The organism is Actinomyces sp. AC-20-1 (genome assembly GCF_023369555.1).
Taxonomy (GTDB): Bacteria; Actinomycetota; Actinomycetes; order Actinomycetales; family Actinomycetaceae; genus Actinomyces.
In genome coordinates this window covers 1-53,661 of the sequence record NZ_JACJVC010000019.1, presented here as the reverse complement: position 1 = coordinate 53,661, position 53,661 = coordinate 1, and the positions used below count along the sequence as shown (strand labels likewise).

At 72.5% G+C, this 53,661-nt stretch carries 40 protein-coding genes, 1 tRNA gene, 2 pseudogenes and 1 CRISPR repeat array; of the genes and pseudogenes, 23 read left to right on the top strand and 20 right to left on the bottom strand.

From position 1 onward, the window contains the following. A pseudogene (locus H6X67_RS10085) lies at nt 1-260 on the bottom strand (DoxX family protein); the annotation flags it as partial. A gap of 196 nt (nt 261-456) precedes the next feature. Here H6X67_RS10085 and H6X67_RS10080 point away from each other — a divergent pair. From H6X67_RS10080 to H6X67_RS12070, 3 genes are all read left to right on the top strand, one after another. Continuing rightward, nucleotides 457-1,164 carry a sigma-70 family RNA polymerase sigma factor gene (locus tag H6X67_RS10080; protein ID WP_396121346.1) on the top strand — a complete coding sequence of 236 codons (708 nt, stop codon included), beginning with the start codon at nt 457-459 and terminating at the stop codon, nt 1,162-1,164. Further along, entirely contained in the window at nt 1,164-1,502 is a 339-nt protein-coding gene (gene rsrA, locus H6X67_RS10075) for a mycothiol system anti-sigma-R factor (RefSeq protein ID WP_249368974.1), read from the top strand. The genes H6X67_RS10080 and rsrA overlap by 1 nt, the downstream gene beginning before the upstream one ends. A 102-nt stretch (nt 1,503-1,604) precedes the next feature. After that, complete coding sequence (locus H6X67_RS12070; RefSeq protein WP_396121345.1) at nt 1,605-1,679, top strand: 50S ribosomal protein bL37; 75 nt, start codon at nt 1,605-1,607, stop codon at nt 1,677-1,679. Nucleotides 1,680-1,787: 108 nt separating this feature from the next. On the opposite strand, the pseudogene H6X67_RS12065 reads toward H6X67_RS12070, so the two are convergent. Beyond that, a pseudogene (locus H6X67_RS12065) lies at nt 1,788-2,923 on the bottom strand (efflux permease Rv1217c-related protein). Nucleotides 2,924-3,381: 458 nt separating this feature from the next. After that, the gene (locus tag H6X67_RS10065; RefSeq protein WP_249368976.1) at nt 3,382-4,296 is read right to left on the bottom strand and encodes an ABC transporter ATP-binding protein; all 915 of its coding nucleotides are present in this window, start codon (nt 4,294-4,296) and stop codon (nt 3,382-3,384) included. Nucleotides 4,297-4,381: 85 nt separating this feature from the next. Here H6X67_RS10065 and H6X67_RS10060 point away from each other — a divergent pair, with 85 nt between their 5' ends. The 3 genes from H6X67_RS10060 to H6X67_RS10050 all read left to right on the top strand — a co-directional run bounded on the left by H6X67_RS10060 (nt 4,382) and on the right by H6X67_RS10050 (nt 6,750). Beyond that, nucleotides 4,382-5,041, top strand: coding sequence for a TetR/AcrR family transcriptional regulator (locus tag H6X67_RS10060; protein ID WP_249368977.1), 660 nt, complete (start codon nt 4,382-4,384; stop codon nt 5,039-5,041). A 26-nt stretch (nt 5,042-5,067) separates the two neighbouring features. Next, nucleotides 5,068-6,054 carry a LysR family transcriptional regulator gene (locus H6X67_RS10055; RefSeq protein WP_249368978.1) on the top strand — a complete coding sequence of 329 codons (987 nt, stop codon included), beginning with the start codon at nt 5,068-5,070 and terminating at the stop codon, nt 6,052-6,054. Nucleotides 6,055-6,465: 411 nt separating this feature from the next. Next, nucleotides 6,466-6,750 (top strand): hypothetical protein, encoded by a 285-nt coding sequence (locus H6X67_RS10050; RefSeq protein ID WP_249375460.1) that lies wholly within the window; start codon nt 6,466-6,468, stop codon nt 6,748-6,750. Between the two features lie 80 nt (nt 6,751-6,830). On the opposite strand, the gene H6X67_RS10045 is transcribed toward H6X67_RS10050, so the two are convergent. Together H6X67_RS10045 and H6X67_RS10040 are read right to left on the bottom strand one after the other, a co-directional pair. Beyond that, entirely contained in the window at nt 6,831-7,421 is a 591-nt protein-coding gene (locus H6X67_RS10045) for a GDSL-type esterase/lipase family protein (RefSeq protein ID WP_249368980.1), read from the bottom strand. A 120-nt stretch (nt 7,422-7,541) separates the two neighbouring features. Beyond that, nucleotides 7,542-11,309, bottom strand: coding sequence for a multifunctional oxoglutarate decarboxylase/oxoglutarate dehydrogenase thiamine pyrophosphate-binding subunit/dihydrolipoyllysine-residue succinyltransferase subunit (locus H6X67_RS10040; protein ID WP_249435520.1), 3,768 nt, complete (start codon nt 11,307-11,309; stop codon nt 7,542-7,544). Nucleotides 11,310-11,732: 423 nt separating this feature from the next. Between H6X67_RS10040 and H6X67_RS10035 the strand changes: the two genes are divergently transcribed. The 9 genes from H6X67_RS10035 (at nt 11,733) to H6X67_RS09995 (ending at nt 23,287) form a co-directional block, all read left to right on the top strand. Continuing rightward, on the top strand, nt 11,733-13,061 hold the full coding sequence (locus tag H6X67_RS10035) for a hemolysin family protein (protein WP_249369649.1): 1,329 nt from the start codon (nt 11,733-11,735) through the stop codon (nt 13,059-13,061). Beyond that, entirely contained in the window at nt 13,058-14,125 is a 1,068-nt protein-coding gene (locus tag H6X67_RS10030; RefSeq protein WP_249369647.1) for a hemolysin family protein, read from the top strand. The genes H6X67_RS10035 and H6X67_RS10030 overlap by 4 nt, the downstream gene beginning before the upstream one ends. Nucleotides 14,126-14,177: 52 nt before the next feature. Further along, nucleotides 14,178-15,194, top strand: a complete 1,017-nt coding sequence (locus H6X67_RS10025) for a M23 family metallopeptidase (protein ID WP_249369645.1) — start codon at nt 14,178-14,180, stop codon at nt 15,192-15,194. Nucleotides 15,195-15,218: 24 nt separating this feature from the next. Then, nucleotides 15,219-16,028 carry a glycerophosphodiester phosphodiesterase family protein gene (locus H6X67_RS10020; protein ID WP_249369643.1) on the top strand — a complete coding sequence of 270 codons (810 nt, stop codon included), beginning with the start codon at nt 15,219-15,221 and terminating at the stop codon, nt 16,026-16,028. A gap of 117 nt (nt 16,029-16,145) precedes the next feature. Beyond that, nucleotides 16,146-17,819: a carboxylesterase/lipase family protein gene (locus H6X67_RS10015; RefSeq protein WP_249369641.1), complete on the top strand. Its 1,674-nt coding sequence runs from the start codon at nt 16,146-16,148 to the stop codon at nt 17,817-17,819. Between the two features lie 296 nt (nt 17,820-18,115). Continuing rightward, the gene (locus tag H6X67_RS10010) at nt 18,116-18,769 is read left to right on the top strand and encodes a TetR/AcrR family transcriptional regulator (RefSeq protein ID WP_249369722.1); all 654 of its coding nucleotides are present in this window, start codon (nt 18,116-18,118) and stop codon (nt 18,767-18,769) included. Continuing rightward, nucleotides 18,766-20,058: an MFS transporter gene (locus H6X67_RS10005; RefSeq protein ID WP_249369724.1), complete on the top strand. Its 1,293-nt coding sequence runs from the start codon at nt 18,766-18,768 to the stop codon at nt 20,056-20,058. The genes H6X67_RS10010 and H6X67_RS10005 overlap by 4 nt, the downstream gene beginning before the upstream one ends. Then, nucleotides 20,052-22,514, top strand: coding sequence for an FtsX-like permease family protein (locus tag H6X67_RS10000; protein WP_249369726.1), 2,463 nt, complete (start codon nt 20,052-20,054; stop codon nt 22,512-22,514). Before H6X67_RS10005 ends, H6X67_RS10000 begins: the two co-directional genes overlap by 7 nt. Continuing rightward, complete coding sequence (locus H6X67_RS09995; protein WP_249369728.1) at nt 22,511-23,287, top strand: ABC transporter ATP-binding protein; 777 nt, start codon at nt 22,511-22,513, stop codon at nt 23,285-23,287. Before H6X67_RS10000 ends, H6X67_RS09995 begins: the two co-directional genes overlap by 4 nt. Nucleotides 23,288-23,403: 116 nt before the next feature. Here H6X67_RS09995 and H6X67_RS09990 read toward each other — a convergent pair. Both H6X67_RS09990 and H6X67_RS09985 read right to left on the bottom strand, forming a co-directional pair. Next, a tRNA-Arg gene (locus H6X67_RS09990) sits at nt 23,404-23,479 on the bottom strand. Nucleotides 23,480-23,899: 420 nt separating this feature from the next. Beyond that, nucleotides 23,900-24,232: a hypothetical protein gene (locus tag H6X67_RS09985; protein ID WP_249368932.1), complete on the bottom strand. Its 333-nt coding sequence runs from the start codon at nt 24,230-24,232 to the stop codon at nt 23,900-23,902. Between the two features lie 149 nt (nt 24,233-24,381). Between H6X67_RS09985 and H6X67_RS09980 the strand changes: the two genes are divergently transcribed. Then, complete coding sequence (locus tag H6X67_RS09980) at nt 24,382-24,753, top strand: hypothetical protein (RefSeq protein WP_249368933.1); 372 nt, start codon at nt 24,382-24,384, stop codon at nt 24,751-24,753. Between the two features lie 480 nt (nt 24,754-25,233). Then, a CRISPR array of direct repeats spans nt 25,234-28,378; the repeat unit is 28 nt; unit sequence GGATCATCCCCGCTGGCGCGGGGGAAAC. A 56-nt stretch (nt 28,379-28,434) separates the two neighbouring features. Here H6X67_RS09980 and cas2e read toward each other — a convergent pair. The 8 genes from cas2e to cas3 are packed head-to-tail and all read right to left on the bottom strand — an operon-like array spanning nt 28,435 to nt 37,605. After that, nucleotides 28,435-28,827: a type I-E CRISPR-associated endoribonuclease Cas2e gene (gene cas2e / locus H6X67_RS09975; RefSeq protein ID WP_249368935.1), complete on the bottom strand. Its 393-nt coding sequence runs from the start codon at nt 28,825-28,827 to the stop codon at nt 28,435-28,437. Continuing rightward, on the bottom strand, nt 28,821-29,756 hold the full coding sequence (gene cas1e / locus H6X67_RS09970; RefSeq protein WP_249368936.1) for a type I-E CRISPR-associated endonuclease Cas1e: 936 nt from the start codon (nt 29,754-29,756) through the stop codon (nt 28,821-28,823). The genes cas2e and cas1e overlap by 7 nt, the downstream gene beginning before the upstream one ends. 6 nt (nt 29,757-29,762) lie before the next feature. Continuing rightward, on the bottom strand, nt 29,763-30,443 hold the full coding sequence (gene cas6e, locus H6X67_RS09965) for a type I-E CRISPR-associated protein Cas6/Cse3/CasE (protein WP_249368937.1): 681 nt from the start codon (nt 30,441-30,443) through the stop codon (nt 29,763-29,765). Beyond that, entirely contained in the window at nt 30,434-31,153 is a 720-nt protein-coding gene (cas5e, locus tag H6X67_RS09960) for a type I-E CRISPR-associated protein Cas5/CasD (RefSeq protein ID WP_249368938.1), read from the bottom strand. The genes cas6e and cas5e overlap by 10 nt, the downstream gene beginning before the upstream one ends. Beyond that, nucleotides 31,150-32,280 (bottom strand): type I-E CRISPR-associated protein Cas7/Cse4/CasC, encoded by a 1,131-nt coding sequence (gene cas7e / locus H6X67_RS09955; protein ID WP_249368939.1) that lies wholly within the window; start codon nt 32,278-32,280, stop codon nt 31,150-31,152. The genes cas5e and cas7e overlap by 4 nt, the downstream gene beginning before the upstream one ends. Before the next feature lie 2 nt (nt 32,281-32,282). Further along, nucleotides 32,283-32,984 carry a type I-E CRISPR-associated protein Cse2/CasB gene (gene casB, locus H6X67_RS09950; protein ID WP_306468485.1) on the bottom strand — a complete coding sequence of 234 codons (702 nt, stop codon included), beginning with the start codon at nt 32,982-32,984 and terminating at the stop codon, nt 32,283-32,285. Next, nucleotides 32,981-34,642: a type I-E CRISPR-associated protein Cse1/CasA gene (casA, locus tag H6X67_RS09945; protein ID WP_249368941.1), complete on the bottom strand. Its 1,662-nt coding sequence runs from the start codon at nt 34,640-34,642 to the stop codon at nt 32,981-32,983. The genes casB and casA overlap by 4 nt, the downstream gene beginning before the upstream one ends. Continuing rightward, nucleotides 34,639-37,605, bottom strand: coding sequence for a CRISPR-associated helicase Cas3' (cas3, locus tag H6X67_RS09940; RefSeq protein ID WP_249368942.1), 2,967 nt, complete (start codon nt 37,603-37,605; stop codon nt 34,639-34,641). Before cas3 ends, casA begins: the two co-directional genes overlap by 4 nt. 654 nt (nt 37,606-38,259) lie before the next feature. Between cas3 and argS the strand changes: the two genes are divergently transcribed. Together argS and lysA are read left to right on the top strand one after the other, a co-directional pair. Next, entirely contained in the window at nt 38,260-39,936 is a 1,677-nt protein-coding gene (gene argS, locus H6X67_RS09935) for an arginine--tRNA ligase (protein ID WP_249368943.1), read from the top strand. A gap of 74 nt (nt 39,937-40,010) precedes the next feature. After that, a complete protein-coding gene (gene lysA, locus H6X67_RS09930) occupies nt 40,011-41,462 on the top strand; it encodes a diaminopimelate decarboxylase (protein ID WP_249369780.1) in 1,452 nt (483 codons plus the stop codon). A gap of 27 nt (nt 41,463-41,489) precedes the next feature. Here the strand turns inward: lysA and H6X67_RS09925 are convergent, their stop codons facing one another. The 5 genes from H6X67_RS09925 to H6X67_RS09905 are packed head-to-tail and all read right to left on the bottom strand — an operon-like array spanning nt 41,490 to nt 48,238. Further along, entirely contained in the window at nt 41,490-43,289 is a 1,800-nt protein-coding gene (locus tag H6X67_RS09925) for an ABC transporter ATP-binding protein (protein WP_249369776.1), read from the bottom strand. Then, entirely contained in the window at nt 43,286-45,121 is a 1,836-nt protein-coding gene (locus tag H6X67_RS09920) for an ABC transporter ATP-binding protein (protein ID WP_249375598.1), read from the bottom strand. Before H6X67_RS09920 ends, H6X67_RS09925 begins: the two co-directional genes overlap by 4 nt. 32 nt (nt 45,122-45,153) lie before the next feature. Beyond that, nucleotides 45,154-45,927 (bottom strand): energy-coupling factor transporter transmembrane component T, encoded by a 774-nt coding sequence (locus tag H6X67_RS09915; protein WP_249369538.1) that lies wholly within the window; start codon nt 45,925-45,927, stop codon nt 45,154-45,156. Then, nucleotides 45,924-47,645: an ABC transporter ATP-binding protein gene (locus H6X67_RS09910; protein ID WP_249435519.1), complete on the bottom strand. Its 1,722-nt coding sequence runs from the start codon at nt 47,643-47,645 to the stop codon at nt 45,924-45,926. The genes H6X67_RS09915 and H6X67_RS09910 overlap by 4 nt, the downstream gene beginning before the upstream one ends. Continuing rightward, nucleotides 47,642-48,238: an ECF transporter S component gene (locus H6X67_RS09905; protein WP_249369532.1), complete on the bottom strand. Its 597-nt coding sequence runs from the start codon at nt 48,236-48,238 to the stop codon at nt 47,642-47,644. The genes H6X67_RS09910 and H6X67_RS09905 overlap by 4 nt, the downstream gene beginning before the upstream one ends. A gap of 228 nt (nt 48,239-48,466) precedes the next feature. Between H6X67_RS09905 and H6X67_RS09900 the strand changes: the two genes are divergently transcribed. The 5 genes from H6X67_RS09900 to H6X67_RS09880 form a co-directional block, all read left to right on the top strand. Then, nucleotides 48,467-49,834 (top strand): homoserine dehydrogenase, encoded by a 1,368-nt coding sequence (locus H6X67_RS09900; protein ID WP_249375592.1) that lies wholly within the window; start codon nt 48,467-48,469, stop codon nt 49,832-49,834. Nucleotides 49,835-49,836: 2 nt separating this feature from the next. Next, nucleotides 49,837-50,736, top strand: coding sequence for a homoserine kinase (thrB, locus tag H6X67_RS09895; protein ID WP_249369534.1), 900 nt, complete (start codon nt 49,837-49,839; stop codon nt 50,734-50,736). Nucleotides 50,737-50,828: 92 nt separating this feature from the next. After that, entirely contained in the window at nt 50,829-52,013 is a 1,185-nt protein-coding gene (locus H6X67_RS09890) for a CE1758 family FMN-dependent luciferase-like monooxygenase (RefSeq protein ID WP_249369528.1), read from the top strand. Continuing rightward, complete coding sequence (locus H6X67_RS09885; RefSeq protein WP_249369526.1) at nt 52,010-52,744, top strand: CE1759 family FMN reductase; 735 nt, start codon at nt 52,010-52,012, stop codon at nt 52,742-52,744. The genes H6X67_RS09890 and H6X67_RS09885 overlap by 4 nt, the downstream gene beginning before the upstream one ends. A gap of 653 nt (nt 52,745-53,397) precedes the next feature. Next, nucleotides 53,398-53,661 (top strand): Rho termination factor N-terminal domain-containing protein (locus H6X67_RS09880; protein ID WP_249435518.1); only part of this gene is annotated, 264 nt, incomplete at its 3' end.

The following is a 53,661-nucleotide window of genomic DNA, read 5'->3' as shown; positions in this document are numbered from 1 at the left end:
AGCTCGGCCAGCGCGAGGGCGCAGGCCCGCGGCGCGAGGCCCGCCGCCAGGCCCAGGCCCGCGGCCGCGCTCACGGCGCCCATCGCCCGGCTGCCCAGGCCCAGGAGGTCGTCGGGCAGCGCCGGCAGGCCTGAGCGCACCAGCGGCTCGTAGGCCCGCTGTGCGCGCTCGACGTGGCCGGCGGGCCGCAGGAGGGCGTCGGCCCCGTCCACGACGAAGGGGGCGGCGAGCAGGAGGCGGGCGGCGCACGGGGGTCTCATGGCCTCATCCTCGCGCACGACGGTGACGGGTGCGCCGGGAACAAGCCCGAGCGTGCACGTGTTGGCCCCGGTGATGACTGCACGCACCCTGGCCCCGGCCCGCGAGGAGACCGGCGCCCGCCTGTTCTGGCCGGTGGCCCTCGTCCCGGCCGATGAGGAGCCGGCCCGCCCCCCGGGTGGACTAGGCTCGTGGGCGATGACGGACACCCCCACCTTCGAGCGGCTCGACGCGCCCGGTGCGCTCGCCGTCGGACCTGCTGACGCCGAGGACGCCGACGGCCTCGAGAGCCTCGAGAGCACGGACCGCGCCCCCGCCGACGAGACGGAGGCCGAGCGCGCTGCCCGCTTCGAGGCCGACGCCCTGCCCTACCTCGACCAGCTCTACGGCGCCGCCCTGCGCATGACGCGCAACCAGGCGGACGCCGAGGACCTGGTCCAGGACGCCTACGCCAAGGCCTTCGCCGCCTTCCACCAGTACCGCCCCGGCACCAACCTCAAGGCCTGGCTGTACCGGATCCTCACCAACACCTTCATCAACTCCTACCGCAAGAAGCAGCGCGAGCCGCTGCAGTCGGACGCGGACACGGTCGAGGATTGGCAGCTGCACCGGGCCGCCTCGCACGACTCCGTGGGCCTGCCCAGCGCGGAGATCCTCGCCCTGGACGACATGCCCGACGACGACATCAAGGCTGCCCTGGGCGAGCTGAGCGAGGAGCGACGCCTGGCCGTCTACCTGGCCGACGTCGAGGGCTTCGCCTACAAGGAGATCGCCGAGATCATGGGCACCCCGATCGGCACGGTCATGAGCCGCCTGCACCGCGGGCGCCGTCAGCTGCGCGAGCTGCTGGCCGACCACGCCCGCCAGCTGGGCTACACCACCGACGACGAGGGAGGCCAGGGCTGATGGGAACCGACGCCGGTAGGGACTGCTCCTGCACGGAGGCGCGCGCCCACCTCGAGGCCTTCCTCGACCACGAGTGCGACGGGGACCTGTCCACGCGCCTGGCCAGGCACGTGGCCACCTGCGAGCACTGCTCGCGCCTGGCCGACGCCGAGAGCCACCTGCGCGAGATCCTGCGCTCGCGCTGCGCCGAGCAGGCCCCGCCCGAGCTGCGTGAGCGCGTCATCGGGCGCCTGTCCGTCCTGCGGGCGACGACGGTGACCTCCTCCACGACCGTCCTCAGCGACGGGACGACGACGGTGCGCAGCCAGACGGTGCGTGTCACCCGCTCGCGGGCGTGACACGCGCAACCTGGCGCCAGGTGGATTCGCCGTCGCCGGGTGTGCGAGGATGGCCCGTGTTCAGTGCCCCGTCTGGGGCAGTCCAGACATGAGGAGGCCATGATGAGCAAGCGCGGTCGTAAGCGTCGCAGCCGTGCCAAGTCCGGTGCGAACCACGGCAAGCGTCCCAACGCCTGACCTGGTCGCGCTGACCGGGGCCACGCCCCGCGAGCACCCAGAATCTCACACCCGGCGGCCGGGCACCCACGCGGTGCCCGGCCGCCGCCGTCTCGATACTGACGGCGCTCACCCGGCCCGCAGGCTGCGCCGCGAGAAGACGAGCAGGGACAGCGCCAGCAGCGCCGTCGCCGCGAGGCACTGCCCGGCGACCACCCGCAGGTCCGGGTCCTCCACGGGCAGACTGCCCACCATGTGGGCGGGGGAGAGGTCGCGTGCCCACTCGGGCAGGCGCAGGGCCTCGGCCGGGAAGCCGACGACCGCGGTCCACGCCACCGGCACCCAACCGAGCACGCACCAGCGCGGACCCAGGGACGCCAGCGCGGCCTGCAAGGCGCCGACGAGCACAACGGCCGGCAGGTAAGCCCAGCCCACCTCCAGGACCGAGGTGACCGGCACCCCCTGGCCGGACACGCTCCAGGCGGCCACCCCCAGCACCGCCGTGGACAGGCCGAGGACAGGAGGGTCGCGCTCCACCAACCGAGCCAGAGCCGGGAGCGCCGGAGCCGGGTGGACAGCAGCAGCCCCAGACGCCCTGAGGACTCCTCGGCGCCGAGGCGTGCAGCGCCCTGCACCGCGACGCCGGCCCCGCCGACCACCATGACCACTGCCGCGAGCTGGACCACCGGATCCGAGGCGCGCTCGACCCCCATGCTGGCCAGCATGGGGGGGTTGGCGGTGATGATCTCGGTCATCTCCTGACTGAGCAGCCCGATGAGGAGCGCCCACAGGCACACGAGTGTGAGCCAGGTGGTCGTGACCGTGCGCTCCAGTCGCAGGGCCAGCACCCAGGACGCGGACAGGCGCGCCGGGCCGCGCGCCGGCCCGGGGAGGGGAGCGACAACCCCCGCGCCGACGTCGTGGTGCGCAGCCACCGCCGCAGCGGCGGCCAGCAGCACCGCGGTGGTGAGGGCGTAGACCGCCAGGGGCCAGGCTCGCGGTGAGTCGAAGGCGCGTACCTCTGGCAGCCACCCCAGCGGGCTGGCCCACGCGGCGTCCCACTGCACGGCGTCAACGACGAAGCGGGTCAGGTAGGCCGCCGTGACCGCGCCCAGGCCGAGCTGCTGGGCGGTGCGGGACTGCTGGCACAGCTCGCCCAGGAGCAGGCCGACGGCGGCGAAGCACAGGACGCAGGCTCCCACGCCGGCCGCGTACCAGGCTGAGCCGGCCACCGGAAGCCCGGTCGCCGCCAGAGCGGCCGTCATCCCGGCCGCCGTGACGGTGCAGGTGAGCACCAGCAGCCCGGCGGCGGCTGTCAGCGGGGCCAGCCGTCCCACACGTGAGGCGGTGAGCAGCTCGGTGCGTCCGGCCTCCTCCTGGCGCCGGGTCAGTCCGACGGCCGTCACCACCCCCAGGACCGGGAAGAGCATCTGGCCCATGAAACCGACCTCGACGGCGGTGATCCCACCGAGACTGGTCAGCGCGTGACCGCGGCCGTTGAAGGCGGTGACGATGCCTGAGGCGCCAGCGGTCGCGGCGTACTCGACGCGCTGGGCCGGGTCGGGATAGAGCCCCTCGACGCCCACGGCGACGGCCGTGACCAGGACGACGCAGACGGCCACGACCAGCGTCAGACTGCGCCACGAGGCGCGCAGCCCCAGGAGAGCCGCACCTCCCGTGCCTGCCAGCGGGCGGCTGCTCCACGCGGTGGGGCGCGGGCTGCTCATCGTGGCCCACCGCCGTCGTCGCCCGCCGGCTGGGTGTGCTGGTCCAGGAAGAGCTGCTCGAGGCTCGGTGGGTGCACGGCGACCTGCAGCGGCCGTGCCGATGCGACCATGGTGAGGACCGTGGGCAGCGCGGCGGCCTCGGCCAGCAGGGTGGTGCGGTGGCCTTGAGGCTCGGCCTGCGACCGCAGGTGGCTGACGCCGTGTGTGCGCTCCAGCCCGGGTACGGCGTCAGGGGTGACGACCTCGACGGCGGTGGCGGCGCTGGAGCACAGCTGGGCCAGGGACCCGGTGAAGACGCTGCGGCCGGAGCGCACGACCGTGAGGCGGTCGCACAGGGTCTCGACCTCGGCCAGGATGTGGCTGGAGAGCAGGACGGAGGTTCCTGCGGCGCAGCGCTCGGTGACGACGGCCTGGAAGACCGCCTCCATGAGGGGGTCGAGCCCGCTGGTGGGCTCGTCCAGGACGAGCAGCTCGACGTCACAGGACAGGGCTGCCACGAGCGCGACCTTCTGCCGGTTGCCCTTGGAGTAGGTGCGAAAGCGCCGGGTGGGGTCGAGGTCGAAGCGCTCGACGGGCTCGTCGCGACGGGCCTGGTTCATGGCGCCGTGGAAGCCGCCGAGCAGGTCGATGCGCTCACCGCCGGTCAGGTTGGGCCACAGCAGGGTGTCGCCGGGGACGTAGGCCAGGCGGGCGTGGATGTCGACGGCGTGGTGCCAGGCGTCGTGGCCGAGGACGGTGGCTGTGCCCGAGCTGAGGCGGAGCTGGTCGGGCAGCGCCCGGATCGTCGTCGACTTCCCGGCGCCGTTAGGGCCCAGGAAGCCGTGGATCTCACCGGCTCGGACGGTGAGGTCCAGGCCGTCCAGGGCGGTGACGGTACCGAAGTGCTTGACGAGAGACCGCGCCCCCACCACAAAATCTGATAGTGACTCGCTCGTGATGGTGACTGTACTTGTTAGGGTGCGGGTGTCAAGAGCCGACGACCTCCTAGGAGACCCCGTGTCCGAACCCCCCAGGCGTGCCGCCACCGGTGCCCCGGAACGTGCGGCCGCTCCCGCCTCCGCGCCGCGGCCGGGACTGCGGGAGCGCAAGAAGGCGGCGACGATGCACCGTGTCCAGAGCGTCGCCCTGGACCTGTTCGAGCAGCACGGCTTCGACGCGGTCAGCATCGAGCAGGTCGCCGAGGCCGCCGAGGTCTCGCCCTCCACGGTCTACCGCTACTTCGGGACCAAGGAGGGGCTGGTCGTCCACGACGAGTACGACGACCGTCTCCTGGCGCTGCTGGTCCACTACCTCCAGCGTGAGGGTGACCTGGCGCACGTGCTGACCCGGGCGCTGGACGAGTTGTGGGAGGACCACTTCGTCAAGGACGTCGGCCCCTCCTGGGTACGCACCCGCTGGTGCTTCGAGCACCCCTCGATCCAGGGTGCTATGTGGGTCCTGGTCAACGAGCAGGTCGAGACCATCGCCCGGGTCGTGGCCGACTCGGGACGGATGCCGCTGGACAGGGCCAGGATCCTGGTCTCCGCGGCCGTGTGGGGGATCGTGGCGGGCCTGCGCACCTGGTACGAGCGCGACGGGGCAGGTGATCTGCGTGCGGACCTCGACCAGGTCGTCGACCTGCTGTCACGCCTGGAGCGCACGCCGCCCGGGCCCTGAGACACGCCGGTTCGTAGACTGCTCGTGTGAACGACCGACTCAGCCCCGAGGGTCTGCGCTACGCCCAGGCGGTCGCCCGCACCGGCTCCTTCAGCGCGGCCGCCCGCGAGTACGACGTCACCCAGCCGGCACTGTCCAACGCCATCCGCCGCCTGGAGGAGAGTCTCGGGGCCCGGTTGTTCGAACGCAGCACGCACGGCACCCGTCCCACCGTCTTCGGCGCGACCATCCTCCCGCGGATCGAGGACGCCCTGGCCGCGCTCGACGCCGTCATCGCCGAGGCCCGGTCCTGGCGTGAGGCCGAGGCCCGACGGCCCGTGCGCATCGGCGTCTCCCCGCTCATCAGCGCCGACGTCGTCGCCCGCGCCCACCGTGCCGTGGTGGGTCTGCCCGGCCGCGGCCAGGACTGCCTGGTCCTGCGTGAAGCGGATCTGTCCGAGCTGTGCTCGGCGCTCGACGACGACGAGCTCGACCTCATCGTCGTCCCCGCGGTCCTTGAGCTCACCCGCTACCGCCATCACGTCATCGGTCGCGAGCCGGTGGTGCTGGTCGAGCCGGGGACGGGCGGGGCTGCGGATTCGCAGGTCCCGGTGGGGGAGCAAGCCCCGGTGGCTCCCGCGAGCCCGACGCAGGCCGGGGACGACTCTACGGCGTCCACCCCGATGCGTGCGGTGTCCGCACGCATCGGCGACGTCGCCGCCCGCACCCTGCTCCTGGTTCCCGACACGTGCGGGCTGACGACCTTCACCCGCGACCTTCTCGCAGACCGTGGACTGCCGCTTCGCGCCTACTCGGGCGAGGCCGCCAGCTACCGGGTGCTTGAGGACTGGGCGGGGATGGGACTGGGCAGCGCGCTCCTGCCCCGCTCAAAAGTGACTCGCGCCGACTCGCGCGTGCTGCCCGTCGTCGATGCCGATGGCGCGGCCGTGACCATCACCTACGAGGCGGCGTGGGACGGCACCTCGCCCATCGCGAGCGAGCTCGAGGCCCTGGCGGGACTCCTCGCCGTCTGACGCCGCGCTGCCCCTGACCGCCGCCCAGCCCTCCGGCTGCCGTACCGGTACGGGTCCGCGGTGGGCGCCATCTCCGTCCGTGTCCACTCAGCGGACATGACCGGAAGCACGGACGGGGAAGCCGATGGCGAACCGCGGTACTGCGCCGATCACCTACTGCTTCGGGCCGTGGCGCCGAGCCATGTCCGCTGCATGGTCACCATCCCCCGGTCGCGTCACTCCGGGCCGTGGTACCGGGGTCCGCGGGGGCCCGCCGGAGACGGTGTCAACAAGCCACCGTCCGCCAGGGCGCTATAACCTCGGGTGATACCCGCATGAGTGAGGATCGTCTACCGCGGCTGTCCCCCCAAACCTACGGTGGGGCCAGTGGCGCGCCGTCGAAGGGCGCCACCTGACAGCGAAGGAGCCACCGTGGCCGCATACCTCCAGATCACCATGACCATCGACCCGGCCGACCGCCCCGCCGGGGCCAAGGTCTTCTACGACTACCTCAAGGAGTTCCTCGACACCGTCCCGGGCGCGCGGACCAAGGAGCTGCTCGTGCGCGACGAGGACGTCCAGGTCCTTCACGGCTTCGAGACCGCCGAGCAGGCCAGCGCCTACCTGAGCAGCGAGCTCTTCACCACCGAGGTGGTCCCCGGCCTCACCCCGCTGTTCAAGGCCGACCCGGACATCCGCGTCTACAGCGTCGCCTGAGGCCGCGCGCCATCGGGTGCGCCCGCCCTGCGAGCCGGGCCCGGGCGCGCCCGGGGCCACTCAGCCCGCGGGCCGCCGGTTCAGTCCGCAGGCTGCTCGACGCCGAGCCACTCGTACCAGCCGCGGTGCAGCACCAGCCACGCCAGTAGGCCGTAGCCCGCCTGCCCCGGGTAGCGGCCGTCGTGGTGCTGGACGTCCGCGGCCCACTGCTCGTGGTGGCGCAGCGACTCGAAGGTCTCCACGAAGGGGATGCCGCGCCGCGAGCACACCTCGCCCAGCGCGTGCGACAGGGCCGCCGTCGCGTCCGGCTCGGCGTGCCACAGCGGGGGAGGCCCCACCACCAGGCAGCTGCGGTGCTCACTCGCCGCCTTGTCGAGGATGTTGGCCAGCGCCAGGCGGCTGCGCGCCGCCGAGACCCCGGCGACGACGTCGGCCACCCCCACCCCGATGACGAGGCGGTTGACCCCCGGGTGGACGGAGCGCCGTGCCACCTCCGGCCCCCAGCGCTCGGCGAGCTGGGCGGTCGTCTCACCCGGCACGGCCAGCGTCGTCGCCAGCGCGTCCAGGCCCCGGGTGCGGGCCATGACGCGGCCCGCCCATCCCAGGGCCCGGGCGTCCCCGTAGCCCGCGACGAGCTCGTCGCCGACGAAGTGGATACGTGTGTGCTCCACGTGCGCCTCCCTGTGCCCGGACCTGCTCACACCTGCCCCGGTGACGCTACCGCCTCAGGGCCGCCCCGCGCGCCCGCCTGGCCGAGCACCACGGCGCCCGGAGCCGGTCGCGGCCGGCGCTCACCGGGCGAAGGCCTCGGCGAGCAGCACCTCCTGCTGGTGGCGGTAGGCCCCCAGGGAGCCCATCGCCGGGGAGGCCGAGGCCGGGGGCGACACCAGGCGCAGGCCGCGCCCACCGAGCGCGCCACCGGGCAGGCTCAGACGCAGGTGCGGCCACACCCCCTGGTTGCCCGGCTCGTCCTGCACCCACACGAGCTCGGCACGGGCGAAGGCCGACAGCGCCCGCTCCAGCTCCTCCACCGGCAGCGGGTAGAGCTGCTCCAGGCGGACGATCGCCGTCCGGGTGTCCCCGAGGCGCCTGCGCTCGGCCTCGAGCGCGTAGTAGGCCCGGCCCGAGCACAGCAGCACCCGGTCCACGCCGGCGCCGGAGGCCAGCGCCGGGTCCGTCTCGCCGATGACCGGGACGAAGGTGCCCGTGGTGAGGTCCTCCACCGGGCTCGTCGCGGCCGGCAGGCGCAGCAGCTGCTTGGGCGTGAGGACGACGAGCGGGCGGCGCGGGCGCTGGTAGGCCTGCTCGCGCAGCAGGTGGAAGTGGTTCGCGGGCGTCGAGGGCATGGCCACGCGCATGCTGTCCTGCGCGCACATCTGCAGGTAGCGCTCCACCCTGGCCGAGGAGTGGTCCGGCCCCTGCCCCTCCTGGCCGTGGGGCAGGAGCATCACCAGGCCGGAGCGCTGGCCCCACTTCTGGGCCGCCGAGGTCACGTACTCGTCGATGACCGACTGCGCGCCGTTGGCGAAGTCCCCGAACTGCGCCTCCCAGACCGTCAGCCCCTCCGGCCGCTCCACCGAGTAGCCGTACTCGAAGGCCAGGGCCGCGTACTCGCTCAGCAGCGAGTCGTAGATCTCCAGCTGGGCCTGGTCCGGCGTGAGGAAGGACAGGGGGGTCCACTCCGCGCCCGAGGACTGGTCGTGCAGGACCGCGTGGCGCTGCGCGAAGGTCGCCCGGCGGGCGTCCTCGCCCACGAAGCGCACCGGCACGCCCTCCATGAGCAGCGAGCCCAGGGCGATGAGCTCGCCCAGCCCCCAGTCGATCCCGCCCTCGCGCGTGGCCCTGCGGCGCTTGTCCAGCATGGTGCGCAGCTTGGGGTGCACGTCGAAGCCCGGCGGGAAGGCCGTCTGGGAGTCGCCCACCCGCTCGACCACCTCGCGCGTGACCGCGCTCGTCCAGCCGATCATCATGCCGGCGCCGGGCCGCTGGGCGGCCGGGACCTCCAGGTGGGCGCGCTCGTGGCCCACCGCCGTCGGGTCTGTCAGGGAGGCTGCGGCCGCCTCCTCCTCGGCCCGTGCGGCCGCCTCCTCGCCGCGCGCCGCCCGGGTCTCGGCGAAGATCCGCTCGAGCTCGTGGTGGAAGCCCTGCTCGAGGGCCTGCGCGTCCTCGGGGGAGATGTCCCCGCGGCCCACGAGGGCCGAGACGTACACCGCCCGCGTGGAGGGCAGGGAGTCGATGAGGCGGTACATCACCGGCTGGGTCATCGAGGGGTCGTCGCCCTCGTTGTGGCCCCGGCGCCGGTAGCAGATGAGGTCGATGATGACGTCCTTGTGGAAGGTCGCCCGGTACTCGTAGGCCCGGCGGGCGGCTCGCGCCACCGTCTCGGGGTCGTCGGCGTTGACGTGGAAGATCGGCACCTGCAGGCCCTTGGCCAGGTCCGTCGCGTAGGTGGTCGAGCGGGCCGAGGCGGCACCGGTGGTGAAGCCGATCTGGTTGTTGACGACGACGTGGACCGTGCCGCCCGTGCGGTAGGCGGGCAGCTGGCTCATGTTGAGCGTCTCGTAGACCACGCCCTGGCCCGCGAAGGCGGCGTCGCCGTGCACGAGCACCGGCATGACCGTGTAGCCGCGCTCGCCCAGGGCGATGCGGTCCTGCTTGGCGCGCACGATGCCCTCGACGACGCCGTCGACGGTCTCCAGGTGGGAGGGGTTGGCGGCCAGGGAGACGCGGGTGGTGACGCCGTCGGTGCCCGTGAACACGCCCGCGGTGCCCAGGTGGTACTTGACGTCGCCCGTCGAGGCGCCCTCGATGGTGCTGTTGCCGTCGAACTCGTCGAAGACCTGTCCGTAGGACTTGCCCGCGATACTCGTCAGGACGTTGAGGCGGCCCCGGTGGGCCATGCCGATGACGACCTCGTCCAGGCCGTCGTGGGCCGCGTGGTCCAGCAGGCGGTCGAGCAGCACGATGAGGGACTCCCCACCCTCGAGGCTGAAGCGCTTCTGGCCCACGTACTTGGTCTGCAGGAAGGTCTCGAAGGCCTCCGCCTGCTGGAGCTTGGTGAGGATGCGACGGCGCTCGTCGCCGCTGATCTCGGTCCACCCGTTCTCCAGGCGCTCCTGCCACCAGTGGCGCTGCGCCGGGTCCTGGATGTGCATGTACTCCAGGCCCACCGTGCGGCAGTAGGCCTCGCGCAGCCGGTTGAGGATCTCCCTCAGGGTCGCCCGCTCGGTGCCGCCCAGCCCGTCGGTGGGGAAGGTGCGGTCCAGGTCCCACAGGGTCAGGCCGTAGGTCGCCGGGTCGAGGTCCGGGTGACGGCGCGAGCGGTAGGCCAGCGGGTCGGTGTCCGCGGCGAGGTGGCCGCGCTGGCGGAAGGCGTGGATGAGCTGGGCCACGCGCGCCGGCTTGCCGGTCTCGACCTCGGGGTCGTAGTCGGCGTCCCGCTCCCAGCGGATGGGGGCGTGGGGCACGCGCAGGGACTCGAAGGCGCGCTCCCAGAAGCCGTCCAGGCCCAGGAGCTTGGTCTCCAGCAGCCGCAGGAGCTCGCCCGACACCGCGCCCTGGATCACCCGGTGGTCGTAGGTGGAGGTCAGGGTCAGGACCTTGCCGATCCCGTGGCGCGCCAGCGTCTCCTGGCTGGCCCCGGCGAAGGCCGCGGGCAGGGCCAGGGAGCCGACGCCGATGATCGCCCCCTGGCCCGGCATGAGCCTGGGTACCGAGTGCAGGGTGCCGAGCGTGCCCGGGTTGGTCAGGGTCAGGGTCGTGCCGGTCATGTCCTCGACGGTGAGGGTGCCTTCGCGCGCGCGGCGCACGACGTCGTCGGCGGCCGCCACGAAGGCCGCCAGGTCCATGAGGTCCGCCTGCCTCACGCAGGGCACGAGCAGGCGTCGCGCACCGCCCGGGGCGGCCACGTCCACCGCCAGGCCCAGCCCCACGTGGGCCGGCTGGGTGAGCAGGGGGCGGCCGTCGTCGTCGGTGCCGTAGGCCGCGTTCATGGCGGGCACCTCCACCAGGGCCTCGACCACGGCCCAGCCGATGAGGTGCGTGAAGGACACGCGCCCGCCGCGCGTGCGCGCCAGGTGGGTGTTGATGATCGCCCGGTTCTCGATGAGGACCTTGGCGGGCACTGCGCGCGCGGAGGTCGCCGTCGGGACCGACAGGGACTCCTCCATGTTCCTGGCGGTGCGGGCCGCCGCCCCCCTCAGGCGCGTGCCCGCACCGGTCTCGGAGGGCTCGCCGGGGCAGTGGGAGTGTCCCTGCCCGCTCCGGTGGGCGTAGGGGGAGGTCGGAGGGGCGACGTCGGAGGGCGGGGCCGGGGGCAGGTCGGAGCGGGTGACGTCCTGGACGGTGCTGCTCATCGGGGCCGGGGTGGCGCCGGGGGCGGGAGCCTCAGCGCCGGCCTGCCCCTCTGGGGCGGCCGGCTCGCTCCGCTCCTCACGCCCGGAGGGGCTGGGAGCCGCGGGGGAGCGGCCCGAGCAGGACTCGGCCTCGAAGAGCGCGCGCCACTGCTCGGAGACCGAGGACGGCTCCTGCCGCCAGGCCTCGCGCTTCTCCTCGACCATCCACTCGTTGGGGCCGAAGTCCGGGGCGGCGCCTGAGCTGCCCGCGCCACTCGGCGCGCTCACCTCCACAGGGCGGCCGTCATGGGTCGTCACAGTGGGTCCCTCCTCATCGCGGTGGCACTGCGGGCCCGGGGCGGGCCCGGTGGCCCGTCCACGTGCCCTGGACCAGAATGCTAGTGGGACGTTGGGCCCGTGTCCGGCTGACGCACGAGTCACCGCGCACCTGTCCGCCCAAGGCGAGGAGCCGGCGGGCCGGCACGCCCCGGGTGATAGCGTGCGAGCCACTATGCGACGACACTCCCGCCGGGCCCGCAGGCGCACCGCCTGCGCGAGCGCCCAGCCCGCAGAGCCCGACAGTCCCCACCTCGCGAGCGCCCGCCGCACGGACGGCGCGCTCGCGGCCCCGCGCCGGGGGGCACCGGCATGAGCGACTGGATCATGATCCTGGTCGGCGTCGTCCTGACCGCCGGCACCGCCGTCTTCGTCGCCGGCGAGTTCAGCCTCGTCGCCCTCGACCCCTCCACCGTCGAGACCCGCGCCGCCGCCGGAGAGCACCGCGCCGAGACGGTCCGCAAGGCCCTGTCACGGCTGTCCACCCTGCTCAGCGGCGCCCAGGTGGGCATCACCCTGACGACGATCCTGCTCGGCTACACGATGCAGGACGCGCTGGCGAAGATCCTCACGCGCCTCATGAGCAGCTGGGTGGCGGAGTCCCTGGCCACTGGGGCCGCCGTCGTCGCCGCCCTCGTCATCGTCAACGCCTTCTCCATGGTGGTCGGCGAGCTCATCCCCAAGAACGCGACCCTGGCCGACCCCATGCGGGCCGCCGGCCTCGTCGCCCCCCTCCTCATGGCCTTCTCCACCGTCCTGGGACCCCTCATCAAGGTCCTCAACGACACGGCCAACACGGTGCTGCACCGCATGGGCATCGAGCCCGCCGAGGAGATCAGCGGCACCCGCTCCGCCAGCGAGCTCGCCGCCCTCGTGCGCCACAGCGCCGAGGAGGGCACCCTCGACGTCTCCACCGCCACCCTGCTCACCCGGTCCATCGGCGTCGGCGAGCTCACCGCCGTCGACGTCATGACGGACCGCGGCCGCTTGCACACCCTCGACGCCCAGGACACGGCGGACGCCGTCGTCGCCCTGGCGCGCGCCACCGGCCACTCGCGCTTCCCCGTCACCGGCGAGGACGTGGACGACGTCCTCGGCGTCGTCCACCTGCGGCGCGTCATCGCCGTGCCCTACGAGCGGCGCGCAGCCGTGCCGGTCTCCTCCGGCTCCCTCATGACCCCCGTGCCCCGCGTGCCCGAGACCATGCCGCTGGCCAGCCTGCTGGTCGAGCTGCGGGCCGCCGGCAGCCAGATGGCCCTCGTCGTCGACGAGTACGGCGGCACCGCCGGCGTCGTCACCCTGGAGGACGCGGTGGAGGAGATCGTCGGGGACGTCGCCGACGAGCACGACCGCCGCCGCAACGGCGCCCACCGCGACGCCTGCGGCGACTGGCTCGTGCCCGGGTGGATGCGCCCCGACGAGCTGGCCAGCACCTCCGGCCTGCACGTGCCCGACGACGGCCCCTACGAGACGCTCGGCGGCCTGGTGATGTCCGAGCTCGGCCGCGTCCCCGCCCTCGGTGACCGGGTGAGCACCCCGCGCGCCCTCATGACCGTCGTCGCGATGGAGGGCCGGCGCGTGACCCGCCTGCGCGTGACCCCCGTGCCCGAGGCCGACGACGAGCGGGAGGAGGCCCGGTGAGCGCCCCCGTCGCCATGCTCGTCACCGTCCTGCTGCTAGTGGGCAACGCCTTCTTCGTCGGCGCCGAGTTCGCCGTCACCTCCGCGCGCCGCGCCCAGCTCGAGCCCCTGGCCGAGGCCGGCGACGCGCGCGCCCGCACCGCCCTGTGGGCGCTGGAGCACGTCTCCCGGATGCTCGCCACCGCCCAGCTGGGCGTCACCCTGTGCTCCACCGGCCTGGGCGTCGTCGCCGAGCCCGCCATCGCCCACCTCATCCAGCCGTGGCTCGAGAAGGTCGGCGTCGGGGCCGCGGGGGCGCACGCCGTCGCCGTGCTCATCGCGCTGGTCCTGGTCGTCTACGTCCACGTCGTCGTCGGCGAGATGGTGCCCAAGAACATGTCGATCTCCGCGCCCGAGACCGCGGTGCGCCTGCTCGCCCCGCCCCTCGTGTGGGTCTCGACACTCTTCGGCCCCGTCATCACCGCCCTCAACGGGTTCGCCAACTGGGTGCTCGGCCTGTTCGGCATCGAGACGAAGGAGGAGGTCTCCGCGACCTTCAACGCCGCCGAGGTCGCCTCCATCGTCGAGCGGTCCACGGCCGAGGGCGTCCTCGACGACGACACCGGCCTGCTGACGGGGGCCCTGGAGTTCTCCGAGGAGACCGCTGCCACCGTCATGGTCCCCCTCGAGGACCTCGTGACGCTGCCCGCCGGCTGCGCGCCGGCCGACGTCGAGCACGCCGTCACCGTCACCGGCTACTCGCGCTTCCCGGTCGCGGGCGCGGACGGCAGCATCCGCGGCTACCTGCACCTCAAGGACGTGCTCTACGCCGAGGACGAGGAGCGCGACCAGCCGGTCCCGTCGTGGCTGGAGCGGGCCATGGTCCCCGTGCGCCCCGAGGACGAGGTCGAGGAGGTGCTCGTCGCCATGCAGCGCAGCGGCGCGCACCTGGGCCGCGTCGAGGACCCTGACGGGGACCTCATGGGCGTCGTCTTCCTCGAGGACATCCTCGAGGAGCTCGTCGGGGAGGTCAACGACGCGATGCAGCGCGAGGAGTACCTGCGCCGCGAGCTCGGGCAGTCCTGACGTGTGAGCCCCGTCCTGGCGCTCGTCGCCGGGCGGGGATATCGTCCCTCGGGTGACAGCGCAGCCCATGACCCGTCGTGAGAGGCGGGAGGCGGAACGAGCCGCCGCCCGTGCCGGCGCTGCACGCTCCCACGCGGACGGCGCCTCCCGGGTCCCAGCGCCGCCCCGGGCCCCTGCGGGCACCAGCGCGGGCACCGTGCCCGTCGCCGCCGAGGTCCACCGCCGCCACCGCTCGCGCCCCCACCGCCGCGAGAGCGCTCCGATGGGCACCGTCGGCCGCGCCGCCGTCCTCGCGGTCCTGGCCGCCGTCACCGTGCTGGCGCCCCTGTCCGACCACCTCGGCGCGCCCGCCGCCGTCGGGGTCACCAGCGCCGTCACCGCGGGTGAGGACGGCGCCGCGGGATCCGCACCGGCTACCGCCGCCGCCACCTCGGTGGCCGCCGCCGTCCTGGGCTCCGACGCCGACGTCGACTCCACCACGGACGCCCCGCTGTCCAACGTGCCGGATGCCGCCACCCTCGCGCGCATCCGCGAGGCCCGCCAGAACGCCGCCGTCACCTGCGCGCCCCAGCGCTCGGGTGCCTCCGGGGACACGACGGCCTTCAACACCGCCCCCGAGCTGTTCAATCCCATGGTCGCGGGCACCTACACGGTCTCCTCCGAGTACGGCTACCGCATCCACCCGACCCTGGGCTACCTCAAGCTCCACGCCGGCCAGGACTACTCCGCCAGCGTCGGCACCCCCATCTACGCCGTCGCGGCGGGCACCGTCACCACCGCGGGCATGGTCGGCTCCACGGGCACCGTCACCATCCGCCACGAGATCGACGGCGAGGTCTGGTACACCTCCTACCTGCACATGTACGCCGACGGCATCTACGTCGAGAAGGGCGACACCGTGACGGCGGGCCAGCTCATCGCCGGCGTCGGCTCCACCGGCTACTCCACGGGACCGCACCTGCACTTCGAGGTGCGCACCGCGGACGACTCCTCCGACGAGAGCACCGTCAACCCGGCGGCCTGGCTCGTCGAGCACCACGCCATCGACCTGACCACCGACTGCTCCTGAGGCAGCCGGAGACCGGAGGGAACCATGAGCTCAGCTCAGCCCGGGCGCGCCGGCGCCTCCCCCGACGGGTGGGACGACGCCCCCCGCCCCGCACGCCGCTGCCAGGTCGTCGCCCACCGCGGTGGCGCCGCCGAGGGCCCCGAGAACACGTGGAGCGCCGTCGAGCACGTGACGGAGCTCGGGCTGCAGTGGCTGGAGACGGACCTGCGCGCCACCCGCGACGGCGTCGTCGTCCTCGCCCACGACCCGGACCTGGCACGCACCACCGGCGACCCCCGTGCCATCGCGGACCTGACCTGGGAGGAGCTGGCCGGGCTCGACGCCGGTGACGGGCGCGCGCCCGTGCGCCTGGATGAGGTGCTGGACGCCCACCCGGACCTGTGCCTCAACGTGGACCTCAAGGAGTCCGCCGTCGTGCAGGGCGCGATCCAGGCGGTGCGCGCCGCTGACGCCCTCGAGCGCGTGCGCTTCGCCTCCTTCTCCGGGCGCCGCCTGGCGGTCCTGCGCCGCCAGGAGCCCCGGGCGCGCACCTCCCTGGGGGTGAGCGACGTCGCCAGCCTCATGGTCAGCGCTGAGACGGGCTTCAGCCTGCCGCGCACCCGCTGGAGCTGGTCGCAGGAGTGCTCGCGCACCGACGCCGTGCAGGTGCCCGTCGCCTACCGCGGGGTGCCCGTCGTCACCGAGCGCTTCGTCGCCGCCAGCCACCGGGCCGGCCTCGAGGTCCACGTGTGGACCATCGACGACCCCGCCCAGATGCGGCGCCTGGCCGCCATGCGCGTGGACGCCGTCGTCACCGACGTGCCGAGCCTCGCCCTCGAGGTCCTGGGCCGCTGAGGGCAGGGCTCGGGCTGTCTGAGGAGGGGCCGGTCCTGCGCGGGCCGGGCCCGGGCGTCTGCGCCCTCACCCTGCTCCGGACCCTTATCCTGTGACCCCGGCCTCCAAGGAGCCCCCATGATCCTGCGCAACATCAGCACCACCGAGCACGTCGCCACCACCCCCATCGCCGTCCCCACCGAGGACACCGTCCGCGTCGAGACGACCGCCGGCCCTGTCCGGGGCCTGTGGCGCGAGATCGTCTCCCACCCCGAGCGCAGCGGTCCCGAGTCCCGCCGCACCCGCTCGGCCGCCTTCTACGCCATCCCCTACGCGGAGGAGCCCACCGGGCAGCGCCGCTTCATGGCGCCCGTGCGGCGCGCCCCCTGGGAGGGCGAGCTCGAGGCCTACCTGCCGGGGCCGACCCCGCAGCGCGGCTCGATCTTCGATGACCCCGCCATCCCGGAGCCCTCGGTGCCCGGCGACGACGTCCTCACCCTCAACGTCTTCACCCCCGTCCCCGGGCAGGAGGACGCGCGCCTGCCAGTGTTCGTGTGGATCCACGGCGGCGGCTGGACCTCCGGCTCGCACAACTCGCCCTGGTACGACGGCGCCGCCTTCAACCGCGACGGCGTCGTCACCGTCAGCGTCGCCTACCGGCTCGGCTTCGACGGCTACGGCTACGTCGAGGGCTCCGACGCGCCCTTCAACCGCGCCGTCCTCGACCAGGTCATGGCCCTGGAGTGGGTGCGCGACAACATCGCCCGCTTCGGCGGCGACCCGGCGCGGGTGACGATCGGTGGGCAGAGTGCCGGCGGCGGCAACTCGATGGTCCTCATGACGGTGCCTCGGGCCAAGGGCCTGTTCCGCGCCGTCATCTCCCAGTCGGGCGCCGTGACCGACATGCCCGCCGACCTCAACCGTGAGCGGGCCCGGGCCATGGCCGCCGCCCTCGGCGTCGAGCCGACCCTCGACGGGCTGCGCACCGTCTCCTACGACGAGGTCTTCGCCGCTCAGAACGCGCTGACCGCCCAGGACGAGCACGCCGACGACGGCGGCGCCGCCGCAGCCGGCCCGGACCCGGTGGCGGCGGTGGCCGGGCGCCTGGCCGCCGTCGGGAAGCCGGACACGGGGATCTCCTTCAGTCCCACCGTCGACGGCGAGATCGTCCCCGTGCCGGTCGCGCAGGCGCTGCGCGAGGGCCGTGGGGCCGGCATCGCCGTCCTGGCCGGCTCCACCACCCACGACTTCGCCTTCTCGGGCTTCGCCTTCGCCGAGGCGATGGCCGGCCGGGACGTGCGCGAGGTCCTCGTGGAGGGCGGGCTGGACGAGGCCCTGGCGGACCGTCTGCTCGCCGCGCACCCGGAGCACGCCGAGGCCGGGCACCTCATCCTCGGCGACCTCATCTCGGACACGATCTTCCACTGCCAGCTCGTCTCTTGGCTCCTGGCGCGCGGAGAGCACGCCGCCTCGGGCGCTCGGGCGGGTGGGTCCTGGGCCTACGAGTTCTCCTACACCGGTGGGCAGATGGGGCTGGCGGCACACTGCATGGACGTGCCCTTCAGCTTCGACTGCCTCCTCGAGCCCTACTGCGAGGGCCACACGCTGCCGGGCGGCGCCCCGCAGGCACTGGCCGACGCGGTGCACGGGGCGTGGGTGCGCTTTATCGAGACGGGCGGGTGCGACTGGGAGCAGTGGGTCCCGCGCTCGGTGGGACGGCGCTTCGGGGACAACCGCAGCGGCGCGCTCGTCGTCGCCGAGGACCGGGTCGTCTTCGACACCGACCGGGACATCGTCACCGCTCGGTCCTGAGAGGACGGGAGGGCTCAGGAGGGGTTCTCCGGCCGACAGGGGCGGGGCCGGCAGCCGTGAGGTTGTCGGCCCCGCCCCTGTCCTCGTGGCGAGTGGGGGGGGGACGCCGGCGTGCCGGAGACCGTCCCGCGGTCCTGCCGGGTGGCTCTTCGCGCGTGGGGTGGTGTCCGCCGGCGGGGGTCACGTGGGTGCGGGGCGGGTCGTCCTCACGAGAGTGGGGGTTGCGGAACCGGAGCGTGTGGGTGATGATGATTCCTGTCGACCGACCGTCGGTCGGTCTAGGGGGAGGGGAGAACGTGCCGCGCACCGTCAAGACCGCCCGGGCCCGCCGCGAGGAGATCCTCGACGCAGCCGAGGCGCTCATCATCGCCAAGGGGTACCAGCGCATGACCGTCGAGGACATCCTGCGCCAGGTGGGCATCGCCAAGGGCACGCTCTACCACCATTTCGCAGGCAAGGAGGAGATCCTCCAGGGGATCGTCGAGAGGCAGACGGCAGACATGCTCCTGCGCGCCCGCGGCGCAGCCGCCGCCGGGCTCGCCCCGCTGCCACGGCTGCTGCACGTCCTCGGCTCGCTGCGGGTCGAGGAATCCTCACCCGCCCGGGCTCTCACCGAGCACTTCAACACCACCCGCGACGCCGACTTCCACCTCCTCGTGCTCAACGAGATGCTGCGTCTTCTCGCCCCGGTCCTCGCCGAGGTCATCTCCGACGGCGTGACCACCGGCGACCTCAGCTGCGACGACCCCCTGGGACTCGCCGAGGTCGTCATCACCCTGGCGGGCACACTCCTGGACGAGGGTGTCGTCACCTCCAGCGCCGAGCAGCGCGAGCGCAGGCGGGCGGCGGTCGTGAGCACCCTCGCCCGCTGCCTGGGCGTCGCCCCCGACCAGGTCAGCCGGCTGCTGAGTGAGCCCGGGGCCCACGACCAGCAGGGTGAGAGCGCGTGAGCCCGCTCTTGCTCCTGGTCGCCGGTGCCCTCGTCAACGCGCTGGGCACGGGCATGACGTCCTTCGCCCTGGGCGTCCACGTCTACACCACCACCTCCTCAGCCGCTGCCGCCAGCCTCGTCCAGCTGTGCGCCTTCGCCCCCATCGTCCTGCTGGCGCCCCTGGCCGGCGTCCTGGCGGACCGCCACGACCGCCGCCTCATGATGATCCTGGGTGACGGGGGCTCCGTCCTGGGCCTGGCACTCGTCTACCTCGCCGTGTCCGCCGGGGCCGGCACCGGGGCCGTCTGCGCGGGCCTGCTCGTGTCCTCCTGCCTGGCCTCACTCACCGAGCCGGCGCTGCGCGCCACCGTCACCGATGTTGTCGACCCCGAGAACTACGTGCGGGCCTCCGGCCTGCTCCAGCTCACCGCCGCTGCCCGCTACCTCCTGGCACCGCTGAGCGCGGGCCTGCTGCTCGGACGTGTCGGGATCACCGGCATCCTGCTGCTGGACGCCTCGACCTGCCTGATCACCGTCGCGCTGACCGCCGTCGTGCGTACCCGGGTGGGGACGGTCGCCTCCGACACCGACCCCGCCGGGCTGCTGACCCGCCTGGCAGAGGGGTGGCGGGCCGTCACCGCCTCCACCGCCGTGCGCAGCGTCATCGGCCTCATGGTCGTGGTCACCTTCGCCATGGGGTCCGTCCAGGCCCTGCTCAAGCCGATCCTGCTGCCCCTGGGCCCCGCCAGCGCCGTCGGGCTGTGCGAGACGCTGGCCGCCATCGGGCTCCTGGCCGGCTCCGCCGCCGTCGCCGCCCTGTCCGCCACACCACCCGCCCGGCTGCTCACCCTGGGCCTGGCCGGAGCGGGGGCGGCTATGACCCTGGTGTGCCTGCACCCGTCCATGGTGTGGGTCGCCGCTGTCGGCGCACTCCTCTTCGCCGCCCTGCCACTGGGCAATGCCGGGGCGGACGCCATCGCGCGAAGCGAGCTGCCCAACAATGTCCAGGCCCGTGCCTGGGGCCTCATCTCCGTGCTCACCCAGAGCGGCTACCTCATCGCATTCGCCCTCATCGGCCTCGTGGCCGACCACGTGGCCGAGCCGGCCCTCGCCGACGGCGGTGCCCTCGCCCCCACCCTCGGGGCCCTCACCGGCACCGGTCCGGGGCGCGGCTGCGCCGCCGTCGTCTCTCTCCTGGGGCTGCTGCTCCTGGGCGTCGCGGCTCAGACGCACCGCTGGCGCCACCGCCTGGCTCCCGTCGACCAGGCTCAGTTCACTCCCTCACCGAGGACCGGATCCCCATGCTGACCCCCTCGCTGCTGGCCCGGCTCGTCCTCGCCGACCTGCGTCGCGGCCCCGTCGTCGCCCTCGTCCTGGCCCTCCTGACCGCTCTCGTCGTCGCCCTGGCCGGAGCCTCGGTGCTGCTCATGGCACGAACCCAGGCCGCCACCGAGCAGCTGTGGCGGGCCGCGCTGCCGCCCGACGTCGTCCAGATGAGCGCCGGGCCCATCACCGACCGGGACGCCGAGGCCATCCACGCCTGGGCCGCGCAGCGCGACGACGTCGCCCAGTCACAGGTCTCCCGCACCCTGCTGGTGCCCGGGGCCGGGCTGTGGATCGACGGCGACAGCCAGGCCCCCTCCGTCCTCGAGCCCGCCTTCGTCACCCAGAACACCTCCTTCGACCTGCTCGTCGACGAGGACGGCCAGGTCCTGGACCCCGGCCCCGGTGAGGTCGCCCTGCCCGTGCACTACCTGGTCACCGGGCAGGCGGCCCTCGGCGACACCGTCGAGGTGCGTGCCGACGGCCAGGTCATCGTCCTGACCGTCGTCGCCTTCGCCCGCGACGCCCAGATGAACCCGTCCCTCGTCACCTCCAAGCGCCTGCTCGTCCACCAGACCGACTACGAGCGCCTCGACGCCCTCCTGGACGACGAGGAGCAGATCATCGAGCTGCGCACCACCCCCGGAGCCTCGGCAGGGCAGGTGCTGGACGCCTACACCTCCTCCGGGCTGCCCGCACAAGGCGTGGCTGTGGACTCCTCCGCCCTGCGCCTGATGAACGGGCTGTCCACCTACCTCGTGGCCGCCGTCGCCCTGGCCATCGCGCTGCTCGTGCTGGGCGTGGCCGCGCTGGCCGTGCGCCTGGCCGTGCTCGCCGGGGTCCGAGCCGACCTGCCCCAGCTGGCGGCCCTGCGCGCCCTCGGGCTGTCCCGTGTCAGCCTGGCCGAGCTGGTCCTCGCCAAGCACGTGAGCCTCGCGCTGGCTGGTGGGCTCGTCGGGCTGGTCGCCTGCGCGCCGCTGGCCGGCACGCTGGGCGCGAGCTCCCTGGCCTACCTGGGGCGGCCTCCCACCACCCCCACCATGGTCCTGACGGTGGTCCTCACCGCTGCGACGGTCATGGCTCTGGTGGTCGGGGGAGCGCTGACCGCCCTGCGCCGCGAGCTCGGCCGCCCCGTCATGGTCATGCTGCGCGCTGCCGACGGTGGGCACGACGGCGTTGACGGAGCCGGTTGTCGCCGCCGATGGAGCCTCCGGTCACGGACCCGGACGTCACCGCGCCACCCGTTGCCTCGGCGCCGGGGCACCGGCCTGCTGCGGGCGGCGGAGCGCCTGCCCGTGCTGTCACCGGTGACCTGGCTGGGGGCGCGCTCGGCCGCCAGCACCCAGGGCGCCCTGCTCGCCGGGGTCATCGCCGTGGCCACCGTGCTCATGGTGCTGCCCCTGGGAGCGCTCACCACGCTCACCGACGCGCGCTTCTCCACCTACCTGGGGGTCGGTCAGGGTGCCCAGCTGCGTGTCGACGTGCGCCAGGGCGCCGCCGACGTTGACGCCCTTGTGGAGTCCCTGCGCACCGACCCGCAGGTGCGGCAGGTGGAGGTACGAGGTGCCCAGCGTCTTGAGCTGGCCTCAGCCGCCACGCCCGGGGCCTGGGACACCGTGCCCGTCGAGGCCGCCACCGAGCTGGTCTTCACACCCCACTACGTCACCGGACGGGCGCCTCAGGGCCCCGGGGAGATCGCCCTGTCCGCCAGCCAGGCGGGCGCCCTGGACGTGAGCGTGGGGCAACAGGTCCTCATGGCCCAGCAGGCCGGGGCCGGCATGCCCGTCCCTGCAGGCGGCACCCCGGCTGACCGGCTCACCCTGGTGGGCACCTACTCGGACGTCACCAACGGCGGGTCCACCGGCTTCGTCCTGAGAGCACTCCCGCCCGAGCCCCTGTGGCACGTCATCAACATGAGACTGGCCGACGGCGTTGAGGCAGCCACACTGGCAGACCGGATACGCCAGGCCCACCCCGGGGCCAAGGTCACCGTCCCGGAGGAGTTCGCCGTCCAGACCGTGGGCTCGACCACCACCCAGGTGCGAGGTCTCGTGCTGGCCGCCACCCTGGCGGGTCTGGGCATCGTCCTGCTCGTGACCGTCCTGTCCACGGTGCTGCACCTCGAGCGGATCCGGCCGGACCTGACAGCCCTTGCGGGGGTGGGGATGGACAGAGGTGCGCTGCTGCGGATCCAGGTGGTGCGCGCCGCTGTCCTGGCATGCTGCGGCATCGTCGTCGGGCAGGTCATGGCCGCTGCGGGTGGGCAGGCGCTGCTGGGGACGGCCCTGGCGCGGATGGGTGCGCCGGGCGTCAGTCTCATGACCAGGGCGGGGCTCACCTGGGGTCCCGTGCCCGCTGGAATCGTCGCCGTCGTCATGGCCGGCACCCTCATCGCCACCCGCTCTCTCCACCCTCGCACCCTGACAGGACGGACCTCATGACCACCATCCCCCGTACCGGAGCGGTCACGCCCGGCCCCGTCCTGAGCGCCCGAGGTCTGGTCAAGGACTGGGACGTGCGGGTCCTGCACGGCATCGACCTGGACGTGCCAGCCGGACAGCTCCTGGCCATCATGGGGCCCTCGGGCTCCGGAAAGTCCACGCTGCTGAGCCTGCTCGCCGGCATGGACGTGCCCACCTCCGGGTGTGTCGAGCTGGGAGGGCAGGAGCTGTCATCCATGAGTGAGAGGCAGCTGGCGGACCTGCGGCTGCACCGCATCGGATTCGTGTTCCAGACCACCCGATTCGTGCGGACCCTCGACCTGGCCGACAACATCGCCCTGCCTGCCCTCGTCGCCCGCGTGGACTCGCCGGCGCAGGTGCGCCAGCGCGCCCGTGAGCTCATGGAGCGCATGGGGGTCGCAGAGGTCTCTCATCACCACGTCACCGAGGTCTCCGGTGGTCAGCTCCAGCGCGCCGCCTTGTGCCGGGCGCTCATCAACGATCCCGACGTCCTCTTCGGTGATGAGCCCACCGGAGCCCTCGACTCCGCCTCGGCCGCCCGGGTCCTCGACCTGCTGGCCGGAGTCGTCGCTGAGGGCCGCACCCTGGTGCTCGTCACCCACGACGCCGCCGTCGCCGCCCGGGCTGACCGAGTTCTCGTCCTGGTTGACGGCTCCGTAGCCGAGGACCTGGCGCTCGGGCGCGACGACGGGGAGGACCGGGCTGGACGGCTCGAGCAGGTGCGGCGGGTCCTGACCCGGCACGGCGTGTGAGGAGACCGGGGCGAGTGCGGGGCACAGGAACGGACACGACCCGGGTGGGGCCTGGGACGAGGAGATGAGGACGCCCGCCGTCACGGCTTCGTGCTGTGACGGCGGGCGTTCCTCGTTGGTGCCCCGGACAGGATTCGAACCTGCGACCTTCTGCTCCGGAGGCAGACGCTCTATCCACTGAGCTACCGGGGCCCGGGGCGGGACTCTACCAGCGTCGGGGTGCAGGTGGCCAACGCGGGGTGGTTGGCTCTCACGTCGTTTGCGAGCGCGACTTGAGGACGGTGAGTGTGGTGATCGCATTGTGGCTGGTGCGCAGGTCCTGGGTGCGTTACTGGGCGGGTGCGGCTACGCCCGGGTGGCTATTGGCGCTCACCTTGGGGGCGCTAGGTCGTTGGGAGTCTCTGTGGCGTCTACCACGGATCATCGCCGCTGCGCGGGGGAAAGCGATCATCGTCCCCCTCACGACACAAGAGCTGGGATCATCCCCGCTGGCGGGGGGGGGGGGGGAAAAAAACATCGCCGAGCAGACCGGCGACGCCGCCGGCAAGGGATCATCCCCGCTGGCGCGGGGGAAACTCGGGTGCGCGGCGCTCGCGCGCGTCCCAGTCGGGATCATCCCCGCTGGCGCGGGGGAAACCTCCGGGCGAACTCGTCGAGCTTGTCCATCTGGGCGTTGGCGGCCTCAGCGGACCTCATGATGGAGGACAGGGCGGCGCGGGAGTTCTGCTGGAGACCGTTGTAGGCCAGACCGGTGCGGGCGACGTTGACCGTGAGGACGGAGGCGGACGTGGCGGTGACGCCGAGCGCAGCGGCGGCGGTCTGCGCGGTCTGGGCCATGCCGGACGTCATGCGCGTCCACGTGGTGGTGGCGGATGACGTCTTGGCCTTGAAGTCGGAGTCGTTGAGCCGGAGGTAGGCGACAAGCTCGCCGACGGTCAGTGCCACGTGCCTGTGCTCCTCTGGGTAGTGTGTGGGGTATGAGCGCCCGTCGACGTGCCTGTGTAGTTGTGGTGATGTGTGCTGCCCTCGCTGGAGGGGCGGCGGCCTGCTCAGGAGCCGCGTCCGATAGCACCAGGGCTGTGCCTGTGAGGACGATGACGACGTCGCCCAGCCCATCGCCGACGGCGGCGGAGTGGCCTGCTCTGCTCGAGGGTGCGGAGCCCATCGCGGATGAGGAGGCGATCCGCACCCTCGTGAAGGCGCACCCAGGTTTCGCGCAAGCGACTGTGGGGGACGTGACGTCGCTGAGGGACTTGTCGTGCGACATCTGGGAGGCCGGGCAGGGCTCCGGGCGCAGCCCCCAAGAGGTCTACGAGGAGCTCGGTGAGGCGACACGCGTCGGCGAGTTCGACAGCATGTCCGCCGACGAGGCGGCGTTGGTGCAGGCCACCTATGTGCTGTGGGGGTGCCCGGAGTACCAGCCTGCCGTCGAGGAGGCCACGGGGCTGACGTTCAGCCGTCCATGAGAGCGTGCCCCAGGGGCGTGTCTGGGTCGATGGCAACAGCGAGGATCCTGCGACGTAGCCACGGCCACGAGTGAGCCCACACGCTGGGGTCCTCCTCGTCGATGCCGAACTGGGTGGCGAGGGACACGCACAGGGCGTCCCAGTGGGCGAGGATGTCCGTCCACGTCAGGCGGCTGGGGCCCCCGTCTGGCTCGGGCTCTTGTTCTCTTGGAGAGAGCGGCCGGAGGTCTTCGGGTGGGGTGCGGTAGTCCTCGTACCAGCCGTCCGGCCCCGGCTCGCCGATCCCGTACGGCGCCCAGTCCTCCGCTGTGACGAGCCTTTTGGGACGCTCTTCCCCTTCGGGGCGCGTGACGGGTCGGAGGCGGTGATGGCGTCGAGGACCTGGAGAGAAGCTTCTGTGGATCCGGTGACCCAGTAGTAGGCGGCGGCGGTGCCCGCGCGCTCGATCATCTGGGCGGACAGGCCCGCCGCGTCCATCTCCGGATCATCCCCGCTGGCGCGGGGGAAACGCAATGGTGTCGGCGGTGGTCATGTCGCTCTCCGGATCATCCCCGCTGGCGCGGGGGAAACGAGCGCGTGACCGACCTGTGCGACGGGCACCTGGGATCATCCCCGCTGGCGCGGGGGAAACATCGAGTGCCGCCCCGAGAAGTCCGCCGGCGACGGATCATCCCCGCTGGCGCGGGGGAAACGCCAACACCGAGCGCCGCTACCGGCTGCTCGCCGGATCATCCCCGCTGGCGCGGGGGAAACACCGCTACATCCTGCCCGACGAGTTCGCCGCCCGGATCATCCCCGCTGGCGCGGGGGAAACTTCTGCTGCTATGGCTGGGTGCGTTGCCGCTGCGGATCATCCCCGCTGGCGCGGGGGAAACCTGGGTCAGGGACCGCCACGCGGCCATGTCGACCGGATCATCCCCGCTGGCGCGGGGGAAACGACATCGCCAAGGTCAACACCTTCGCCCGCCTCGGATCATCCCCGCTGGCGCGGGGGAAACACGGCAGCGCGGATCAGGGCGTCGCGCTCGGCGGGATCATCCCCGCTGGCGCGGGGGAAACTTCATGATGTTGGGGGAGCGCCACCCGTCGTCGGGATCATCCCCGCTGGCGCGGGGGAAACCGACGCTCATCCGGGCGGCGCAGGACTGGGGGCGGATCATCCCCGCTGGCGCGGGGGAAACGCCACCGCACTCGGCTTCGCGTCCGCCAAGGACGGATCATCCCCGCTGGCGCGGGGGAAACCCCAGCCATGCGCTGGCCAACGAGGCCATCGCCGGATCATCCCCGCTGGCGCGGGGGAAACGCTCGTCCTGGAGCCGGCCGATGAGCTCGTGGTGGGATCATCCCCGCTGGCGCGGGGGAAACGACACCTACGCCTACGTGTGGGGCGGCAACGGCGGATCATCCCCGCTGGCGCGGGGGAAACGGTGCTCAGAAAAACGGGTTCGGTGCCGTTAGGGGATCATCCCCGCTGGCGCGGGGGAAACAGCTCGTCGGGACGAGGGCATGCGGTGAGCGGGGGATCATCCCCGCTGGCGCGGGGGAAACACGCGAGCTTATCGCAGCCATGCCCTGCTCGCGGGATCATCCCCGCTGGCGCGGGGGAAACGTGGCGCCAGCATCGACCGAGCGCCACAGGCGGGGATCATCCCCGCTGGCGCGGGGGAAACGACACCATGCGCGCGCCGGCGGCCTCCTCAGCCGGATCATCCCCGCTGGCGCGGGGGAAACGAGACGCAGGCGATGGCGCTGTCGTGGACGGCGGGATCATCCCCGCTGGCGCGGGGGAAACTCGAGACGGCCACCATCAGACTTCTTCTCCTTCGGATCATCCCCGCTGGCGCGGGGGAAACGACTGTGCGACGATCCCCGACGGGTTGCCGGTGGGATCATCCCCGCTGGCGCGGGGGAAACGCCTTCATCCAGCTGATGGACAGCGTCCCGGGCGGATCATCCCCGCTGGCGCGGGGGAAACGTAGGCCTCCACGAAGCTGTCCCCGAACGCCGCCGGATCATCCCCGCTGGCGCGGGGGAAACGTAGGCCTCCACGAAGCCGTCCCCGAACGCCGCCGGATCATCCCCGCTGGCGCGGGGGAAACGGTTCCCCGGTCACCGGACGCAGCCGCATCCGCGGATCATCCCCGCTGGCGCGGGGGAAACTGGGACATGTCCGACCCGCAGCACGCCCGCGAGGGATCATCCCCGCTGGCGCGGGGGAAACACCTGGGCGCCCTCAGGCACACTCAGCGGGCTCGGATCATCCCCGCTGGCGCGGGGGAAACCCGTCCTGTGGTGCGCCGTGTCTGGAGCCTCGCGGATCATCCCCGCTGGCGCGGGGGAAACATCTCGACCGCCGCCGTCACCACCGCCGCGAACGGATCATCCCCGCTGGCGCGGGGGAAACGCGCCGATCCCGCCCGGATCGCGGCGACGGTTGGGATCATCCCCGCTGGCGCGGGGGAAACTCAGCCCCACCCCGGTACAGCTGGGTGGCCGCGGGATCATCCCCGCTGGCGCGGGGGAAACGGCGGTCGAGCCTCTCTGTCCCACGACACGCGCGGATCATCCCCGCTGGCGCGGGGGAAACCCCCGGCCGCCCCACAGGCCAGCCTGGCGGGCCGGATCATCCCCGCTGGCGCGGGGGAAACTCGGGGAGGGTGATGCGCTCGCGGCCGGGGGTCGGATCATCCCCGCTGGCGCGGGGGAAACCATCGCTCAGTGCCTTGGGCATAGTCAGTGCTCGGATCATCCCCGCTGGCGCGGGGGAAACTCGGTGCCTTTCTCGCCGGCCTCGATGTAGCGGGGATCATCCCCGCTGGCGCGGGGGAAACGCCCCCACACTCATCGCCAGCATCGACGAGTAGGGATCATCCCCGCTGGCGCGGGGGAAACGGCGCACCCCGGACAAAGCGGGGAACGGGGCTCGGATCATCCCCGCTGGCGCGGGGGAAACGGGGCACGGTCATCTGCTCCACGCTCAGCACGAGGATCATCCCCGCTGGCGCGGGGGAAACGGGGTGACGGTGGCGGGGGCCAGGGGCACGAGGGGATCATCCCCGCTGGCGCGGGGGAAACAAGCCGCAGTCGATGGCGCTGTCGTGGACGGCGGGATCATCCCCGCTGGCGCGGGGGAAACATCTCGATGTGAGCGTCGTCCAGGATGCTGGTGGGATCATCCCCGCTGGCGCGGGGGAAACGCAGGCACCCCCTCGCCGCCCGGCTCCCACACGGGATCATCCCCGCTGGCGCGGGGGAAACCTGACCGGCGTCATCAACGGCCCCGAGATCGTCGGATCATCCCCGCTGGCGCGGGGGAAACGGGGTGGTCTACGGCCGTCCCACGCCCAGCGTGGGATCATCCCCGCTGGCGCGGGGGAAACGGCCATCTGGTGCGTGTGGTGGACCTGTGGCACGGATCATCCCCGCTGGCGCGGGGGAAACGCTGGGCGCCCTGGGCGGCATCCTGTCCAACCTGGGATCATCCCCGCTGGCGCGGGGGAAACGGCAGGCGCTCCTTGCCGTCGGGGGTCAGGCCGGGATCATCCCCGCTGGCGCGGGGGAAACGCGGCGGGCACCCCGCTGCCCGTGGTGCAGCGGGGATCATCCCCGCTGGCGCGGGGGAAACACTTGGAGATCGTTGAGATCCCAACGACGCCGTGATCTACAGGAGACCGTCTACCTTCACTGCGAACCTAATGCACGCTCCGTCATACTGCGGTAGCGTCGTCGGCGCGCCGCAATGGACCAGGACTCCTTAGGCGCCTTGACCGCTCCGGGCACCGTTGTGGATCCCTCGATCTGGCGGTAAGGCGTCCGCATCACAAGGCACCCCTCGACGTCGACGGGCTCACGATCGTGACCGAGCGAAGCCACCGAGAAGCGCTGCTCGGAACGAGTGGACCAGATGAGCAGGGCGCGTCCATCCCCGATATAAGCGCGTACGAGCTCCCACAGCTGCTCGCGCACCCGTGCGGACAGGTGGCCGACGAACACGCCTGGCGACACCTCCATGAGCCACCGTGTGAGCGCGCCGCGCAAGGACGCCGGAGCGGCCGACAGGACGAGCACTACCACGCTCCTGCCTCCTCGGCGTAGTTGGCCCCACCAGCGACCGCCCGCCTTTGATAGTCCCACAGTGAGACCACGTTGATGCTCAGGTCGTCCGTCTCCCCAACCTCGAGGAGCTGGTGGATGTCCTTGACCGTCCTCTCAATGATGCGTAGCTCGAAGACCTTGTCTCGGACCCGACGACGCGTTGTCCCGGCCAGGTCCGTCATTCCCTCGGCCACGACGTCGAAGGCGATGGGGATCGTCGTCTCCGCCTTGTACAGGTCGGCGACGTCGTAGACGAAAGAACGCTCGTGCCCCGTGTGGACGAACCCGAGCCCGGGAGAGCAGCCCAGCGCGACGATGACCCCGTGGACGATCCCGTACAGAGCCGCGTGCGCCGCTGACAGTGCCTGGTTGATGGGATCGGAGTCCTCGAAGCTGTCAGGCTTGTAGTCCCGACGTGTCCAGGGCACCCCTGTTCTTCGAGAGTTCTCCCTGTAGACCTCTCTCACGCGGGCACCCTCGCGGCCACGCAGCTGCTGCATGGTCAAGCCGCCAACGTCCTCACCGCTGAAGCGCATGCAGTACATCTCTCGCGCTACCCGCAGCCGTTTCTGAGGTGAGGAGACGCGCGCTGCCTGCTCGACGAGAAGACGCGTTGAGGTCGCGAGTGAGCGCCCGTGCGCGTAGTAACGCACACCGCGCTCACCCACCCACACTGCTGTTGTCCCACACTCACCGAGCAAGGACATGGCCTGGTGGCTCACAGAGGTACCGGGACCGAGGAACACAGCGACCAGTGAGGCCGCAGGCACCCGGATGGTGCCCTGGTCGTCACGGGCGGTCAGGGCACCATCCTCTCGGTGCACGACACAGTGCTCGAGATAGAGGAAGGACATCCGGTCCTGCACACGGGGCAGCGCAGTCACCGGTACCGGAGGCATCCGGGCCATCCTGGCTCACCCTCGTCGGTCACGCGCAAGGGTCATGAGCCCACATCCGTATGCCTTGGACCGGCCGATCCCGGCGACGAGTGAGCGGCGGAGCATGTCAACATCCCTCACCTGAAGCACACCCTCATAGACCGTCTGGTTGATCGTCACGCGGTCACGTCCCCCCTGGTACGGGTTCTCCCGACCAAAGACCGGACGATTTCGCCTGACAACGGTGAGCAATGAGCCCGACTCATCGTCGTTGCTGGCAGGGACAAGATCGAAACCGAGGCCTGGGGCTCGAGTGATGAGCCACTGCCGCTGCTGCTCAACGGTGACGTGACCACTGCGCTTTCCCCGCACCCCGGGACCCTGGGAGATGGCACGTGACGGGTTGGCCGTGAGCCGGAACCCCCACAACTGCCCCTCGGACAGCCGTGCGAGGAAGGGCTCGTAGTCGAGCGTCTGCGCCTGGCTCCCCGGGAGGCCCGCCTCCTCGAGGATCTGCGCGCAGTCGGGAGCCTGGGGAGACTGCACGTACAACGACGTCGTCTGCCCTTGGTCCACACGCCACAGGACGCGCCCAGGACCATCAGTCCCGCCACCGCCGCTGGCCTTGAGGACGACGGCGTGCATGACCTGCGGCGAACCGAGGTACTTGCGTGCCAGGCGACGACTCGGGTCGAGAGTGATCTTCGTCAGGAACACGGCTTCGCCTCCTCGACCGCAGCCATCGGGTCGTGCGGGTCCTCCTGCGTCGGTCCCACCGGAACCAAGCGACGCTCGACGTTCCGGAAGCCGTAGTCGCGTCTACGAGGGTCATAGGACACGGGGACGTCCCGGACACCGTAGAAGTCCCCACGCTCCTCAACGGACACGGACTCCTGGTCCACGAGAAGCTCAGCAGCGAAAGGCAGCGCGGAGCGGTGGCGCTTGCGGAACCACTCCGACGCCTGCCACGGCTCCGAGCTGAGCGCGTCGAGCAGATCCGTCTCACGCAGCCCGAGGGAGACCGGGTGGGTCGGTGGGCAGGAGCGTCTGCCCAGGTAGAGGGGGAAGACCGGATGCCGCAGAGCCTCATCGAGCCCCGACAACAGCTCCCGGTCTCCCTCGATCCCAGTGAGGAAGACGGCGTCGGCGAGGTAGTAACGGGTCGACAGGGGCATCGAGTCCTTGCCGTCGAGCGTCCGCGCCGTGTGGAAGTCGCGGATGACGGTGCCCGGCTGGTCCTTGCGGACCCCGAAGCGCAGGGTGAGCAGGTCCTCGACAGGGTCCGTCCGACGGCGTCCGACCGCGGCCGCCAGCATCCCGATGACACCGCTCTTCGAGGGAGCCAGCTCGGTGCGCCTCTCAGTGAACCGCGACCTCACACCCCATGCCTGCATCGGCCCCGCGAGCCGCAGCAGCAGGACGGTCATGAATCCTGCTCCTCGGCGATGACGAGAGGCGCCACCGCATCACGAACGCGCCCCGACAGGTCAGCGAAGGAGACCCGCTCACCCAGCGCCGAGACGGCGTCGGAGTCCTGGAGGGACACGACGAGGCCTACACGGGGGCGCAGACCATAGTTGTCCTCAATGGTCCTGGCGTGAGCGGACAGGGCCTCGAGAGAAGCGGTGAGATAGCCGCTGCTCTCGTTGGCGCGCACAGGCTTCTCGAAGGCCCCGACGAGGGAGACCGGCTGGTCCTCACGCACTGAGACGACGATGGCCTCCGGCAGGGTGTGGTTGGCGAAGGTGTTCTGCTTGCCTGTCGGCATGGACAGGCAGAAGCCCTGGACGAAGACCTCCAGCGCGCGCAGTGCCGCCTCGCCGCTGCCCAGGTTCTCCACGAGCATGTCCAGGTTGACCGTGGCGTAGCGGTACATCGTGGCCGAGGAGAACTCCACGGTGCCCATCATGCCGGCACCGGCGTCCTCCTCCTCAGAGCGGTCCTTCTCGTCGTCCACGGCGGTGAAGAAGTCGTACTCGTTCTCCGCGGCGTGGGTGGAGATGGCGTGCGCGACCTGGCAGGCAGCGTCAACGTTGAGGTCGGTGTCGTCAGCGACCATCCGTCCGAAGAGGGCGATATCGACGGAGTTCGTCTCCTTGAAGACCTTCTTCACCGCCTTCGCGTCGAGAGCCTGGCCCTCACGGGATGAGGTGATGGCGAGGCCGGCCAGGCGGTCAACCTGGCTGGTGGACAGGAACAGGAGGTAGCCGGACTCCTGCGGCGCGTCCTTCCTACCGCGTGGGGGGGAGAGCTTGATCTTGGCCGCCTTGAAGACCTCCTCGGCCAGTGCGACCGCGGACTCGGACAGCTCCGGGGCCCGTTCGGTGATCCTGGCGGCAAGAACCTCAACAACTCGCTTGGTTCGCATGCCGACGTCGGAGGCGTCAAGACGGTCATTGAAGAACAAGCGGGTCGCCCGCTTCCAGGACTGGCTGGACACGCGCAGGCGTCGCACGCCGCCGTACTGGGCGGACTTGGGCGAGCCGGAGTCGTCACGGTTGACGCATGACGGCGGGACGGACTGGATGACGTGGATGTCGACGTAGGTGCTCATAGTCAGTTCTCCAAGGTAGGTGCGGACGGGGAAGCGGAGTGGGAGCCCGTGGACGCGTCGGAGGCGTCCTGGTCTGTGGGGAGGAAGGCGTACTGGCGGGACCAGCGCAGGCGGACGTCCTTGGCCCGGCCAGGATCCTGGAAGAGCACGAGGTCGTCGGCGAGCATGGCGTAGTCGAGGGTGATGCTCTTCGACCGCAGCTGGGAGACGAGGCTTCGCAGGTGGTGGCGCAGCTCAGCGACGGTCGTTGAGGTGACCAGGGCGTTGAATCGTGTCCTGGCGGAGGGGTTCTCGTCATCCGGTGAGCCGATGAGCTGGCGTGCGGCGTGACCGAGTCCACGCCCGGGCTGGAACATGCGTTCCGTCCGGGACTGCTGGTGGACAGCGTAGAGGGTCATGGCGGTGTGGACGGCCCACTCCTCTCGCGTCGGCTCGTCACCGGCACCATCCGTCCCCGGGACTGAGGTGAGGTGCCAGATCTCGGGGCTCTGCCCAGGGGCCTTGGCAGCTGCCGCTCTGAGTGCCGCCATGTCTGCTCGACCTGAGGGAACGTCATCTACGTACCTGTCCTGGAGTCGCACACGTGGGCCACGAATCCGCTCCTCGACCAGGCGGCCGGCAGCTCCCAGTCGCCGTGAGCCTCTGGGTGCAGATGGCCCGCGCTCCTCGGCGGTGGAGGCGCCGGTTGTGTCCGGTGTCGTCATGCGGTTGTCCTTTCTGGTGAACCGGCGGGTGGGGTGTCCTGTTGAGGTGAGGGAAGGACCAGCCCGAGGGAACGGGTGAAGAAGAACAGGGCCCGGCTCACATCCATCCGGTTGCTTCCCTCACCACGACCGGCGAACGCGGTCTCCGGCGACTGAGAGGTCAGAACGTCACGCTGCTTGTACGCCTCCTGGCGTAGAAGCTCGCGCCACTCGTTGCGGGCGGCCTCCGGGTCTGTTTCGTCGAGGGAGGCGAGCCAACGGGGGAACCGCTCATCGATGACCTGGTAGAAAGCAGCACCAGCGCGTTGACGAGCCGCCGTGCCGGTGTCGGGGCTGCCGCCACCGGCACGGTCCAGATTCGATGCCAGGTTGCGGACGACGCTTGCGACCTGCTCGCTCTCCTCCATAGCGTCCTTGACCACTGTGATGAGCCGCATATTGGATGGGTCGAGAAGACCTGCTGGCAGGGACAGGACATCATCAACGAGCTCGGCAACAGTTGACTCGTTGCTGCCGTACGCGATCCCGGTCGCACGCAGTGGCAGCAGCCCTGAGAGGGGCACCATCCGCCGGTGCATCAGCTCCTCGTAGAAGGTGACGACACCGGGAGGACGGTAGCGTGTCACTTCGCCCGCGTGCTTGACCTGCACTGAAGGGCTCAGCTGCGCGACCAGGGTGGACAGGCCACGCCAGAAGGCGCGGTCCGTGGGCAGCTTGCGCGGCATGTACACGGTGGCCCCGTGCTTCTTCTTCGTCTGAGGCTCGGAGTAGCGCCAGGCGGTCAACGGCTCGACGAGGTACCGGTTCTGCGGTGTCGCCTTGTCCCCGTTGCCGAGGAAGAGAGACGTGACACTCGCGTCGTCACCATGGAGAAGAACCCGCCGGGTCTGCCACGTGTAGCAGGAGACCGGACCGGTCGGCTGCACCGAGGCCGACCCTGCGGGACCGTCCGGGTCCCGCTCCCATGGAGCCAGGTCCAGCATCGGGTCGACCTCGGTGAGCCCGGGCGTCACGGAGCAGACCACGGTGTTGAGCAGGAGCGTCCTCTCCAGGCTCTTGCCTGTAACTGTGATGACCCCGATCTGACCGGTCCAGCCCGGGCCGATGGGGTAGCCCTTGCCTCCGTTGACCTGTGGGTCGCCGACGGCGCCGGAACGGATGCCGGAGGGGTCGAAGGCGTGGACGTGGACGAGCCACCGAGCTGCCTCCGCCCAGCTGACGGAGGTCAGGCCGTCGGCGATACGAGTGGTGAAGAAGGGGCTGCCGTTGGGGACGTCGGCGATGAGGGACTCGAGCCCCGACGTCTTTCCCGAGGCGGAGTGGATCCCCGCCACCTGGAAGAAGGGACGCTCAGGGGCACGCAGGTCGAAGCGGTCGCGATAGTGCTTCAGGTAGTCGCAGGCGTCCGCGCCCAGGCGACCCGGTGTCTGCCAGTACCCCCTCCACGTCGCCAGGTCCTCCGGGCCTCCCATGGTCCGGTGGCAGATCGCGAGGAGGAGCCGCAGGATCGCGACGTCCTGGCTGGCGATCTCCCCGTGGATCCCCTCGATGTCCTCAGACTCCCGGAACAGGGTGAGGAGGGAGACCTCGTCGGACTCGCCGTCCAGACGGGTCACCCGGATCCACGGCTCGTCGAGAAGATTGAAGTGCGGACTCATGCTGATGGGACCTCCTTGAGACCGGTGGACGAGGAGTACTCGAGAACGACGCCTGCGAGCTCGGCGCGGCCGTCCTCCAGGACGAGGAAGAGCTGCCCCGCGAGCTCACGATCACTCTGCCAGGCGGGTACGACATGAATCTCGAGCTCAGTGATGACCCTGTCGATGACGCGAGGGTTGCTGAGCCGGGGAGGCAGGCGGACGGCAGACATCGCCATGGCGCGCACGACCTGCCGATCCGGAACACGGTCATGGGGAACGATCGCGGCCGGTGCCCCGGGCGCGTGGGGCAGCGTCCTCAGCTCCTCCTGCCCGCCGACGCGGCGGCGCTCAAGCAGGATGACCTCCAGCGAGTCCTCGCCGTCGCGCACCTGAGCCCGTCCCCTCTCCTCGCTGTCGGAGGCCGCCGTGTGCAGCCACCCCACGAGAGAGGTATCGGTACCCGCCCGTGAGGGCGCCTCGAGAAGGAACCCCCGTGCGGCGTCCTCCTTCTCCTGCGCCTTCTCCTCCGCCGTGCGGCGGGCTGAGACGAGGGCCTCCTCCCACGCCGCCGGAACCACGCCCTCGCTGCCGTACACGGCCTCGATGAGCCCGTGGACGTCGTCGGGCGTCGTCACCGTGCGACGGTTCATGATGACCCGGTCGAGGGCGGCGGCACTGCGCAGGAGGTCCTCCTCCCCGTAGACCGCCTTGGCGCCCGGTTCCAGGGATGGCTTGGCCGACCGCGCAGACGGCAGCCAGTCGACGTAGCAGACGGGCTCCGCCAACCGCGTCGGCCGAGGACGCTCGTGGCGGTGGAGGCGTCCCAGCCGCTGGATGACCAGATCGACGGGTGCGAGGTCCGTGACCAGCAGGTCGAAGTCGATGTCGAGGGACTGCTCGACCACCTGGGTGGCGACGACGACCGCCCGGTGCGGGCGCTGAGGACGGGACCGCGGAGGCCCGAAGCGCCTGAGCAGGTCTGCGTCCTTCGCCTGCCGGTCCCCGATGGTGAACCTTGCGTGGTTGAGCCCCACCTCCTCACCGAACACCTCGCGCAGCTGCTCGTAGGTCTCCTGGGCCCGGCGCACCGTGTTGCGCACGACGAGCGCGCAGCCGCCGTCGGCCAGCCTCTCCTGCAGCAGTGGCAGCAGGCCGTCCCTGCCCAGACGTTCCAGCCGCACCGTGGAGCGGCGCCCCGCCGATGAGGCGGGCAGGACCTCCGTGCGCTCGCGGCCGGCGGTGACGAGACAGGGGAAGGGTGTGCGGACCGGCTGAGGAGCCGGCGTTGTGGGGACGCGTTCCCCGGAGGCCAGCGTGAGCCCCCTGCGGTAGGCGTCCACCATCGCCGAGCAGCGTGCCTCGGACAGCGTCGCCGACAGCAGGATGACGGGCACACCGTAGGCAGCGAGCCAGGTCAGCGCCCGGTCCAGGTAGACGTTCATGTACGTGGAGTAGGAGTGCACCTCGTCCACGATGACGACCTTGCGCGACAGGCCCAGGTGGCGCATCGCCAGGTGCGGGGAGCGCATCGCCCCGAACAGCAGGTGGTCAACGGTCGTCACGACGAAGTCGGAGAGCATGGACTTCTTCCGGCCGCTGAACCAGGCGAGGATCGCCACGTCGGCACGGCGAGAGGCCTCCTCCGCCGTCGTGCGGCGGATCCGGGCCGCGTCCTCGTCCCGGCTGACATCCCTCGGACGAGGCAGTCCGGTGCTCTCCGCGTCTCCGCTGTCCTCTCCGCCCAGGGAACCGAGGAGCCGGTCATGGATCTCCCAGCCCCGGCGACGCAACCGGCGAGCCTCCTCATTGAGACGGGCACGACCGTGCTGAAGGCTGACGGCGAAGGCCGAGGGCGCGCCGTTGGAGGCGTAGGTGGCCTCGATCCTCTCGAGCCAGCTGAGGCTGCGGTGGAACATCGCGTCTGTCGTCGCCTGGGTCGGCAGGGCGAAGAGAACCCCCGAGCGGCCGGTCCTGGCGGCGAGGATCTCCGCGGCCAGCTCGGCGGCCTCGGTCTTTCCCCCACCTGTCGAGTCCTCGACGATGAGCAGCCCCGGCAGGTCCATCGTGCGGGCGGCCTCGACGGCGCGTCTCTGGATCTCGGTGGCGCGGGCACCCTCAGGCAGGGCGAAGCGAGAGGTGAGCAGGTCGTCGGCGTCGTCGCCGTTGTCGTGGGGCCGCCACGGCGTCGGGATCTCCAGACGAGAAACGCCCTGTGCGCACCGGTCGGCATGGACCTGCGCGGGAAGAAGACCGAGACCGTCGTCGTCGAGGGGAAGCAGGCGGAAGTAGTCCTCGCAGGAGGAGATCCAGTCGGCGACGATGACGAGGCCGGACAGCTCGACGAGGAAGGGCTGCGACCACTGCCGCCGTGACCAGTGGGCCAGGAGGGGCCCGGCGCCGGTCCGCTCGGTCACAAGGTCGAGCAGCTCCGCCCGGGTGTCCTCCCAGACGCCCTCACCGAGCAGGTGCTCGCGACCGTAGAGCTCGCGGAGCGCTACGGCCGTCGGTGGGATGCCGTGGTGGGCGCCGACGACGGAGGCGAGGGCATCGGCGGGCTCTACCTCCCAGCCGTGGTGGTCGAGGAGCCAGTCCTGCAGGATCTGCTGTCCCGCCAGGGCGTGCGGGGCCTTCAACCGTTCCTTGGGGTCGATCGTCGTGTGGGTGAGGCCCGCCTCGCGCATCTTGTCGTCGAGGCTGGGCACCTGCACGCAGAATGCCGGCGTGCACTTGCCGATGTCGTGAACCCCTGCCAGCCAGGAGGCGAGGAGGCAGAACTCCTCGGTGGGGGACAGGCCTGACTCCGAGCCCGTGAGCTCACGCTCGATGAGGTCGCTGATGGTGGGCGCCAACCAGGTGCGTGCGAGGTGGTCGGCGACGGCGGCGGCGTCGAGCAGGTGCAGCCACAGGGGAAGCCAACGGCGGCGCTCCGGGTCGTAGCCGGACTTCGCCCAGACTGATGCCGCCCGTCCGGACAGGGACATGGGACTCCTTCATCGGAGGCGTGGGTGGGGTGATTATGTCGTGAGAGGGGTGACCCGTGTGGGTTGTTGTGCCGGTCTCCTCATCTTGAATGGGGGTGGTTACGGCTGGTCTGGAGCTCAGGGGCATGTAGGAGACGCCTCAGCTGGATGTCCTGGGCTCTGGACGCGGCTGCATGTGCTGCCAAGCCTCAGACAGCTGAGAAGGGGTCAAGGCTTCAGGACGCTCGTCGCAAGCGTCGTCAGTGCCACGAGAGCGTGGATGAGCTGCAGGATCATCTCGGCACGTTGCATGTCTTCTCCTTCCCCGTCCTCGGTTTCTAGTGAGTGTGGAGTATGTGAGCGATATATGAATGTGTGTTGTCGAGGTAACGTCGCTCGACGTGCATGATCGTAACGGCGATGGTGCGGCGCGCGCAATAGACTTCTGAGGATCCGATTGGTGGCACACCCTCGCGTCAGCGGGGATGACCCCGTGTGCTGTCGTGGTGTCACGTCTACCTCGCGCAAGCGGGGATATAAGCGGAGTGAGTCGGGATCCCCTGGGACGGCTGCCGTCCCTGCCCCTCTCCGCAAGTGGGCTGTACCCAACCGTGCTCCATCCCCCTCGGCAGTCCGCCGCGGATACCCGTCGCGCCCCTCCGCTACCCTGTGCCCGTGACCCCCGAAGAGCTCGCTGACGCGATCCGCACCGTCCTCCTCGCCGCCGCCGGCGACGGCACCCTCAACCTCCCCGTCGAGGAGGTGCCCCTGCCCAAGGTCGAGCGCCCGCGCTCGCGCGAGCACGGCGACTGGGCCACCAACGTCGCCATGCAGCTCGCCAAGAGGGCCGGCACCAGCCCGCGCGCCCTGGCCGAGCTCCTGTGCCCCCGGCTGGCCGCTCTCGACGGCGTCGCCTCCGTCGAGGTCGCCGGCCCCGGCTTCCTCAACATCCGCCTCGACGCCGCCAGCGCCGGCGAGCTCGCCCGCACCATCGTCGAGGCCGGCGAGGCCTACGGCCGCAACGACTCCCTCGCGGGCCAGAGCGTCAACCTCGAGTACGTCTCCGCCAACCCCACCGGCCCGGTCCACCTCGGCGGCGCCCGCTGGGCCGCCGTCGGCGACTCCCTCGCCCGCGTCCTGGCCGCGTGCGGCGCCAGGGTCACCCGCGAGTACTACTTCAACGACCACGGCACCCAGATCGACCGCTTCGCCCGGTCCCTGCTCGCAGCCGCCCGCGGCGAGGACACCCCCGAGGACGGCTACGGCGGCAGCTACATCGCCGAGATCGCCGCCACCGTCACCGCCGACGAGCTCGCCGCCGCCCGCCCCGACCCGGCCACCCTGCCCGACGACGAGGCCACCGAGGTCTTCCGCTCACGCGGCGTCGACCTCATGTTCGACGCCGTCAAGGCCGAGCTGCACGCCTTCCGCTCCGACTTCGACGTCTTCTTCCACGAGGACTCCCTGCACGCCTCGGGCGCCGTCGACCGCGCCATCGAGCGCCTGCGCGAGCGCGGCATGATCGTCGAGCGCGACGGCGCCACCTGGCTGCGCACCACCGACTTCGGGGACGACAAGGACCGCGTCCTCACCAAGTCCGACGGCAACGCCGCCTACTTCGCCGGTGACGTCGCCTACTACCTCGACAAGCGCTCGCGCGGCGCCGACTGCGCCATCTACCTGCTGGGTGCGGACCACCACGGCTACATCGGCCGCATGATGGCCATGTGCGCCGCCTTCGGCGACGAGCCCGGCGTCAACATGCAGATCCTCATCGGCCAGCTCGTCAACCTCGTCAAGGACGGCGAGCCCGTGCGCATGTCCAAACGCGCCGGCACGATCGTCACCCTGGAGGACCTGGTGGCCGCCGTCGGCGTCGACGCCGCCCGCTACTCGCTCGCCCGCGCCTCCATGGACTCGATGATCGACATCGACCTCGACCTGCTGTCCTCGGCGTCCAACGAGAACCCCGTCTACTACGTCCAGTACGCCCACGCCCGCACCCGCAACGTCGCCCGCAACGCCGCCGAGCACGGTGTGAGCCGCGAGGCGGGCTTCGAGCCCGCTGCCCTCGACACCCCCGCCGACTCCGCGCTGCTGGGCGCCCTCGCCCGGTTCCCGGCCGTCGTCGCCCAGGCGGCGAGCATGCGCGAGCAGCACCGGGTGGCCCGCTACCTCGAGGAGCTGGCCGGCGCCTACCACACCTGGTACGCCGCCACCCGCGTCACCCCGCGCGGCGACGACCCGGTCGACGCCGGCCACGTGGCCCGCCTGTGGCTCAACGACGCCGTCTCCCAGGTGCTCGCCAACGGCCTCGCCCTGCTGGGCGTCAGCGCCCCGGAGCGCATGTGAGCGCCCCCGGCCAGACCCCCGCCGCCCAGCCGCCCGCCCCCGGCGCCGGGTCCGCAGTCCCCGCCGGGCCCACCGTGCCCACCGGGGAGGCGCCCCTGGGCAGCCTCGTCGCCCCCGAGCCCAGTGAGCGCCCCGACCTGTGGCCCTGCACCGTGAGCCGCGGCCCCGACGGCGCCCTCACCCTCGGCGGGCGCCACCTCACCCAGGTCCTCGACGACGCCCCCACCCCCGTCTTCGTCCTCGACGAGGCGGACCTGCGCGGCCGCGCCGCCTCCTGGTCCGCGGCCATGCACGAGGAGTTCTGGCCCGGCTACGGCATGGCCGGGGGGCAGGCCTTCTACGCCGGCAAGGCCTTCCTCACCACCAGGGTCGCCCAGTGGGTCCTCGAGGAGGGCATGGGCATCGACACCGCCAGCCGCGGTGAGCTCGCCGTCTCCCTGGCCGCCCTGCAGGCCGTCGACGGCGAGGACGCCACCGCACACTCCACCCGCCTGGGCCTGCACGGCAACGGCAAGACACAGGCCGAGATCGCCGTCGCCCTCATCCACCGCGTCGGTCACCTCGTCCTGGACTCCCTCGAGGAGGTCGAGCTCGCCGCGCGCGCCGTGCGCGACCTGCGCGCCAGCGGCCTCTACAGCCCTGACGAGAGGGGCCGGGTCATGGTGCGCCTGACCACCGGCGTGCACGCCGGCGGCCACGAGTTCATCGCCACCGCCCACGAGGACCAGAAGTTCGGCCTGTCCGTCCACGCCGGCACCGCCCGGCAGGCGATCGACGCGGTCATCGCCGCGCCCGAGCTCGAGCTCACCGGCCTGCACTCCCACATCGGCTCCCAGATCATGGACCTGACCGGCTTCCGTGAGGCCGCCCGCGTCGTGCTCACCCTGCGCCACGAGGTCGCCGCCGCCACGGGCGTCCTCGCCCAGGAGCTGGACCTGGGCGGCGGCTACGCCATCGCCTACACCGGGGCGGACCCCGTGCCCCCCAGCCCGGCCCAGGTGGCACGCGCCCTCGCCGAGACCGTGCGCGAGCTGTGCACCGCCCTTGGCGACCCGGTCCCGCACGTGTCCATCGAGCCCGGCCGCAGCGTCGCCGGGCCCTCCACGGTCATGCTCTACACGGTCACCGGGCTCAAGCGCGTCGCCCTCGACGCCGGCGCCTCGCGCCTGTACGTGAGCGTCGACGGTGGCATGAGCGACAACATCCGCCCCGCCCTGTACGAGGCCGCCTACACGGCGCTCGTCGCCAACCGCCACCCGGACCCCGCCGCGGGCCTCACCCGTGCGCGCGTCGTCGGCAAGCACTGCGAGAGCGGCGACATCGTCGTGCGCGACGTGGACCTGCCCGCGGACCTGGCGGTCGGTGACGTGCTGGCGGTGCCCGCGGTGGGCGCCTACGGGCGCTCCATGGCCAGCAACTACAACATGTTCACCCGCCCCGGCGTCGCCTGGGTGCGTGACGGCCGCCAGGGCTGGGTGCTGCGCCCCGAGACGGTGGAGGACCTCATCGCCCTCGAGGGGGAGTAGGCTCCACCACCCCTGCCGCAGGGCCGCTCAGGCCCCCGAGCCCACGAGCCTCCAACGGTCCACCGCGCTCTGGTCGTCCCAGAAGCGGCGGTACGTGCCGCCCGCGTCGTAGAGCTCGTCGTGCGTGCCCACGGCCTCGACGGCCCCGTCCACGAGGACGACGATCCGGTCCGCACGGCGGATCGTCGACAGGCGGTGCGCGATGACGAGCACCGTGCGCCCCTGGCTCAGCTCCTCCATCGCCCGGGTCACCCCGGCCTCGCTCACGCCGTCCAGGGCGCTCGTGACCTCGTCGAGCAGCAGCACGGGCGCGTCCTTGAGGAAGGCCCGCGCGATGGCCACGCGCTGGCGCTCGCCCCCGGACAGGGAGGAGCCTCCCTCCCCGACCTGGGTCGCCCACCCGTGCGGCAGGCGCTCGACCACCTCGCTCAGGCCCGCCCGCTCGGCCTCGGCCCGCACCTGCTCGTCGGTGGCGTCCGCGCGCCCGATGCGCACGTTCTCCTCGATGGTGGTGTCGAAGAGGTAGACGTCCTGGAAGACCATCGACACCTGCGCCATGAGGTCCTGCGTGCGCAGGTCGCGCACGTCAGCGCCACCCACGCGCACCGTCCCGCTGGAGACGTCCCAGAAGCGGGCCACGAGCCGGGTGAGCGTCGACTTGCCGGAGCCGGAGGGGCCCACGAGGGCGGTGACGGAGCGGGCCGGGAAGGTGAGGGTGACGTCGTGGATGACGTCACGGCCAGGCACGTAGCCGAAGGTCACGTGCTCCAGGCTCACGTCCAGGCCGCCCCCGGCGGCCGGCCGGAGCGAGGTCGCCCTCTCCGCCTCGGGCTCGGGCAGGGCCGGGGCGCCCAGGATCGACTCGATCCGCTCCAGGGCGACGTCGGACTGGTGAAGGGGGTCGACGTAGAAGGCGAGCATGCCGACCGGCTCGGCGAAGCGGATGGCCATGAGGGCCAGGGCGATGAAGACGGCCGGGTCGAGGGACCCTCCCAGCAGGAGGTACAGGCCCACCGTCAGGCTGGCGACGACGCCGGCCTCCACCCAGGTGTGGAAGGCCTGCCCCGCCGGACCCTTGGCGTGCTGGGCGCGGTGCGCAGCCGCGTGGTCCTCCCTCAGGGACGCCTCCAGCGGCCCCCAGGTGGCGCCGTCGCGGCCGCCGGCCGGTGCGTCGCCGGCCGTCCCGGTCCCGGTGCCGCCGGCCGCCCCGGTGGCGCGCAGGACCGCCTGGAGCCGGCTGAACTCCAGCAGGCGGGCGCCCAGCGCCTCGGCGGCGGCTTGCGAGGTGGCGAACTCGCCGCGCACGGCCCGCCGCAGCCAGCGCAGGCACAGCAGGGTGCCGGGCAGGGCCAGCAGGAGCGCCAGCCCCATCCGCCACTCCATGAGCAGGGCGCTGAGGCCGATGACCGCCGCGCTGCCGCTCATGGAGGCGATCTGGGGCAGGGCGATGGAGGGCAGGTGGGACAGGTTGGCCGTGTCGCGTGAGACGGCGGTGGCGACCTGCCCGGTGGTGGCGGAGGTGAACCACCCCAGGGGCAGCTGCTGGACCCGGTGGCCCAGGGTGCGCACGAGGCTGCCGCACACGTCGTAGCAGGCGATGGCGTAGGAGCGCACCGTGGCGACGCAGGAGACGGTGAGCCCGAGCAGGGCGGTCGCGACGACGGCGGCCAGCCAGCCGCCACTGGGCTCACCCGCCAGGAAGGCGCGCAGGAAGGGCACGAGGAGCACGAGGCTGACGCCCTGGAGCGCGCCGGCGACGACGTGCGCCGTCATGAGGGGCACGAGGTTGCTGGTGGTGCCCAGGCACCTCTGAAGACGACGGATCACTGCTGTGCCCTCCACATCTCGGCGTACAGGCCGCCCTGCGCGAGCAGCCCGGTGTGCGTGCCGCGCTCGACGAGGCGGCCGTGGTCCATGACGAGGACCTGGTCGGCGTCCACGACGGTGGACAGGCGGTGCGCGATGACCAGGACGGTGCGCCCGGCCGCGAGCCGTGCCAGCGCCTGCTGGATCTCGCGCTCGGAGTGGGCGTCCGCCTGGGCGGTGGCCTCGTCCAGCAGGAGGACGGGGGCGTCGGCGAGGAACACGCGGGCCAGGGCGACGCGCTGGCGCTCCCCGCCGGACAGGTGGGCGCCCTCGGATCCGAGGACGGTGTCGTAGCCCTGAGGCAGCTCCATGACGCGCTCGTGGACCCGGGCGGCCCGGGCGGCGGCCTCCACCTCGGCGTCCGTGGCTCCGGGGCGCCCCAGGGCGATGTTGGCGCGCACGGTGTCCGCCAGGGTCCCGCCCTCCTGCAGGACGAGCCCCAGGTGGGACAGGAGGTCGGCGCTGGAGGTCTCGCGCACGTCCGTGCCGCCGACCCGCACGCTGCCGGACTCGACGTCCCAGAACCGGGCGATGAGCCGCACGAGGGTGCTCTTGCCGGAGCCGGAGGGGCCGACGACGGCGGTGACGGTGCCCGGCTCCAGGCGCAGGCTCACGTCGTCCACCGCCAGGGGCAGGGGCTCCTCGCCGTCGCGGGCACCGTAGCGGAAGGACACGTGGTCGAGCTCGACGCTGACGCCGCCGCCCGCGTCCCTGCGGACCGGGGCGGGGTGCTCGGGCTCGGCCAGGACCGGCTCGGACAGGAGGGCGCCGAGCCGTCCGGCGGCCTCGACGCCGAGCGTCACCTGGTTGACGAGGGACACGAGGCTGACGAGCCCGCTGGGCAGGCCGATGCCGACGAGCAGGAAGGGCAGCAGGTCGACGGGGCGCACGATGCCGTGCCCGGCCATCCACGCCCCGGCGAGCAGGACGGGCACGAGCATCCCGGCGGGGGAGATGAGGGCCCCGAGCAGGGCCATGGGCCGGCCGGGCCCCTTCATGTAGCGGTAGGCGGCGTCCGTGTACTGGTCGAGGGCGTCGTCGAAGCGGCGGAAGACGGTGCCGGCCAGGCCGAAGGCCTTGACGGTGGCGATGCCGTCCACCATCTCCACGGTGGAGGAGCCGACCTTCTTCATCCCCTCGAGGTAGTCCTCGTTGATGGTCCCCTGGGACAGGGCCATCGCCGTCGCCGTGAGGACCAGGAGCAGGACCATCCACACCAGCAGGACGGCGGCGAGCTGCCACGAGCGGGTGAACAGGTAGGCGAAGCCCAGGACGATCCCGCCCAGCGCCGTGCCCAGGTCGGTGCCGAAGTGGGCGATGAGCGAGTGGATGGCGGTGGTGTCCTCGGTGATGAGCACCTTGGTGCGCCCCGAGGACTCGTTGGTGTGCCAGCCCAGGGGCAGCCGTGACAGGTGCCGGGCGATCCTCAGGCGCAGCTCGGTGCGGAAGGCGCTCTCGACGTCGTGCGCCCAGCCGGTGGAGGACATCGCGATGAGGTGGCCCAGGGTGAGGCCGACGACGACGGCACCCAGCCACAGCCAGGCGGCCCGTGCCGTGAGGGTGCTGGTGACGGCCCCCTCGGCGAGCGCGGTGACGGCCACGGCGGGCAGGAGGGAGAAGCCGGAGGCGATGACGCCGGCGAGCGTGGTGAGGGCGATCTTGCCGGTGACGGGGGCCAGGACCTGCCTCAGGGTGACGGGCGGCGCGGTGCTCGCGCCGGCGCCGGGCGCCTGCGGGCGGGGTCCGGCCGAGGCCGCGTGGGGCACGTCGTCGGCGCGGGTGGTGGTGGTCATGGGGTCTCCCGGGGTCAGGGGGCGGGTGGTTGCTAGATGTCGTGGAGGACGAGGCCGCCGTCGGCGAAGGGGAGGGCCAGCCAGGCGGCCAGGGCCCAGCCGGTCAGGACGAGGACGGTGTCGCGCCGCCGCCAGCGCGGCCGGTGACGCTCGGTGCGCTCGCGGTAGGCGCCGAAGCCGCGCGCGTCCATGGAGGCCGCCACCCGCTCGGCGTGGCGCACGGCCCCGGCGGTCAGGGCCGGAACGGCCGTCCACGCCCGCACGAGAGGGCGCAGCACGGGCAGGGGCGCGCGGGTGCCGCGCAGGGCGTGCGCCTCCTTGACCACCCGGTACTCGGCGGCCAGGCGCTGGCGGAAGCTGATGGCGGCGACGCCCGCGTAGGCCACGCGGTAGGGCACACGCAGGTGGGTGGTGAGGGCGCGCAGCAGGTCCTCCGGGCGCGAGAGCAGGCCCGTGAGCACGCACAGGGACATGATGGAGCCGAGCTTGCAGCCCAGGCGCACGCCGGCGAGCAGCTGGTTGCGCTGCAGCTCGAGCGACCCCAGGGCCAGGACGGTCTCGGAGGCGCCCACCCGCTCGATGGGGGCGCTGAGCGCCAGGGACGCCCCGATGACGCAGGCGACCGCCAGGACGGTGAGCGCGGCGAGGGCGCCGCGGCGCGGGTCGGCGACGAGGAGCAGGAGCGTGCCCACGGCCAGGACGAGGACCGGGACCTGGGGCGTGGCCATGAGGGCGGTGAGCACCATGAGGGGCAGGAGGGCGGTGAAGGGGGACAGCGGGTCGAAGCCGACGGGGTGCCTGGTCACGGCAGGTCCTCCCACCGGGTGAGCGGGGGCACGGTCGCGCCCGTGGCGACGGCGAGCGCGCGCATGCGCACCAGCGGCGGGGGCGTGAGCCCGGCCCGCGCCAGCAGCGGCGCGTCGGACAGGACCTCCTCGGGGCTGCCCTGGGCCAGGGCCCGGCCGTCGGCCAGGACGAGGACGCGGTCGGCGTGCTCGGCGACGAGCCCCATGTCGTGGGTGGTGAGGACGACGGCGGTGCCCTCGTCGGCGATGGAGCGCAGCAGCGCCATGAGGGCGTCGCAGCTGTGCTGGTCCTGGCCGAAGGTGGGCTCGTCGAGGCAGATGAGGTCCCGGCGCCGTCCCAGGACGGAGGCCACCGACAGGCGCCGCTGCTGGCCGCCGGACAGGAGGAAGGGGCTGACCCCGGCCCGCTCGGACAGCCCGAAGCGCTCCAGGCGCTCGCTGACCGAGCGCTGCACCTCCTGCTCGTCGGCGCCCGCCAGGCGCAGGCCGTGGGCGAGCTCGTCGGCCACGGTGCGCTCGAGGAGCTGGTGCTCGGGGTTCTGGGCGACGAGGGTGACCTCGGGGCCGGGCACGCCCGGACGGCGCCGGCGCCCGGCGACGGCGACGCTGCCGCCGGTCCAGGGCTCGAGCCCGGCGAGGGCGCGCAGGAGGGTCGTCTTGCCCGAGCCGTTGGCCCCGGTGACGGCGAGGACCTGGCCGGGGGCGAGGGTGAGGCTGACGCCGGTGAGGACCGTCCGACGGCGCCCGCGCCGTCCGCGTGGGACGTCGAGGTCGCGGACCTCGAGGGCAGGGTGGGCGGAGGCGGGCACGGCGGTCCCGCGCGGCGGGGGCTGGGGGAGGCGGGCCGCGGCGAGCAGGCGGGCGCCGTCGGCGAGCGTGAGCGCGACGATGTCGTCGTCCCCGGCGCGGTCGGCGGGTGCGGTGAGCCCGGCGTCCTGGAGCCGGTGGCCCAGGCGGGTGGCCGAGGGCAGGCGCACCCCGGCGCGGGCGAGCGCGCGCCCGTGGTGGGCCAGGACCCGGTGGGTGGGGCCGCAGGCGAGGGTGTCGCCGTCGGGACCCAGGGCGAGGACGTGGGTGACGTGCTCGATGACGTCGTCGAGGTCGTGCTCGACGACGAGGACGGCCGCCCCGCGGGCCTGGACGCGGGGCAGGAGGCGGAAGAAGGCGGCGGTGGCGGCCGGGTCGAGGTTGGCGGTGGGCTCGTCCAGGACGAGCAGGGACGGTGCCTGGGCCAGCGCGCAGGCGAGCACGAGGCGCTGGCGCTGCCCGCCGGACAGCTCCCAGGGGCTCGTGGCCTCCCGGCCGGACAGGCCGACGTCGGCCAGGGCCCGGCGGGCGCGCGGCTCGATGTCCGGGGCGGGCACGCACAGGTTCTCCAGGGCGTAGCAGACCTCGTCGAGGACGCTGGTGGTGACGACCTGGGCGTCGGGGTCCTGCATGACGACGGCGACGGTGCCGGCCAGGTGGGAGACCTCGGCGTCGGCGACCTCCTGCCCGCAGACCCGCACCGAGCCGCGGTAGGCGGAGGGCAGGCAGTGGGGCACGAGCCCGGGCAGGAGCCGGGTGAGGGTGGACTTGCCGCAGCCGGAGGGGCCCAGCAGGAGCGTCGTCGTGCCCGGGCGCAGGCTGAGGGTGGTGCCCTGGGGGACCCAGCTGCTGGTGCGGGCGTACTGGACGGCGGCGCCCTGGAGGGTGGCGACGGCGGGGGCCGTGCTCATCGGGAGACGGCCAGGCCCGTGCGCTCCAGGGCCCGGCGCAGCAGCAGGCACACGCCGACGGCGGCCCAGCAGGACAGGACCGCCAGGATGACGCCGGTGACGGTCTCCTGGGTGGTGAGGGCGATGTGGAAGCCCGTCGAGTAGAGCGAGGCGTTGATGCCGCCGAAGACGACGCCGGAGAGCAGGTAGACCCACCAGGTCCAGCGCCGGTAGAGGAGGAGGGCGACGGGCGCCCCGACGAAGAGCGAGCCGAGGACGTTGCCCAGGATGGCGGTGGGGCCCTGCGGGGTGAGGAAGGCGGCGATGACGCCCATGACGAGGCCGGCGACGGCGAAGGCGCCGGGCTTGTTGACGATGACGCCGGGCAGCAGGTAGGGCACCATCCAGGCGCCCATGAGGGCGCACATGATGAGGATGCCGCGGGGGTTGACGGCGACGACGACGGACACGTAGGTCAGGGGCACGATGACCAGGGAGCCGACGACGCCGAGGGCGGCCACCGTCATGAGGTTGCGGGTGCCCAGCACGGAGTCGCGCAGCCCGGAGCGGGCGGAGACGCGGATGGTGGGCGGGGCTTCGGGCGTGGTGCTCATGGTGACCTCGGGTAGGCGGGGTGTCGGTCGGGGCGGCGGGAGCGGCCTCAGGGCACCTCGACTCAGGATAGGCGCACCTAACATAGGAGCGGTTCTCAGTAATGGTCAAGCCGTGTTGTCCCTCGGTCCGTAGGGTCCCGCCGTGGCGGCGGGACGCCCGCGCAGCGTGTCAGCGGCCCCGTCTATGCTGGCCCCGCCCCGTCCGCCGCACGAGATCAAGGTGGTCCCATGTCCCAGCAGGCCCCGTCCGCAGCCCCCGCGTCCCCGGCCTCGCGCCCCGTGCTCAAGGTCGGCGTCCTCGGCTCCGGCACCGTCGGCACGCAGGTCGTGCGCCTGCTGGGCGAGCAGGCGGAGGAGTTCGCCGCCCGCAGCGGCGCCCGCCTGGAGGTCACGGGCATCGCCGTGCGCGACCTCGCGGCGCCCCGCGACCCGGCCGTGCCGCGCGCGCTGCTGAGCGACGACGCCACCGCCGTCGCCACCGGCAACGACATCGTCATCGAGCTCATCGGCGGCATCGAGCCCGCCCGCACCCTCATCCTCGCCGCCTTTGGCGCCGGCGCCTCGGTCATCACCGGCAACAAGGCCCTCATCGCCGCCCACGGCCCCGAGCTCTACGCCGCCGCTGCCGCCGCCGACGTCGACTTCTACTACGAGGCCGCCGTCGCCGGGGCGATCCCCGTCGTCTACGCGCTGCGCGAGTCCATGGCGGGCGACCGCGTCACCAGCGTGCTCGGCATCGTCAACGGCACCACCAACTACATCCTCGACGAGATGAGCACGAAGGGCCTGAGCTTCGAGGCCGCCCTCGCCACGGCCCAGGAGCTGGGCTACGCCGAGGCCGACCCCACCGCCGACGTCGACGGCCTCGACGCCGCCGCCAAGGCCGCCATCATCGCCTCCCTCGCCTTCCACACCCGCGTGGGCATGGACGACGTCACCGTCGAGGGCATCCGCTCCGTCACCGCCGAGGACATCCGCGAGGCCCACGCCTCCGGCTGCGAGATCAAGCTGCTGGCCATCGCCCAGCGCGTCGCGCTCACCGACGGCCCCGACGGCTCTGACGGCCCCGAGGACGCCGAGGGCGTGAGCGTGCGCGTCCACCCGGCCCTCGTGCCCGCCGACCACCCGCTGGCCAGCGTCCACGGCGCCTTCAACGCCGTGCTCGTCGAGGCCGAGTCCGCCGGCCGGCTCATGTTCTACGGCAAGGGCGCCGGTGGGGCCCCCACCGCCTCCGCCGTCCTGTCCGACGTCGTGGCTGCCGCGGCGCACCGCGTCAACGGCGGCCAGGCGCCCCGCGAGTCCTCCTACGCGGACCTGCCGGTGCTCGGCCCCGAGGCCGCCGTCACCCGTTACCAGGTCCAGCTGCGCGTGGACGACCAGCCGGGCTCGCTGGCCGCGGTGGCCGCCGCCTTCGCCGCCAACGGCGTCTCCATCAACTCGGTGCGCCAGAGCGCCTACGTCGGCGGGGACCAGGCGGTCGTCACCATCGTCACCCACCCGGCCGCCGTCACCCGCCTCGACGCCGCCGTCGAGGCCCTGCGCTCGGAGGGGCGGGTCCTCGCCGTCGTCTCGATCCAACGCGTGGAGGGCGAGTGAGCATCCGTCTGTCGCACGAGTCCGCCGCGGTGCGGGTGCCCGCCACCACCGCGAACATGGGGCCGGGCTTCGACTCCTTCGGCATGGCCTTCCGCTACTACGACGAGGTCACCGTCCGCCCGGTCACCGGCCCGACGACGGTCACCGTCGAGGGCGTCGGTGCGGGCACCGTCCCCACGGACGACTCGAACCTCGTCGTGCGGGCCCTGCGCGCCGGGCTGGACGCCGTCGGCGCACCCCAGGCGGGCTTCGAGATGCGCTGCGTCAACCGCATCCCCCACGGCGGTGGGATGGGCTCCTCGGCCTGCGCCGCCGTCGCCGGGCTCATGCTGGCCCGGGGCCTGGTCAATGGCCCCGACCTGCTGGACGACGACCTCGTCTTCCAGCTCGCCACCGGCTTCGAGGGGCACCCGGACAACGTGGCCCCCGCGGTCTACGGCGGCGCCACCGTCGCCTGGACCGAGGAGGACGGCACCGCCCGCGTCGCCCCGATGCCGGTGGACGCCACCCTGCCGGTGAGCCTGCTCGTGCCGCCCTCGACGACGCGCCTGTCCACCCATGAGGCCCGCAAGGTCCTGCCGGACTCGGTGCCGCGCGCGGACGCGCTGTTCAACACCTCGCGGGCGGCGGTGCTCATGCTCGCCCTGGCGGGCCGCCCGGACCTGCTCATGGCCGGCACGCAGGACCGCCTGCACCAGGAGTACCGGCGCTCGGTCCTGCCGGACTCGATGGCGGTCATGGACTCCCTGCGCGAGCAGGGCTACCCGGCGGTCATCTCGGGGGCGGGGCCGACGGTGCTCGTGCTCGCCGACCTGTCGCAGCAGACGCGAGCGACGCTGCAGCGCCACGGGTGGACGGTGCTGCGCCCGGGCATCGACCTGGAGGGAGCCCGGCTCGTCTGAGGGGCCGGGTGTGGGGCTGGTCTCACATCAAAGTAGTTCACAATTCAACTGAACTGATCCTATAGTTGTCTCATCACGAAGAGAGGCAACTTATGGATACTGTGCAGCGCACCGCCCCGCACAAGATGCACTTCGGCATCTTCACCGTCGGCGACATCACCCCAGACCCCGCCACCGGCCGCCCACCGAGCGAGCACGAGCGCATCCGCCACACCGTCGAGATGGCCGTGGCCGCCGAGCAGGCCGGTCTCGACTTCTTCGCCACCGGAGAGCACCACAACCCGCCCTTCGCCCCCTCGAGCCCTGCCGCCCTGCTCGCCCACGTCGCCGCCCGCACCTCCACCCTGCTGCTGTCGACGGCCACCACCCTCATCACCACCAACGACCCCGTCCGCCTCGCCGAGGAGTACGCCTACGTCCAGCACCTGGCCGACGGGCGCCTCGACCTCATGATGGGGCGCGGCAACACCGGCCCCGTCTACCCCTGGTTCGGCAAGGACATCCGCAAAGGCATCGAGATCGCCGTCGAGAGCTACGACCTGCTGCGCACCCTGTGGGCGCGCACCAACGTCGACTGGGAGGGCGAGTTCCGCACCCCGCTCACCGACTTCACCTCCATGCCCCGCCCCCTGGACGGCACCGCCCCCTTCGTCTGGCACGGATCCATCCGCAGCCCCCAGGTCGCCGAGCAGGCCGCCTACTACGGCGACGGCTTCTTCCACAACAACATCTTCTGGCCCGCCGACCACGTGAGGCAGATGGTCGACCTCTACCGCCAGCGCTTCGAGCACTACGGGCACGGACCCGCCGAGCAGGCCTACGTCGGCCTCGGCGGCCAGGTCTTCATCGCCCCCACCCAGAAGGAGGCTCTCGAGCGCTACGCGCCCTACTTCCGCAACACCTACGTCTACCAGGGCGCCTCCCTGGAGGAGATGACCGCCCACACCCCGCTCGCCGTCGGCACCCCCGAGCAGGTGGTCGAGAAGTACCTGCGCTACACCGCGCTCGTCGGCCCCTACCAGCGCCAGGCCTTCGTCCTCGACATGGGCGGCGTGCCCCACGAGGAGGTCCTGGACCAGATCGCGCTGCTGGGCAGCGAGGTCGTCCCTGCCCTGCGCGCCGAGCTCGAGGGCCCCGACCGCTCCGCCGACGTCCCCGACGCCCCGCTCCACCCGCGCCACCGCGCCATCCTCACCGGCGAGCCCCAGCCCGCCGAGGAGCCCTTCGCCCTCGCCGCCACCTACGACCCTCTCACCGGACGGAGGTCCCACGCATGACCGAGCCCGCTGGCACCACCTCGACCGCCGCCCCCGTCAGCGCCCCCGCCTACGCCGACGGCACCGACGCCTACGACCACACCCAGATGGGTCGATTCGCCCACCTCGTGACGCTCCACGCCGGCGTCTCGACGCCCTCCACCTCGCAGATGCTCGCCGAGCGCCTCGCCGCCGCCACGCGCACCGCCCTCGAGAGCACCTCGCGCCTGGCCAGCGTCACCCCCGTCGCCCTCAGGCCGCTCGCCGCCGACATCGCCCTGGCCAGCGTCGGCGGGCCCATGAGCCAGACCCTGCGCGAAGCCGTCGACGCGCTCGCCGGGGCCGACGGCGTCATCGCCGTCAGCCCCGTCTTCCAGGCCTCCTACTCCGGCCTGTTCAAGTCCTTCATCGACATCCTGCCCGAGGGCACCCTGCGCGCGGCGCCCGTCCTCATGGGCGCCACCGCGGGCACCGCCCGCCACTCGCTCGTCACCGAGAGCGCCATGCGTCCCCTCTTCGCCCACCTCAGGGCCGTGCCGACGACCCTCGCCGTCTTCGCCGCCAGCGAGGACTTCGGCGCCGCCTGGGACGAGGGCGGTGCGGGTCGCGACGGCACCGCGCCGCTCGCCGAGCGCATCACCCGGGCCGGCGAGGAGCTGGCCCGCTACATCGACCGCTTCCCGCGCCAGGCGCCCGTGGACGCCATGAGCGACTTCACCCCCATGGACGCCCTCCTCGGCCGCCGTCGCTGACACCCGGCACGGTCCTGCCCGCGCTGAGGCCCCGCGGGCCGGTGGCCGGTGCGGTGGTGGCACGCTCAACGTGTCCTGGTGCTCATGGGTACCCGGGGTTCTCGTTGGTGTCCCAGGGGGCGTGCGCTGACGTCGGACAGGGTGCCCGTGCTCCCATGTGCGTGAGAGGTGCTCATGCACATGGGAGCCGCGGGACACAACCTGGTCGAGTCTGGAAACCGTGGAATCACGCGGGTGGTGCGTACTGCCGATCCCCATGAGCGTGCCACCCGGGTAGCCGTGCGGCCGGCCGGGCCGCAGGCACGCCAGTGCTGCCCCGTCGTTGCCGGCCCGTGGGTGACGCACCGGCCTCGACGGGCGGCGAGGCCGGTGCGTGGGACCGCGTGGGCCACGGCACCGGTCTGGGCTCTCGACGCAGCCCGACTCGCTGCTACAGTGGCACCGACGGCCCTGCGGATCGCACCGCACCGCCGCCTGCAGCCGCAGGAGGACCGGAGCCCCGGCCACCAGCCCCTCCGTCACCCCGAGCTGCACGACTGACCCCCGTGAACGCCTCCGGGGGAGTCCCCACCACGTCGATGCCGTCACCGGACGGCATCCCGGACCGCACCGGCGTCCGCCGGCGCTCCCCGGCAGCACACAGAAGGACACTCGTGACCGAGACCTCCCACGCCTCCCTCTCGACCATGCGCCTGGCCGAGCTGCAGAAGCTCGCCGCCTCCATGGGGCTCAAGGGCACCTCCCGCCTGCGCAAGAGCGAGCTCATCGCCGCCATCCGCGACGGCGGCGCGTCCCCCCGTGCCGGAGACTCCGGCCGTGGCGGCGAGGCCGCCCGCACCGCGGAGCCCAGCCGTGGCGGCGAGGCCGCCCGCACCGATGAGACCCCCGCCCGGGCCCCGCGCGGCACCGAGCGCCCC

Coding starts and splice junctions, on each gene's coding strand:
- H6X67_RS10080 (WP_396121346.1), top strand. CDS start 457: ATGACGGACACCCCCACCTTCGAGCGGCTCGACGCGCCCGGTGCGCTC.
- rsrA (WP_249368974.1), top strand. CDS start 1,164: ATGGGAACCGACGCCGGTAGGGACTGCTCCTGCACGGAGGCGCGCGCC.
- H6X67_RS10040 (WP_249435520.1), bottom strand. CDS start 11,309: ATGGTCGAGGAGAAGCGCGAGGCCTGGCGGCAGGAGCCGTCCTCGGTC.
- H6X67_RS10035 (WP_249369649.1), top strand. CDS start 11,733: ATGAGCGACTGGATCATGATCCTGGTCGGCGTCGTCCTGACCGCCGGC.
- H6X67_RS10020 (WP_249369643.1), top strand. CDS start 15,219: ATGAGCTCAGCTCAGCCCGGGCGCGCCGGCGCCTCCCCCGACGGGTGG.
- H6X67_RS10015 (WP_249369641.1), top strand. CDS start 16,146: ATGATCCTGCGCAACATCAGCACCACCGAGCACGTCGCCACCACCCCC.
- H6X67_RS10000 (WP_249369726.1), top strand. CDS start 20,052: ATGCTGACCCCCTCGCTGCTGGCCCGGCTCGTCCTCGCCGACCTGCGT.
- H6X67_RS09995 (WP_249369728.1), top strand. CDS start 22,511: ATGACCACCATCCCCCGTACCGGAGCGGTCACGCCCGGCCCCGTCCTG.
- H6X67_RS09980 (WP_249368933.1), top strand. CDS start 24,382: ATGACGACGTCGCCCAGCCCATCGCCGACGGCGGCGGAGTGGCCTGCT.
- cas1e (WP_249368936.1), bottom strand. CDS start 29,756: ATGGCCCGGATGCCTCCGGTACCGGTGACTGCGCTGCCCCGTGTGCAG.
- cas5e (WP_249368938.1), bottom strand. CDS start 31,153: ATGACCGTCCTGCTGCTGCGGCTCGCGGGGCCGATGCAGGCATGGGGT.
- cas7e (WP_249368939.1), bottom strand. CDS start 32,280: ATGAGCACCTACGTCGACATCCACGTCATCCAGTCCGTCCCGCCGTCA.
- casB (WP_306468485.1), bottom strand. CDS start 32,984: ATGACGACACCGGACACAACCGGCGCCTCCACCGCCGAGGAGCGCGGG.
- casA (WP_249368941.1), bottom strand. CDS start 34,642: ATGAGTCCGCACTTCAATCTTCTCGACGAGCCGTGGATCCGGGTGACC.
- cas3 (WP_249368942.1), bottom strand. CDS start 37,605: ATGTCCCTGTCCGGACGGGCGGCATCAGTCTGGGCGAAGTCCGGCTAC.
- H6X67_RS09920 (WP_249375598.1), bottom strand. CDS start 45,121: ATGACCACCACCACCCGCGCCGACGACGTGCCCCACGCGGCCTCGGCC.
- H6X67_RS09910 (WP_249435519.1), bottom strand. CDS start 47,645: ATGAGCACGGCCCCCGCCGTCGCCACCCTCCAGGGCGCCGCCGTCCAG.
- H6X67_RS09905 (WP_249369532.1), bottom strand. CDS start 48,238: ATGAGCACCACGCCCGAAGCCCCGCCCACCATCCGCGTCTCCGCCCGC.
- H6X67_RS09900 (WP_249375592.1), top strand. CDS start 48,467: ATGTCCCAGCAGGCCCCGTCCGCAGCCCCCGCGTCCCCGGCCTCGCGC.
- H6X67_RS09890 (WP_249369528.1), top strand. CDS start 50,829: ATGGATACTGTGCAGCGCACCGCCCCGCACAAGATGCACTTCGGCATC.
- H6X67_RS09885 (WP_249369526.1), top strand. CDS start 52,010: ATGACCGAGCCCGCTGGCACCACCTCGACCGCCGCCCCCGTCAGCGCC.